Source organism: Calothrix anomala FACHB-343 (assembly GCF_014696435.1).
GTDB classification, from domain to species: domain Bacteria; phylum Cyanobacteriota; class Cyanobacteriia; order Cyanobacteriales; family Nostocaceae; genus Aulosira; species Aulosira anomala_A.
In genome coordinates this window covers 1-57,671 of the sequence record NZ_JACJQG010000052.1, presented here as the reverse complement: position 1 = coordinate 57,671, position 57,671 = coordinate 1, and the positions used below count along the sequence as shown (strand labels likewise).

Here is a 57,671-nt window from a genome sequence, read left to right as displayed (position 1 = left end):
ATTTTATGACGATTCAGCAAGAATTAAAAGCTTACGGACGGGGTTTAGCAGAACGTCCGCAAATTTTGGCATTAAATAAAATAGATGCAGTGGATCGAGAAACGGTAGATTTAGAGGCATTAGCTACTGAATTAAATCATCGTTCCTACGCTAAGGTTTTCTTAATTTCCGCAGTAACTCGCACTGGGTTAGAGCCACTTTTACAAGAAATTTGGGGAATTCTCGATCAGATTAATGCTGCTGAAGAAGTGGAAGTTTGACACTCTCCGCCCTAAAAGTGCGGAGATTCTTGGTTCTACGAGTCCACTTAACTTAGACCCCTTGCGGTATCTAAGTCATAGGTGGTTCTCTCCCCAAGCGTTAAGTTCCGGTATGCCCTACCGTACTTGCAAAGCTTGCAATTTTTTGTTTGTTAGGAGCATATTGCTATATGCCCGTATAATGCTGTGAGTCTAGTACCTGTGAATCTTTTACCTACTTCCAGGTGATACTAGAACAAAGAGGTAGAATCAGCAAGATTCAGTTGTCAAGGTGCAGCTTCTACCTGTTAGGTAGCAACAGGGTTTTTCAAGTGGTTAATTACCCTTCCACACTCCTTATTTTACCAAAAGCCGTCCTTGTAGGACGGGGTTTTAAACCCAGTTTTTCGATAAGCTTAGGTGAAATCCTATGACTATTGCACAAACACAACAATATTATTCGCCTGAAGAATACCTAGAATTAGAGGTTAATTCTGAGGAACGTCATGAATATATTGATGGACAAATTATTCCTATGACAGGTGGAACGCCAAATCACAACAAACTTGCTGGTAACTTGTATGCTTCAATTCTGTTTGCTCTCAAGCGTCAGCCTTATGAAGTTTATTATACCGATCAGCGTTTATGGATTCCTAACAGGCGAATACATACTTACCCGGATGTGATGATAGTAAACACGCCTTTAGAGTATCAGGAAGGAAGACGAGACACTTTGATGAATCCAGTATTTATTGCTGAGGTGTTATCAAAATCTACTAAAAGTTATGACAGGGATGAAAAGTTTGCAGCTTATCGCACAATTCCTAGCTTTCAAGAGTATGTTCTAATTGATCAATATAAGATGCATGTTGAACAATACTTTAAAACCGAAAATAATAAATGGATATTTTCGGAATATGAAGATGGCGATGTCATGTTATCCCTGGCGTCTGTTTCCTTCCAAATTACTCTAGCGGATATTTACGATAAGGTGGATTTCAACGCGGAAGAAGAGTAATTTCAATTCAAAATTCAAAATTCAAAATTCAAAATTCAAAACTTGTAATGAGAGCTTCATGAAGTATTCAAAATTGAAATTACGAATTAAGCTGTTGTTTATTTAATTTGTGTATTAGACGCGGGCAAGATGCCCGCACTACAATAATTTTGCGTTTTCGTGTTACACAATTTAGCTGCACATCAGCTTACGAATTACGAATTAGGAATTACGAATTACCTTTATACTTTCACAAACCAGCGTTGACGATACATAATTACTGCAACTAACCACCAAAAGAGGACGGTGAAAAGGGCAAATAAAAATGAACCGTTGAAGGTTCCCGCCCAAGAGGCAAAAACATTTTGATAAATCCAATTGAAGGTATTGGGTGCATTTTCCCCAGTACCGATATTGGTTCTCACTAAGATTTTAATCAGTAACACTGATGCCACGAAAAGAGCGATCGCATTTAAGCCCATAATCTCAAATGGTTTACTCCAGCGTTTGATCCGTCGCACTTCAATCAGTTCGTAGCAAGCAGCTAGCAACAGTAACGCCCAACCACTGGTAAACACAACATAGGAACTCGTCCAGATTTTTTTGTTGATGGGAAATACCCATCCCCACGCCGAACCAACAATTAAGCAGCCAACGCCAAATAATGCTAAACCAATACTTGTACGTGATTGTACAGGCTGCGAACGTATCCATTGTCCTGCAAAATAACCAGCTAATACGCTGACAATTGCGGGGATTGTGCTGAAAAGTCCTTCAGGGTCTCCTAAGAAATTAAAGCCATCGCCCTTATACAGATGAGCTTTGGGTATAATTAGTCTATCTACAAAAGCGCCAAAATTACCTTCCCGCGTCAGCACTCCCGCACCGTAACCAGGTACAGGTATGTACATCATCGTCAACCAATAGCCGATGAGTAAAACACCCGCCAATATCCATTGACCTTTACGTGGTAACTTCAGAACTGTCAAGGAAGCAAACAGATAAGCAAGGCTAATTCTTTGTAACACTCCCATTAGCCGGATGCTGCTGAAATCGAAAGTCCAAATTCCTTTATTCCAAAAACCGTTGAGTAGCAAACCCAAGACAAAGAGAATAGCCGCACGGCGCAAAATTCGCCAATAAACTCCCGATTGGGGTTTTTCGCCTTCAGTGTACTTTGACAATGAGAATGTCATCGCCACACCGATAATAAACAGAAAAAAGGGAAATACTAAATCAGTTGGTGTGCAACCGTGCCAATCGGCGTGTGCTAAGGGAGGATATACATCATCAGCAACTCCCGCCATATTGACGAGAATCATCCCAGCGATGGTTATACCACGAAAAACATCAAGTGAGGTCAGACGCATAGCAGGAAAGTAGTTTTTTTGAGATCTACACAGTACACCTGCTATGACAGACGAGCAAGCAAAGTCTCTAGACTAACATAGAAGTTAAAATTTTGTAAAAAATGAAGTTTAATGATGTCAGATCCTCAGCTTCTTGAAGAAGTCTGAAATCTAGTATTTCCTATCTTTACGGTCTTAACATCACGTGAACTACCCCACCCGGCCTTCGGCTCTTGGTGGGGCTTCTGTACTCACAGGAGAATGCCTTAGTTTAGACTTTCGCCCAAGCTTCGGTCTTACTTCTCCTCCTACAGCAGAGACGGTTGAACCATCCGCCTTTAGCATTCTGATTCCTTCTGCTCTAATATTTATCGCTGCGTTCCCATCCCTGTCATGATGAGTGCCACAGTTAGGACAAGTCCATTCCCTCACATCTAGTGGAATTTCGCTGACTTGATAGAAACAATTAGAACAAAGCTTGGAACTGGGGAACCATCTATCAATTTCTACTAGCTTTCCACCTTTGCGTTCTAGCTTATAAGATAGAAAGTTAGTGAACATTCCCCATCCACAATTCATAATTGCTTTCGCCAAATTGTGGTTACGAACCATACCTTTGATATGAAGATTTTCTACTATGACAGCTTGGCTATCGCTGACCAACTTGTAACTAAGTTTATGTAGAAAATCTTGCCGTGAGTTACTAACTCGTTCGTACACTTTGGCAACTAGTCTTCTATATTTATTCCTTGACTTACTTCCTTTTACTTTACGTGCTAGTTTTTGTTGCTTGCGTTTAAGATTTTTCTCATGTTTGGCAATGTGTTTAGGATTGTCATATTTAGAAACTTTTTTGCCGTCACTTACAACAGCAAAGTGTTTTAATCCTAAATCAACGCCATAAATCTTCCCCTCTATCACAGCAAGTTTATCTGTTTCTACTTCAGTCAGAATAGATGCAAAGTATTTGTCTGACGGAGTTTTAACGACGGTACAAGTCTTTATTTTCCCTTCAATCGGTCTATGTATTTTGGCTCTAACTATTCCAATATTGCCGGGAAGTTTTACATTCCCGTCTACAATTTTGACGTTTTGAGGATAATGAACAGACTGTTTTCCATGCTTGGATTTGAACTTAGGAAATCCAGCACGCTTTTCAAAAAAGTTTTTGTACGCAGTAGTTAAGTTGAGTGTAGTAGCTTGTAAAACTTGGCTATAACAATCAGCTAACCACTTTGTCTCTTCCGCTTTTTTGAGTTTTGGTAGAAGTGCGTTGAGTGCTACTTGCCCAAGTCCTTTTCCTGTTTCTTTATAAATCTCAATTGACTTATTTAGAGCGAAGTTCCACCACCATCTTGCACATCCGAATGTTTGTGCTAATAGTATTTGTTGTTCTTTGTTTGGATATAAACGAACTTGAACAGCTTTATGCAACACTCAACATCACCTCCTTTATTTATGTATTTTACTATGAAGTACATTTTCTAGTAAAGTAGCAAAATAAAATAATTGACAACTTCTCAACCACCCCACCTTGCTATCGCTGAAGGTGGGGAATTCCGCCGAATTAGTTAAAATAGTTGTTTCTGCAATTATCAAATTTGGAATTTTTTAATACCTATGCCAGTTAAAGTTGGAGATACTGCGCCTGATTTCACCTTACCTGCGCAAACCGGCTCAACGGTAAGCTTAAGCGATTTTCGGGGCAAAAATGCTGTAGTTCTGTATTTTTATCCAAAAGATGACACGCCAGGATGTACTGCGGAATCCTGTGCTTTTCGCGATCAATATGAAGTGTTTAAAAACGCCGGAGCTGAAGTGATTGGTGTTAGTGGCGACTCTAGGGAGTCCCATCAAAAATTTGCGGCTAAGTACAATTTGCCCTTTACACTCTTAAGTGACAAAGGCGACCAAGTAAGGAAACTCTACGGTGCAACAGCCGCCTTTGGTTTGTTTCCTGGTCGCGTGACTTATGTTATTGATTCACAGGGCATTGTGCAATATGTCTTTGATTCAATGTTCAATTTTCAAGGACACGTTGAAGAAGCATTGAAAACATTGCAGCAATTAGTGAAGTAGGAGATGGGGCATTGGGCATGGGGCATTGGGCATGGGGCATTGGTCAATAGTCTATAGCTATTTTTCCCCCTGCTCCTCTGCATCCTCTGCGTCCTCTGCCTCCTCTGCCTCCTCTGCCCCTAGCCCCTAGCCCCTCATTTACTCGCAGAGGCTTTTTCTACAGTGGTATTAGCATGGGCTGTTTTGCCATTCTTGCTATGACCGTTGGTGTGGGCGTTGTTATGGCGGGGTTGAATGACGCCATAACCGCCGTGGTTGCGTTCGTAAATTACGTTAATTTCATTCGTGTCCGAATTGAGGAACATATAAAAATCATGACCGACTAATTGCAACTGTTCTAAAGCTTCGGCAACTGTCATTGGTGGCATGGAGAAGTATTTTGTGCGGACGACTTCACTGGGGAGTTCGGGAGTGCGATCGCCAATTAAATCTGCAACTACTGGTTCTGGTACTACTACCTCGTTAGTTGGTTGAGTTTTCTTATCTTGTTTTCTTTCTTTGTATTTGCGCAATTGACGAGCAATTTTATCTGCTACTAAGTCAATGCTGGCATATAAGTTTTCGCTGCTTTCCTCGGCACGGATGACGTTACCATTGGCATATATGGTGACTTCAGCTGCTTGTTTATTAGAAGCAATTCGGGGATTGCGAGCTACGCTAAGGTGCACATCCACTTCGTTGGTGATGTTTTGAAAATGATTAACCGCCTTTTCTATCTTTTGATGCACATAATCCCGAATGGCGTCGGTGATTTCAATATTTTTGCCGTGGATGACAAGCTTCATGTAAACTCTCCCGCTCAATATTTATTTGATGTGTATTAGTTTTCTATGAAAGGGAAATGCGGTAAGGTCTATCACTGCCGCCAAAACAATCTCTGAAGTGTTTTGCTGTACTACCGAATCCGCCTCACATAATTGTTGTATCTTAATTTCCTATTGCCCGTCCTTGGGGATATCTCTCTATGTTGTGGTATCTAATTGGTTGTCAGTCAATTGATTACCTATGTGAATACCCTGAATAAAGCAATCTGAACAGCATCTGTCTGACTTGCTTTGACTATGGGAGCTATGTTTAGCTAACTATTTAGTTATTCTTTTTTCTCCTGGGTATTCGCTGGCGTTGCATAGAGAATATTAAGGTTTTGATGCAAACAATTTGTTTAGACTTCATCAGCCAGTACATTTCTTCCTGTTGTTGTGGCGTGATGCTTATTGCAGAGAACTCCTCCTACACCCAGTTAGGTTATATATTCAAACTAGCATTTTGTATTTTCTAAAGTGGGTTCCGTTGATGTTCCTTTAAAATCCTTTGCATAGCTTGACATTTGTTGACTCTCCCCTAGAGACTTGCAATATTTTTTGTCCCTCAAGTAGTTGATTTTTAGCGGCGTCCGTAGTAATAAATTCCATGTCTTTGCATCGCTGTGTGTTATATAACCGAGGATTGTTACCTTACTTAGAAGCTTGGGAATGGCAGAGATCGCTGATGAGCGATCGCATCCAAAATCCCAATCTAGATGATGTGTTAATTCTTTTGGAGCATCCCCCTGTCTATACTTTGGGACAAGGAGCTAGTTTAGACTTTCTCAAATTTGACCTCAACAACAATAAATTTGATGTCCATAGAATTGAACGTGGCGGGGAAGTTACTTATCATTGTCCCGGTCAATTGGTGGGGTATCCGATTTTAAATCTGCAACGCTATCAAAAAGACCTGCATTGGTATTTGCGCCAGCTAGAAGAAGTTTTAATTCGGGTATTGGCAATTTATGGCTTAAAAGGCGATCGCCTACCTTCATTTACAGGCGTTTGGCTCGAAGGACGTAAAGTTGCAGCCATTGGGATTAAAGTTAGCCGTTGGATTACCATGCACGGCTTTGCTTTAAATGTCTGTCCCGATCTCACAGGCTTTAAAGAAATTATTCCCTGTGGTATTGCTGATAAGCCTGTAGCTAGTTTAGCTCAATGGATTCCAGGCATTACCTGCGAAGAAGTGCGTTTACATGTATCAAAATGTTTTGCAGAAGTGTTTGCTGTAGAGTTTGTCAATCCTGATTATTAGTTTTAATTGGTCATTTGTCATTTGTCATTGGTCATTGGTCATTTGCTGTATTTCCTGATTTGGTTATTATCTATATGGTAGAATTACTGAGCTTATAAACAGATTTTACATTACATATCTTTTTTCACAATTACATCTACCTAAAGATCTCAGTGTTTTCTTGTCGAAAAATTTATAAAAAGCAGTATAGTTTGGAAATTAAAATTTGATTGTGTAGAACATAAGCAACTACTGATACCAAATTATGAGTTTTGGCATGAATCATCTTCACCAAAAGATTGTTGAAAATAATCACTTATTAAATATTTAACTTCAGTAGTGATACATATTCAGTACAGATTGCGCTATGGCATAATTGCAGTGCAGGCTGCTGAATCAGTATCGATAAATCAACAGCATCAAATCGAACAACCCATATACTATATCTTTATATAGACTTGCAAGATCATGAATGAAATACTGAGAGTTGGTAACCGTACAATCACTGCTGATGAACTAATTCCTTTACTGGCAAGCTACCAAATGCTGCCACAGTTGCGCCGGGAATTAATTATTGATGAAGCGATCGCATCAGTTGACTGTACGCGAGAAGAAATCAACGCTGCTAAACAGCAGTTTTTGGCTGAGAGACAGTTAAAATCAGAAGCTGAACTCAAAGCTTGGATGGAATATCAAGGTCTCAGCACTAATCAACTAGAAGCCATAACCCTACGCAAGCTCAAAGTTGAAAAATTTAAGCAAATTACCTGGGGTAAAAAACTTGAATCCTATTTCTTTCAATCAAAATCCAGGCTAGACAAGGTAATTTATTCTCTGCTGCGTACCCAAGATATAGGAATTGCCCAAGAATTATATTTTCGCATTCAAGACAAAGAGCAAACCTTTGCCGAGGTAGCCAGACAATATTCCCAAGGCCCAGAAGCGCAAACAGGTGGGTTAGTAGGCCCTGTGGAACTTAGTCAACTCCATCCTGCAATGGCGCAAATCTTGATGAACTCTCAACCAGGACAGGTTGTACCTCCCAACCGCATCGGCGAATGGTTTGTGATTGTGCAGTTAGAAAAATTTGTCACTGCACAATTAGATGATGCGATGAAAATGCGCCTGTTGAATGAACTGTTTGAAAATTGGATGAACGAACAGCAAAAGCAAATGATGTTATCTGCTAATTCAGTGGATGATAGTTCTTCTTTTAGCAAATCGGCGTAGTTTAGGGGAAAAGGGAAGGAGGACAAGGAGGACAAGGGGGACAAGGAGGACAAGGAGGACAAAAACAATTGTACAGACGCGATTAATCGCGTCTCTGCCCAATGCCCAATGCCCAATGCCCAATGCCCCATGCCCCATGCCCCATGCCCCATGCCCAAATTTAACTAAACTGCTGGGCATAAAATTTTGCATAGCGTCCGTGAAGTGCTAAAAGTTCTTCATGAGTTCCAGATTCGACAATTTGCCCTTGTTCTAAAACTAAAATGCGATCGCATCTTTTGACTGTACTTAAGCGATGAGCAATAATAAATACAGTACGGCTTTCCATCAGTCTTTCTAAAGCCTCTTGTACCAAGGCTTCTGACTCGGAATCTAGGGCTGAGGTAGCTTCATCGAGTATCAAAATTTGCGGGTTGAGAAGTACAGCACGAGCGATCGCAATTCTTTGTCTTTGTCCCCCGGATAAATTCATTCCTCGTTCGCCTACCCAGGTATCGTAACCCTCTGGTAGCTGGGTAATAAAGTTATGGGCGTTAGCAATTTTTGCGGCTTCCATAACTGCTGACATTTCAAAATATTCTTGCCCAAAGGCGATATTTTGGGCAATTGTGCCGGAAAACATGATAGTTTCTTGGGGTACAATGCCAATTTGTCGCCGCAAGCTGTTAAGGGTGACATCGCGAATATCTACGCCATCAATCAAAATTTGACCGGATACCGGATCGTAAAATCGGGGTAGCAGATTCACAAATGTAGTCTTACCAGCACCAGAAGCACCCACAAGAGCGATCGCTTGTCCGGGATATACTAATAAACTGATATCTTTTAATACAGGTTCGCCTGGTTTGTAAGCAAAAGCTACGCGATCGTATTCCACTTTACCTTGCACTGGCGGCAGAGCGATCGCATTTGGTTTTTCTAGTACAGTGGGTTCAATGGCTAATAATTCAAAAACTCGGTCAACGGAAGCTTCACCTTGTTTAAATTCATTGTAATTATTAGTAGTATGACCAATGGGGTCAATTAATAACGCTGCTGCTGTTAAATAGCTGAAAAATTCTCCCACAGTTAAATTGCGTTGGGAAATTTGCCAACCTCCCACCAATAACAGCGATAAAGCACTCACAGCTTCTAAAAATCCCACAATGGGGATTTGAATCGCCTTGAGTCTTTCGGCTGAGTATTTAGCTTTGAGACTGCGTTCGGCTTCATGGCTAAACCTAGCAATTTCGTAGTTTTCCGCCGCAAAAGCCTGAACTAAGCGAATACCGCTAAAAACTTCCGTGAGAATAGCCGATAAACTAGAGATACGATTTTGACTGCGGCGAGAATATTTTTGTAACCGTTCGCCAAACCAGCCAATTAAAATTCCCATCAATGGCGCAACAATCACCGTTGCTAATGTTAGCTGCCAATTCAAGTAAATCATATAGATAGGAATTGCCAGCAATTGCAACACACAGGGAACTAAGTCATGAAATAATTTATTAACTACTTCTCCTACCCTGTCAACATCCTCAGTTAAGCGGTAAGATAAATCACCTGCTTTTGCTGTTTCAAAATAGCTTAAGTTCAGCTTTTGTAGATGAGAGTAGACTTGTTTGCGGAGATTAAAAGCTACTCTTAAAGCAGCTTGCGCCATGTAAATATCTTGTACAGACTGAAAAAACCCCCGCACTAGAAAGACAACAGCGCAGATTCCAGCTAATTGTGCGATCGCTACTACATTACCCTCTCCAAACGGAACTGCCAATTTACCTGCAAGATTAATTAGCGTTAATGTAGCTAGCACATATCCCAAAATACCAATAAATCCCTTAATAATGGTTCGCCATTGGAGTTGAATATAGGGTAGCAGTTGCCAATAATTAGATCGCGTTTTCAAGCTGTCACATCCACAATAATCTTTTACTTTGTTTGACGCTATCAGTTTTTGCGGAGTTTCTGAAGACTTATTCCAGATTATCTGCAAAATTTTCTCTGGAGAAATCTAGTTTGTTACCAAAAACCTGGGTCTAAAGCCCCGTCCTTCAAGGACGGCTTTTTGATAGAATTGTGGAAACAGGCAGGGCATTGTCTGTCGGGCGAAATAGTGTAAGACGGGCTATGCCTGCAACTGTTGTTTGAACCCAGAATTTCCACACCTTTAGGCTGGGGAGTATGTCAAATTAGCTACGTAAAAATACACGTATCCTAGCGATTAGATTCTCAGAAGTCGGGGATCTCAAAACTCATACCTTTTTTGTATGAAGATGCGCCTAATTAGCCCACGAAGGTGGGCTTTGTTTTTGTAGCCCCAGGCTTCTAGCCTGAGGGCGAATATAGCGCAACTTGACATAGAATTGGTATCAGCACGATTCGCTAACGAATTGCGATCGCATCCAATATATCAACCTTGGGAGTAACGTAAATACGCACCCAGAGAGAAGCTACTAAACACGATTTTTTGTTCACTATTAAGAAACAGGAGCAAGTGAACAAATCAAATCAAAATGGTAGAAACTACAAATTCACAGCCAAATATTTATCTCAAAAGACGTAATCCATTACCTCTTTTAATCACTGGCTTATGTATTGGTTTAATTGCTGGTGCGCCTTTAGGCTGGTTTAGCCATCAGTTTTATTATCGCTATCGTTCGGCTCAAGTTTTACTTTGTCGCCAACAAAACTTTGGACAAACAGAACCCCAGTTAAAAGCTGTATGCGGTTCTCTATATTAAGTTTTGTCATTTGTCATTTGTCATTTGTCATTATTTATTTAATCGGGAAACGGAAATCGGTTGAGTTATCTAAAATCAATTAATGTCTGGCGATAGGTGTCTGGTAAACCTGTATCAAAATATTGACCTTTGATCGCGTAACCTGTGATGCCTTCTGCCTGACATAATTGATCTAAACATGTTGTTAACTGAAATTCACCTTTGTAGCGGGAATTTTCTGCAATACTTTCTCCCAAATAATCAAAGATTTTTGGTGTCAATACATATAAACCAAATATACACAAAAATTCATCTTCTGCCATGCCTTCTACTCTTAAATTTTGGCGGGCATAATCAATACTGGGCTTTTCCGCTATTTGTGTAATTTTCAGAATTGAGTTTAACTCTTGCCACACTCCGGTAACGCATCCCGCTTTATGAATAATCGCGGCTGGCATAATAGTTAAACTGACTACGTTTTGATTTAATTGGGCGTAAAGTTCTACGATTTGTTGCGCACAAGATTTATCAATATGAGATTTATAAACATGATCGCCCAACATTAATAAAAATGGCTCATTCCCTACCCAATCTTTAGCACAAAATACTGCATGTCCATATCCTTCTTGCTCTTCCTGGGTTAATAGCACTACTTTTTTACCCAATTCTTGCAGATGTTGGCTATATTCTTGATTAGAAGGTGAGAGTTTTTGCCAAAGTTCTGATGTGGGAGGATTTTTAAATAAATCTGCAAATACTCCTACATCATCAGGTTGAACAACGATACCTACTTCTGTAATTCCTGCACTAATTGCTTCTTCGACAATCGCTAAAATTATAGGTTTAGCTCTCCCATTCTCATCAATAATGGGGAAAAGTTCTTTTTTGACAACTTTGGTAGCTGGAAATAATCTTGTACCAAAACCAGCAGCCGGAATTACTGCTTTTCTTACTGGGTTTATTTGCATATTTTAGTCATTTGTCATTGGTCATTTGTTAGAGACGCGATGAATCGCGTCTGTACAATTGTCATTTGTCGCTGTACTTCCTGATTATTTCATAGGGACTGTTTATTAGTGTCTGCTTTTAGACGGTAAATTTGCGGAAAATTATGTTAATTATATGTATTATTTAACGTGCTTTCGGGTTGTCTGTAGATTCTGTTGCGGTTGATAAGTAAGTTGCTGTACATAAACCAAACTATATGACGAAACGTAAATAGGCTTGAACTCCTTACCAATGACGAATGACAAATGACTAATGACAGCCCTTGCTAGTTATATTTAATGACGCCGACCTACTTAAATTATGTTGAAAAATCAGAAATTTTGGGACTCTAGGATTAAAACAACTATATTTACAAGTTTACTGGGAGCGATCGCCTGTGGATGCACTAGCTTAACAACTCCCAATATGCAGCAAGAAAACAATGTAAATATTAAGACTCCCACCTCAACAGCAACAAAGCAAGTCCAGGATGTTGGTTCTAGGGTGCAAGATTCCGCCAATCCGGTTGCAAAAATCACCCTTAAAGAAGGTATGCTGTATCGAACTGCGCGCGAGCTGGTGATGCAACAAGGTTGGCAACCTAATTTACAAGGCGATGCTCCCAATCTCCGAGATAATACTGTCAGAGAGTTGTTTGATTTTGGGTATAAAGAGGTGAAAGACTGTGCGGGAACAGGATTAGGCCCTTGTCGATTTGAGTTTACCAACAAAGCTGGAGAACTGTTGTGGATTTCGGCAATTATGGCTGACAGAACTAATACAGAACGAGTGATTTGGCGCTGGGGGATTGACAAGGGAACAAATAATAATCAGCAAGCTGTACCTTCTACATCTGACGCGAAACCACCGTTTATTGGTACTCGCTTGTTTAATTTTCTCAATGGTAATGGTACTAGTCAATCGATTGCGATCGCGCCTGATGGAACCACTATAGTTAAGCTTAACGGTAAATTTGAAACTTTAGTGCAATATCAAGGTAAATTTTCTAATCCCATCAAATTACAAGATGGCAGTGGCTTAGGATTGCTTTTACAAGATAATAAAATTTATAGCTTATCACCTGATGGACAAATAGCAAGAGGCTGTAAAGGTGAAGGCACAATTTGTGAGTCCTCTTTAATAGAAGCCTCATCCCCACGCATTGTAGACGGGTTTTATGTACTGGGAGGAACCGATCAAGGTTTAGAAGTAAAAGGCGAACAATATCGCTATGATGACGAGGGTGGAACTCAAGAATGGCGACCAATTTCTGAGTTAAATGCTATCAAAGAAGGTTTGGTATTTGATGGTAAAAATTATTGGTGTATTCCTCCCAGACGCGAAGTAGGCGTATGTTCTGAAAATGGCTGGGTTCCTTCAAGATAACTTGCAAGTCCCTAATCTTAGGGGCGGCTGTGTATAAAGCTTTCCCCGCACACCCGAAAATTTGGGTATGTTTGGGGATGCTTTTTTGAAGTTAAATAGTACAATTGTTCTAGTAGAAAACTTTATTTTCCAACTTCCACCAACTTAAGCGATCGCCTGCGAAATAGAAATAGCTAAGGCGATGGATTTGTAGTGCCAGGGAGTTTTTAGGAGGCTAAGATTTATGATCGCACAAGTACAGAGTGTAGTTCCCACCCCCGTTGACTCTAAAGCGATTACAAAATCAGAATTTGAGCAATATGTGGAAGAAAAGCCGAACGCCCTCAAAAGTGTTGGTGGAGAAAAATTTCCTTTACTTTCTTTAGGTGATGTTACCAAAACGATTTTACATCACGCCTTTTGGCTAGCGGAACAAAAACAGAAGCTTTCCCTCAGGCAGTACAAAAAGCTACTGGTTGATAGAGGTTGGCGCGGTGAAGAAAAAAAATATCTGAAAATTGCGGCGGTATTTGGCGAATTTTCACCCCAAGATTTAGGACAAGTTGAACCTTTAACTGTATATCAGCTAGCAAATAACAGTAATAAATATCAGCCAGTTATCGATGCGCTGTTAGATTTAAGCGCCATTACTCAAGAAGCTGTACGTTCTTTAGTTAAAGAACATCGCAAACCCAAAGCGCCAAAACCAGAAAAACCAAGTATTTGGAGACGGACAAAGAATGGTGGCAGATATTGCCAAATTCCGGCGATTCACGAAGAAGATGAGCGTACAGGGGTAACTTTGCAAAGTATGATTGATACAGAAGGTTTAAGCGCTCAACAAATCGTAGCCGAAGCAGTAGCCTTAAGAAAGGCATACCAGGAAGGTAAACTAGTTTTAGTCAACGAAGACAACAAAGACAAAAATTAAACTAAATGTATAGTGGCTAGATATTGGCTTCAACTTTATGGTAGAAGTACAATCTTGGCTTCATCTCTACTATTAAAATCATAGAAATCAACGGCAGTCTTACTGCTGTGTAACTTATGGATTTTAAGTATCGGTGGAAAAATGGCAGAGCGCCAAGTCGAGATGAAGCAGCCAAGAATGAGCATTTGCTAGATGAGAGTCAGTTTAACAGTAAGGAAGACCATAAGCTAGCTGAAGAAATGGCAAGAAAGCATTTAAACATCCCTCTACACACTGTAGATGAAGACATTCCTGTATTACCCCACGCAGTTCCCCCTGAAGAAAAGCGGTAGTAATACCAATTTGCAACAAGAATGCGACAAATGGTAGGGGCATGGCAATGCCATGCCCTCTAGAATATATTGATGTACCGCCAACATTATTTGAATTGGTATTACAGCATCTTCCTGTAAATAGACCACGCTGTAGGGGCACGGCACCGATAATCTTTTGGTACATACAATAATTTTACTGGTGCCGTGCCCCTACGACAGATTTGGTTCAAATAGGTGAAAACTGCTGTAAATGCGATCGCACTTTAGCAATTATCAATAACTTGTATTTATGCTTTTGAAAAACAAGAGTATTTGCTCTTATCTGGCGGAATGCATAGATTATAAGTAGCAGCATGATATATATATGAGTGGGTATATGAGTATGTTCGATCGCTTAAGAGAAATTCATTATCAACAAGGTTGTCGCGATCGCGATGCTGGGTTATTGCCACAAATGCAAGGTTCGGTTTATTTGGAAGCTTATCTCAACGGCAGACCACAAGGGTTAGATGGTATTATCCAATACTTTCCTTCTGTTGAGGCCTATATGCAATGGAAATTCAAAGATTTAGGGACTTCCAGAAAATAAATTATCGAAATCTAACTATTAGACTTTGGGCTAATTGCTTGATAAATGCGATCGCTGTATCCTGAGATATTTGAACTGGTGCAATATCAATAACTTAATTGCTGGGGCTTCAGGAGCAGACTATGAGAGAACAGGTAAGCCGGCATAAAAAAACTACTACAGGTTTCTCTGTCCCCACTCTGAAAAACCCGATACGTGGCTTTGGTTTAAACACATCTCAAACTTCTCCCCCGGCAGTTTCTTTATTGCAACCCCTGAATCAGCCTCCGGGACATGATATTAGTCGTATATCATTGTTGCGTCCGCAAGCCCAACCGGAAACTGAGCCAGCTAAGGAATTACAACCCCAGGAGTCAAAACCACTCCAGCCAAAATCTCTCCACGTTACCCCCAAGGAAAACAAACTCCCAACAATTCAACGCCGGGAGAATTCCCCCAAACCCACTGAGGAAAATCAGCCAAAAAACTCAGAGGTGGGAGAATCCAAACCAGAAACCGAAAATAAAGAACAAAAAAATCAGCAACCGCCGATTAAAGAACAAGCTAGCGCCTCTCCCCCACCCAATAACGGTGATGGGGGCGCAAATCCACCGCCGACAAAAAAGGTAGATACGGCTGTGGAAGCTGCGGGAAATCCCTTGTCAGCCCAGAAACAGCCTCAGCCACAAGATATCCCAGCTAATCAAGGCAAAGGTAACAACTCTGGGGAATTACCAGGGGCTAATGTAGCTAATACAACTGATAAATTAGCCAATGTTCCTGGTGAAGGTGAAAAAGCTCCCGTTTCTCCAGACAATGACCCCGCATTTCAAGCGGTAGTTAGTAATACCAAACAAGTTGCCGGACAACAAAAACAACACCCCACCGCCGCCAGCAAAGCTCAGTCCGCCCAAGCTGCGGCGGTTGCGCCTACTAATGAAGTAGACAGCAAAGCCCAAGCCAATCATGTAGGCGAAATGGGACAGGCTCCCACCCCAGGATTTGACGCCGCCGCCTTCAAAGCTAAATTGATGGAGCGGATTGCCGATATGGCTCCTAAAAATTTAGAAGAAGCAGACGAGTTTAAAAATAACAATAAACTTGACTCGGTTAAAGGCGATTTGAGCGGCAAAGTCAAGGAAGAACAGAAAAACTCTCAAGGCCCCTTAGAAGAGAAAAGTAAACAAAAGCCCGATACCAGTGGCATTGAAGCCAAACAAGTTACCCCCCTACCGCCAACGGAACCCGGCGCACCGCCAACGGGAGTAGGTGCAGATAAAGCCGCACCCAAATCTAAAGGACAGGGTGAAGTGGAAGCGCCAATCCAAGCGGAGAGTAAAAAACTTGACCAGCAAATGCAAGAGGCGGATGTCACAGAAGAGCAGTTAGAAAAATCTAACGAGCCGGAGTTTCAAGGCGCACTCACCGCCAAAAAAGACGCCCAAACCAACGCCCAAGAAGCACCGCCCAAATATCGCCAGCAAGAGCAAACAATCCTCGCCACAGCCCAAGCGACCGCCACAGCTACAGCTCAACAGCAACTGCAAGCCATGCATGGTGTCCGTAGCCAAAACTTGGGACAGGTAGCAGATAAGCAGGTAGGGGCTAAGGGTAAGGATGAGCAAGCCAGGGCGAAAATTGCTGGTGATATTAATAAGATTTTTGATAAAACCAAAGCCAAAGTTGAGAAAACCCTGGGCGATTTAGACGGACAAGTAATCCAAGCCTTTGATGCAGGCGCGGCTGAAGCCAAGAAAGCCTTTGAGGATTACGTCGGTCAGAAGATGGACAAATATAAGAGCGATCGCTACAGTGGATTTTGGGGCCCTGGAAAATGGCTAGTAGACAAATTGCTGGGTATGCCCAACGAGGTGAACGCTTTTTACCAAGAAGGTCGCCAGCTTTACATCCAACAAATGGATGGGGTAATTAACAAAGTCGTCGCCATCATCAGCCAAGGAATCACCCAAGCCAAAGCCGAAATTACCAATGGTAAGCAGGAAATTCAAAATTATGTTAACCAACTACCCCAAGATTTGAAAGGAGTTGGTCAAGAAGCCGCCGCAGACATAGATAGCAAATTTGACGAATTGGAGCAGACGGTTGAGAGTAAACAAGATGAGCTAATTGACACCCTAGCCCAGAAGTATAAAGAAAATCTGGACGCTGTGGATGCTCGCATTGAAGAGATGAAAGCGGCAAATAAAGGATTAGTTCAAAAAGCCTTCGATGCAGTGGTGGGAGTCATTAAGACTATCATCGAATTGACAAAAATGCTGTTGGAAGTTCTAGCACGAGTTGCTGGTGTAGTTGGGCAAATTCTCAAAGATCCCATAGGTTTCTTAGGTAATTTAATTCAGGCGGTGAAGCAAGGCTTCCTTAACTTCATGAAGAATATCGGGAAGCACCTGCAACAAGGATTAATTGGCTGGCTAACTGGCACAATGGCAGAAGCAGGCATTGAAATGCCAGAAAACTTTGACCTTAAAGGTATATTTAGCCTAGCTATGCAGCTTGCAGGCTTCACTTATCAAGTAATTCGCGGCCAAGCTGTGAAACGACTGGGTGAAGATAAAGTTAGTTGGATGGAACAAAGTGTAGAGGTATTTCAAATTTTAGCCAGTGAAGGTATAACGGGAATTTGGCAGTTTGTCCAAGATAGAATTGGCGACCTTAACACCTTAATTATTGAACCCATCAAGAACTTTATCATTGAAAAAGTGATTACAGCCGGGGTTGAGTGGGTTCTGAGTTTGTTGACACCCGCTTCCGCCTTTATCAAAGCCGCCAAGACAATTTACGAGATAGTCAAATTCTTTATTGAACGCGCCCAGCAGATTGCAGATTTAATTAATGCGATACTGGATGCAATTGGCGCGATCGCAGGTGGCGCAATTGACCAAGCAATTGCAGGTGTAGAAAATGCTCTCGCCAAATCTTTACCTGTAGTTATTAGTTTCTTAGCTAGCTTATTAGGCTTGGGCGGTATAGCAGGTAAGATTCAAGCCATCTTCCGCAAACTGCGCAAACCAATGGAAAAAGCAGTTGATTGGATTATTGATAAAGGATCGAAGGCGTTTAAAGCTGTTGGTAATAAGTTTAATAAGAGTAAATTTGGTAAGAAATTTAACTCTGCTAAAGATAAAGCCAAGGAGAAATATCAAGCTGGTAAGCAGTGGGTTGAAGATAAGAAAGCCGCAGGTGAGCAATGGGTTGAAGATAAGAAAGCCGCAGCCGAAAAGTGGGTTAATGATAAAAAAGAAGCTGCAAGTAACAAGTTCAAAAATAGCAAAGTTGGCAAAAAATTAGGATCTTGGAAAGAATCAGCCAAGGAGAAATACAAAGCAGGTAAGCAGTGGGTTGAGGATAAGAAGGAAGCAGGTAAACAGTGGATTAAGGATAAAAAAGAAGCCGCTCAGAATTGGGTTGAAGGCAAGAAGCAAGCCGTTAAGGATAAATATGATAAGTTTAGCAATAAAGTCAAAGATAAGCTTGGGATTGGCAAAGCTGATGAGCGAACTTATAAACAAAAACAAGACGATCTTGATTTAGCTGTAGCAGAAGCTGAACAGTTAATGCAAAATGAAAAACTGTCATTTAAAGATATCAAGAAGCAGCTACCTAAAATCAAGACTAAATATAAAATGACTGCTTGCAAACTTGTCATTGATAAAGATGCCGTAGATAAAACAACTGCTCATATTGAGGCTGAAATTAATCCTAAAGCAAAAGGGAAAAGACATGACCGGCCAAACGAAGAAGAAGAAACAGAAGAAACTGTCAACAAGAGAGGAGAGCAACCACAATACAGGATTAAAGCAAATAAAAAAGGAGAAGTGCTAAAGGATTCTATAGCAGAAGCATCTGAAAACAGTAATGCTGTCCCAGAAGAAGAGGAAATTTGCTACGTAGCTAATGTACCAGCAACTCCTAAAGACAAATCAGCAAAAGAGATTGCTCAACTTTACAGCCGGGAAGGATTTAAGTCGCCAGAGGAAGCAAAACGCCGTTTTGGTCTTGTTGTTGGAGTTAATGGCTACCAGTCCATTAGTGGAGAAGATAGTACCAATAATATTAAGGAAAAAGTATCCACTGACGGATTCAACACTTTTCGGTTGGGTGTCTTTGGGTTCTCATGGCGGGCAGCTAAATGGGAAAAATTACAGCAGCCCTCTGAGGAGAAACAAACAGTTAATTCCAAACAAAATAAGAGGCAGAAAATTAAACAAGAAGATTGGCAGGACGTTAGTTTTGAAGATGCAAAATCAGGATACGCCCAACTAAATGATTCTGAAAAAGCAAAAGTTATAAAGGATGAAAATCAAACATTCAAAACAATAATTCCTTATGATTTAATACGCAACCAAGTTAAAAATCATAAATTCACCGAAAAATTTGTTTCAGAGTTGAGAGAGAAAGGAAATGAAGTCTATGTACTCAGTGCCGATCCCGATGCAATTAGCCTAAAACCAGCCTCCAGTCAAAAACAAGGTGGAGGAGAAGTTCCAGTCGAAGAAATGGCTAATGCTTTATTTGCACGGTACGACAAGATTATAAAAGACAATACTTCGGAGGACGGTATTCCTCCTGCAATTGTCAGTGGTGGATATGAGTTTCGATTGCCGATTGCTGGCGGGCAAACCCAAGATGTATTGACGGTGGCTGCTAATAAACTTGATATGGCAATTCGTCAAGCTATGGCACAAATAAACCCATTCACTGTTTATTTTCCTGAACCAAACACTATTGTCAGAGTAAACAAAGGTGCAAAAACTATAGAAGCTTCGTTTAATAGTACGGCTGGCAAGGGTGAGGGTCAAGCACTTGTCGCTGATTTACGTAAGAAAAGACAATTGCAAACTAAAGATGTGGTGTTTAACCTCGATGCTGCTATTGAGACAAAGAGCGAGCGGTTTAAAGTAGAAGCAAGTAACGAGCAAGTTCAAAGTCAAATTAATTGGATGGGAGGGGAATTAAAAGGATTAACAGAGAAGGATATCAAAAGTTTGTTTAATAGTTCCCAAGGACACGCAGATAAGTTTTATTGGTGTAGGCGAGTGCGGTCACAATACCTTGAAACAGTTAAAAAAGACAACGACAAAACCAAAAAAGAAGCGACTACAAATAGATCAAAAGCTATAGAAGCTGTATATGACGCTTACTTTCCAAATATATTGATCGGATTTAACCCAGATCAGCTAAAACAAAAGTTACCATTATATCAATCGCTGGAAAACTATGGGGTAATTGACGAAAAGTATACAAATAATTTAAAAGGACATGAGGATGCAGAGAAAAAAGATGTATATGACGACATAATTGCCATTGCTAAAGAATCTGCAAATGCAGTTGCAGATTTTCTTAAGGATATTCTGGGGATTAAGTAATGTTAATGATACTTGACTTATTGGCGAATCCGACAATTGCTTAAACTTTCTAAAGGAGATAAGTCAGTTATTGCATCGCAATCACTGATATCAAGTTTTCTAAGAGCGTGAAGATTGGCGAGGGGCGATATATCTGTTAAAGCATCACAACCCTTAAGATAGAGAGACTCAAGTTGATTTAGTCCTGCTAAAGAGGAAATATCAGTCAGAGATTTGCAATTGCTGAGGTCGAGGGTTTTGAGTTTAGTAAGTGTACTTAAAGGGGTCAAATCGTTGAGTTCTTCACAGTCTTCTAAACTTAACCACGTCAATTTATTAAGAACTGCTAGCGAATCAATATTAGTAAGTCCATTGTTATCAGACAAGTCCAGATATTCCAAATTTTTGAGTTCATCGAGTCCATCTAAATCAGTCAATTCTGCAAGTGTCAGTCTCAGATATCTTAATTGTGTCAGCTTGCTGAGTGGCTCAATACTAAATGGGATTAAATCATCCACTAATTTAAGAGAAGTTAGCTTAGTTAATTCTGTCAAAATTTCAAGAGAACCAAGATTGATTCCATTAAACTCAAGCGAAGTGAGGTTGATAAATGCCTCAATCGGTGACAGTTCACTATTATCATATTCTCCTAATTCGAGATGTCGAACTAACCGCCACCAACGAGGAATTGGTGCGCCTTCTCGAATTGCTTTCCAATTCTCTTGAGGAGCTTCTCTATCCTCATCTGACCAGTCTGCTAATTGTTCTTCAGCATAATCTAAAATTTCTGAGATTTGCTCATCCTCTGGCCATTCATCTAACGAGTCAATTAAATCATACCAGTCAAGTGTGCCAAGTTTATTCAGCCTAGCTAGTAAATACAGATCCTCTGGTAAAAGATCGCAATTCACGAGTTTAATAGAAGTAATGTTTTGTAGTGCCTCTACAGGAAATGGTTCAAGAATATTATCATCTTCCCCTATTTCGATATGTCTAACCAGTTTCCACCAAGGGGGTAAAGATGCACCATTTTGGATGGCTGTCCATTGCTGGCTAGGGGCTGCACGCAGATAGTCTGGCCATTCATCTAATTGCTGTTCTGCATAATCCAAAGCTGTAGACAAAGAAGCTTCATCAGACCAGTTATCTAAAAATTCAATCAGTTGTTCCCAAGTTTCTTTTGTTGGTTCTTGAGAGAGGAGATTTTGTAATTGTTCCATACTTCATTTACCTGTATTATTACAATTTTGTTAAACTCTTACAATTTATCTATAATTTATTTTTTTCATACTAAAATCAGTTGTGTTGGTGGTTGTATCTACTATATTTTACTCTGTGTATCTCTTATAATTTTACAATTATTGCGATCGCCTCATAGTCACTTAGCAGTGAGATAATCTATAGAGCGATCGCATCTTTTAGTCTGAATATTAGGATATGGTAACTGAAAATCATCAATTAGACAGCGAACTAACCCTTCTCGATTCTTCCCAATCTCCCTTAAATGTTCGCGCCATTACCCTCAGCCTCAACAAACAAGATAGCGAACTTATCGCCTGTCGCCTAACTTTGGAAGTAACACCCCAACTCTATCAACGCATCGACACAGAAGCATTATTCAACCTCAAACCAGATGCGCGAAACCAGCTTTCATCTCAAAAATTCCTTGCAGAACCAAATATCACCATCGAAGCTAGTCTCAAACCCGATTTATTACCCCTACTAGCTGAACACGCTGTCAATGATAAGGAAGCTGCAAATTACATTTTCAAATTAAGCCAAGAACAACCAGATCATCAACTCCTATTTACCGAAAATTGGTTAGCTTTATCTGTAAAACAGCAACAAGAATCAGGGGAAATCGGTTATACAACTCTTTGGTCTTATATTAGTCCTGAAAATCTCGCTCAAGCTAGCAACTCTGGTGAAGAAATCGCCGCAGGAATTGTCAACTTTTTTAAAGATTGGACAGAAGCGAATTTATCTGTAAAAACGCAAAAATCAGCCGCTAAAATGCTGCAAGACCTAGATAAATTTTTAACAGAGATATCAGATATTAATCCCGATAAAATTACCCAAAAAATTGCGGCTGATTTCCCAGAAAATACTCCAGATAATAATCTGTTAGACACCATCGTTAATTTCTTTAAAATTGATGAATGGGCTTTTCTAGAAATTCCCGGACAGCCAGCGTTACAATTACCATTCCAAGGCGAAAATGGTAAATGGAATTGTTATGCTAGGGCGAGAAGCGAACAAAATCAATTTGTTTTTTACTCAATTTGTCCAGTCAACGCACCAGAAAATAAACTATTGGCTATAGCTGAGTTTATTACGAGAGCAAATTCTGGGATGATTCTGGGTAACTTTGAACTAGATTTTAATGATGGCGAAATTAGCTACAAAACCAGCATTGATGTGGAAGGTGACAGACTGAGTTTTGCACTGATCAAACGAGTAGTTTACGCTAACGTGGCGATGATGGATGAATATTTACCGGGGATTATGTCGATTATTTATAGTAATGTCACCCCAGTAGATGCGATCGCGCAAATTGAAGCATAAGTTAGTCATTTGTCATTTGTCATTTGTCAGTTTCTCGATGAGATAAAAATTATCCGACCTAGCATCAGGTATCTCTGCGGTAATGAGGAATAGCTGATTAATCACGATGCATGAGTGGACGCAAACCGTTGAGTCCGGCGGCGATCGCGGAACCATTATGTATTACAGTGGCTGCTAGGGGGTGCATTCCTACGGTGGTGGCTAGTCCTAAGGCGGCTAAATTGGGAACGACAGCTAAACTAATATTTTGCCCAATGACGGTTTTGGTTTCGCGGGCGATCGCTATTGCATCGACAAAACTAGTTAAGTTATTATTCATCAGCACGACATCGGCGGTTTCTCTAGCTATTTCCGAACCATCACCAAAGGATATGGCTGCATCTGCATAAGCTAAGGCGGCGGAATCGTTTAAACCATCGCCGGTGTAACCTACTGTTTTACCTTCGGCTTTGAGTTGCTGGATAATTGCGGCTTTGGTTTCGGGAAAGGCTTCGGCGTGAACGTTACTCAAGGGTATACCGAGTTTTTCTGCTACCATCTCTGCTTTGGCTTGGCTATCCCCAGTTAATAGATGAATTTCCATGCCATATTCTGTTTGTAATTGTTCTAGGATGGCGGAACTTTCGGGGCGTAGGGGATCTGTATAAGCAATGACTCCGGCAAATTCTCTGTTAACTGCTATATATAATAAGGAATCATGGGCAGAGATCGGACAATTTAAGGTGTTTGTACAATCTTCTGGCTGACAGTGATGTTCGCGATCAAAACAAGTCAGGGGGATATTAAACTTAGATAATAAGCGATCGCTTCCTACTAATACCTCTTGACCATCAATTTGGGCAATTACGCCTAAACCAATTTCATAATTCCATTCCCCACGGGGTAAAATTTCTACATTCTGTTCTGCAGCATAGCGCATGACTGCTTCGGCTACAGGGTGAGTTAATCTTTGTTCTGCGGCTGTGGCTAATTCTAATAATCTGCTGGTAGATATTCGCTCTGCAACTGCTTCTACTGCTACTACTTGAATGTTACCTTGGGTCAAGGTGCCGGTTTTATCAAAAACTAAAGTATCTACTTGTGCTAATTTTTCTAATGCGCGACCGCTCCGAATCAGTACACCATGTCTGGTAGCATGGGTTAATGCGGCTAAAAAGGTTGTGGGTAGGGAAACACGAATTCCGGTGACAAAATCTAGGGTCAAAATTGAGGCGGCTCTGGCAGGATTGCGGGTAGCAACTAATACTATGCCAGCAAATAATAGCGAAGGAATTACCGCTTTGTCGGCAATGGCGGCGGCGTAATTTCCCATGCGGGTATCATGAACTGGTGCTTGTTGGACTAATTCGATACTTGCACCTGCACGGGTAGCATTGCCTACTTTCTCGGTGTGAATGTAAATTTCTCCTTCCCTTACCAAGGTGGAAGCATATACAGTTTCGCCGATTTGCCGTAACACAGGCAGAGACTCACCTGTAAGTTTTTGTTGGTCGATTAATGCTTTACCGCGCAACACTTGACCATCTACGGGAATTTGCTCACCTGGATAGACAATGACTGTATCACCTTGTTGCACAGATGTGGCTTCAATTTGCTGTTTTTGTCCATCGGGTTGCAATACCCAAGCATAACGTCCCAGGGAGTCAAGGAGGTTAGAAGCGTTTTGTTCGGATACTCGCGCTGTGCGATCGCGAATCATATCACCAATTTCATGCAGAGTCATCACCAAAGCTGGGGTGAGGAGGTTTCCTTGGGCTGCGGTGAGGGAAATTGCCATAAAATCTAGGCAATCGATATTTAATTTGCGGTTCTTGGTAATACTATTGTAGGCGCGTTTAGCAACAGGCCAAGCTGCGAGGGCGACAACCGAAGCAATTAAACTTTGGGGAATGGGAAGCCTTAAACCCAGTAATGCTAGCAAAACTGCAAAGGCTGGTAATTTAACACCTGCCTCTTCTGCTTCAGCTTCTTCTGGGCTGGTGGTATTTTGGGTAATAGGTGAGGTATTTGTGGCAAGTTGGAGCGATCGCACTATCTGTTTCAAAAAAGCGCGATTATAATTTTCACTCTGTTGATATTGAATGACAATTGATGCAGCTTGGCGATTGATGCGAATATCTGTGACTCTACTATCCGATTTTAAGAGTGTTTCTAACCGCCAGCCATAATCCCCATCTTCTGCTAATAAAGGAATACGAAATCTTACCCGTCCTGGTATTGCATGGACGACAGAGTAAGTAATAGCAGTATTTTTTGCTTTTACTGCAATCTCCATATTATCTGGTAATTTTACTGCTAAAACCATATCGTCATCCTCTCTTTTGGCAGACAATGGCTCAGAGTTAACAAGCTCAATCAATTGTGAATTGATTCCAACCATTAAAGTGGGAGTATTTCAAATTGGCAACTCTCAATTTAAGTTAGCGCTCCTACCTAAATCTCAAATTTAAAATTCCCCAGTTCTAACTTAAGTTTTAATATATCCTCTGTGCCCATAGGGATTTTTTATCCTATCAAAATTTGCATTCTGATGCCTAGCGAAACCCTAATTTTTCTGATGATTTTATACAATAACAATTATTTTGATTGTTTTTACAAAAACTTTTCTGCATCTGACTAACTTTTTATTTGCAAAAAGTTAAGAATCGTGATTAATGAATATATTTCTTTACATAAAGATTACAGCAATTTTCAGGTACATAGACCACACTGTAGGGGCACGGCATCCACAATCTTCTCGGATATACAATAATCTTACTGGTGCCGTGCCCCTACTACGATTGTGGTTTAAATGCATGAAAACTGCTGTAAGTTTAAGAGTTAAGCAATAACTCTCTAAAAGTTTTATTTCTCTGTGTCCTCTGTGTCCTCTGTGGTTTAATTTCCCGTAACTTTTGCGTAAGTCTTGAAGTTTCTCTCACGTTCTGATGCAAAGCTTTGAGTCTTGTTGAAGCGGAACTGCAATCTGCGCCATTCATTTTTAAGATTAGGAAGAAATGAACCACAGAGGACACAGCGAAAAGTCTGAGCGGAGGTTTCCTCCGATCAGAACTTTTCAAGACAGAGTTCACAGAGGAAGAAAGATGAAAAGACACCCAAATTTAACAATATTTTCCAGCTTGTGAGAGTTGAGTATGCAAAATTATGTATAACCTTTAAGTTATATAAACAAAGAACAAGAAATAATAGCAAAATTTACGGATTATCAAATTATTCTCAAGAACAAATCTTATTGAGAAAAGAATCGGGTATGATTGAAGCTATCGTGAATGTCTGAATTGGTGCAGCTATTAACTAATGACAACAACCATCAGTAGTCACAATTTAAGTACGCCGTTAAATGACTATCCTGACTTAACTTCTGAGCAGAATTTCTGTGATGAAATATCAGCGCAGGAACATGGTAATCAAGTAGTTGAGCAGGTAAAATTACAAGTAATTCATGCAACTGCTGGACGGCTACGTATCCGGTCTAATGATGGGAATTGGAATTGTCAAATAGAGCAACTGTGTCAAGACTTAAAACAACAGAGTTGGCTATTAGATATTCAGCATAATCAACAACGGGGTAGTGTAATTTTTACCTTTGATGAAAATCAGGTCTCTTTACCCCAGGTGTTGAAAATATTAACAGAATTTGATGTTAGCTATTCTCCCGCAGTCAGTAAAGTGGATTTGACTGATTTTAAATCTCTGGAATTCTGGCAAAAGCAATCAATGGCGATGATACCGTTGCTGGCTGGGTTAGCAGTAACAAGAGGTTTGAGAGTTAGAGGCTTACCAGCAATTTTAGTTTATATGCTGGTGGCAGATGCAACTCGCTGGGTAATAGACTCTGTAGAACCGGGTTTATTACTTGCTGTAATTGCAAAAACTGCCGAGAAATTCACGGAAAAAGAAATACCGCTACGAGGATTTACAAAAGTGGCGAACAAGTCTCTTAAAGAAATAGCTAAACCGGGAAAACTAAGTTATCAAGTTGTCCATCAAATTCCTGGGAGAATTCGCTTTCATGTTGAGCAACTGAATAAAGATTCAGCCTATGGTAAAAAATTAGAGAGTATCCTCAAAGCTGATGCGGAAGTTATTAATTTTCGGGTGAACTATCAAGCAAGTTCAGTAGTAATTAATTATCATCATCCAGAAACGAGTGTAGATTATTGGTTACACTTGCTAGAATCGGCTTTACCACCAGAGATAGCACCAGAAATATTAGTGTCACCGCCAGAAGCGCAGCCATTAACAACGCCGTCAGCAGAAACAAATATAGATTTAGATCTATCAAAAATCTGGATTGATTTAAAGCCTTCAATGATGTCTTATTCTTTAGGCTTGATGGCGAACTTTCCTTTATGACGCTTCCAATGGGCGAAAGGAATGGTAAAGTGAAAATTCCACTCGAATCGTTAGTAGCAGCTAGTCCCTTAGACGATTTAGGGAAAAGCAATGGTAAAGTTGTCCAACTTCCTGTAGCTAGTAACCAAAATTCCCCTCATCAAAATTATCAAGTTGTTCATGAAATACCGGGAAGATTAAGGTTACGAGTGCCAAATTTACGGCATGATGCACAATATACTTCCAGACTGCAAGGTTTATTAACAGCAGAACCTTTAATTACTAGTTTTCGCATCAACTCAATCGCCGCATCTTTAGTTATTACCTATCAACCCAACGTAGTTAATGACAACAAAATGCGCTGCTGTTTGGGTAAGTTGCTACTAGCTGCTAGGCAAATTTCTGTAACTTCTCAACTTAAGCCATCAACTAACGAACAACAAACAGCTGAATCTAGCTTATCACTACCAGTGTTAGCTACAGGTTTAGCTGTCTGCGAGAGGATTTTTGGTTTACCAATTCCGCCAATTTTGCGGGTAGGAACTGTTGCTGTAGCTAGTTTACCTGTTTTGCAACGAGCAGTTACAGGAATTGTCAGACAGCAAAAACTCACAATTGATGTGTTGGATTGTTTAGCGATCGCAATTACCACTGCTCAAGGTCATTTTCTCACACCAGCCCTAATGTTGAGTTTAATTGCTATTGGCGAAAATATCCGCGATCGCACGGCACGTACTTCCCAACTGCAAACATTAGATTTACTCAGTTGTTTAGGACAATTTATCTGGGTAGAAAGGGATGGAGAAAAGGTGCAAATTCCCATTCACGATGTACAAATAGGCGATACTGTCATTGTTTATCCAGGGGAACAAGTACCAGTTGATGGCACAATCATTAAAGGTAAAGCCTTACTAGATGAGCAAAAACTCACGGGTGAATCCATACCCAGCTTGAAAACTAAAGGACAACGAGTATTTGCCTCTACTTTGGTAAGGGAAGGGAGAATTTATATCTTAGTTGAAAGCACAGGCGATGATACCCGTGCTGGACAAAGTATCAAATTCATGGAAGCAGCACCAGTCCATGATACCCGCATGGAAAACTATGCAACGACAATCGCCGAGAAAGCTGTATTACCAACTTTGCTACTAGCAGCAACCGTATTTTCACTGACAAAAAACGCCGCCAGAGCCGCCAGCATCCTTACCTTAGATTTTGCTACAGGAATTCGCGTGGCTATTCCCACAGTAGTTTTAGCATCTTTGAGCTATGCCGCTAAACAAGGAATTCTGATTCGCAGTGGTCGAGCCTTAGAACAACTGGCGCAAATTGATACCATTGTTTTTGATAAAACAGGGACGCTAACAAAAGGCGAAGCAGAGGTGATTAATGTAGAAAGTTGTCATCCCGATGTTTCCCAATGGCGAGTTTTAGCATTAGCCGCAGCAGCAGAACAAAGATTAACTCATCCAGTAGCAGCAGCGATAATTCGTTACGCCGACGCGCAAGGTGTGAATATTCCCCAGCGCAGTCAATGGCATTATCAACTAGGCTTAGGTGTAGAAGCAATTATCAATGGTGAAACTGTCTATGTAGGAAGCGATCGCTTTTTACGTCAACAAGGCGTAGATATGTCATCCCTAACTAAACAATATCATCTCGCAGAATCGACAATATATGTTGCTAGCAACCAGGAATTACAGGGTATAATTACTTATAAAGATGTCTTACGCAATGAAAGCCCTGACGTAATTCATCAGTTGTTAACGGTAGAAGGCATAGATGTACATCTGCTTACCGGCGACAACCAGCAGATAGCCAACGCCGTAGCAGCAGAATTGGGAATACCGCCATCGCATACCCACGCAGAAGCCTTTCCCGCACAAAAAGCCGCTATCGTCCAGCAACTACACAACCAAGGTAGAACAGTCGCCTTTGTTGGCGATGGAATTAATGATTCACCAGCTTTAGCTTACGCCGATGTTTCTGTATCCTTTGCCAATGGTTCCGAGATTGCACGGGAGACAGCAGATATAGTGTTAATGCAGAATGATTTGCATGGTTTGTTAACAGCGATCGCAATTGCGCATCAAGCCAAGCAATTGATTCAGCAAAATACCGCCATTATCACTATACCAAATTTGGCAGGATTAGCGATCGCCGCTTTATTTGGACTCAACCCCCTAGCCGCAACCATAGTCAACAATGGTTCCACCGTAGTTGCCGGAGTCAACGGTTTAAGACCAATCCTCACAACTTCCTCATCCCAAATCCGCGATACTCGCGCAAGCAAACATTTATCCCCATATTCCCCACCAGGAGGTTCATAAAAATATGGCTAAAATTACAGATTTAATGGAAAACGCAGGTAGACCTGGACTAATCGCTGGTATTGGTGCAGTATTGTTAGCACCAGTTATTCTGCCAGTTGTGGCTGGTATTGGTAAACCCGTAGCTAAATCTATTATTAAAGGTGGAATCCTCGCCTACGAAAAAAGCAAAGGTGCTTTCGCTGAACTGGGTGAAACCTGGGAAGACATCGTTGCTGAAGCCAAAGCCGAAATCGCTGAAAGCCAATATCAACATGTATTTGAACCAGGTGCCAATGTTGTGGAAAATCACCACAAAGATTAATACAGCGCATGGGGAAGGGGGATAAAAAATTCAAAATTCAAAATTCTCTCTTGGAAAGTTCTGTTCGTCGGAAGCCGGCGCTCAGACTTTCCACAAAATTCAAAATTACAGCAGTTTTCACCTATTTGAACCACATCTGTCGTAGGGGCACGGCATCGACAATCTTTTGGTACATACAATAATTTTACTGTTGCCGTGCCCCTACAGCGTGGTCTATTTACCTGAAAATAGTAATACCAATTTCAATAATCTTTGCGACATATCAAAATGTTCTAGAGGGCATGGCATTGCCAGTGCCCCTACAATCTGTCGCATTCTTTTTTCCAATTGGTATAAGAACTCTATATTGAATTTTAACTTTTGCCCCATGCCCCATGCCCCATGCCCCATGCCCATTTTCAACCAAAACTATGGTAATTATTCCCCAGAAACAACAAATTAGCCATCCAGCACTCGCTGATACACCGATAGCTACCCAAATTATTAGCGATACTCCGGGAAGGTTGCGGTTGAGAATTGCACCTAGCCATCGTCAATCTGAGATAATGCAACAAATTGTCAATTTTCTAGAGACGCAACCGTACATTATTCAGGTAAAAACCAACTTGCATCAAGGTAGCATTCTCATCAATTATGCTGAGAATGTTACTTTAGCTGTTGTTTTCGCATCTATGCAAAATTTAGGTATTAATTTTACAAATTACATACCAAGAAATACTAAAGCAGCTATATATGTAAGAAAATCTGTAATAGCTGTAAATAATAAGTTTGCCCGCGCTACAGATAGTACAGTTGATTTAAGAGTTTTGTTTCCTTTAGGACTAAGTATATTAGCTGTGAGACAGTTAATTATTAAAGGTATGCAATTAGATATGATTCCTTGGTATGTCTTAGCTTGGTATGCCTTTGACAGCTTCTTGAAACTCAACAATGTTAATTCACAAAATCCCTATTCTCAGCTAAATATAAATAATAAATAATCTTAATTGGGAAAAGGAAGCATCCTAAAGGCTAATCAATGGTAAAACCCCTCGCTGATCCCGAAATCCCGCCGTCACCCTAGAAGGGTGCGGCTAATCTTACAAAGCCCACCTTTGTGGGCTTCGTAGTTTTAGCCCCAGGCTTCCAGCCTGCGGGCGGTGTGTCGGGTAAGCAAGAGAAATTTTTTTATTTTGAATTTTGAATTGATTCATAGGATATTGCATCAAACTTGGGATATCCTCGACAGATTCATATTGCGATCGCTAACCTCCCCCCAAAGAGATATCTTCTTCACAAGATCCTCACAATTTTATTTGACAATAAGTTGCATTAAACCTCAGCAATAAATTCCTATGGAATGCCATCAATGTAAATCACAAGGTAAATCTTGTGGAGGTAAATCGCGAGGACTAGCATTCTTTCGCAAAAAACAGCCATTGTTAGACACAGAGACTTCCACAAATCCACCAATTGCTTTGGTAGGAATGCCCAATGTAGGTAAAAGTGTGCTGTTTAATGCTCTAACTGGTATCTATGTCACTGTTTCTAATTACCCTGGTACGACTGTAGAAGTGAGTCGGGGATTAGCGCAGATAGGAGAGCAAATTATCACAGTCATTGATACACCGGGGATGTATTCACTCTTACCTATTAGTGAAGAAGAAAAGGTTGCCAGAGATTTATTGTTAAGTGAACCTGTATCGGTTGTGATTCATGTGGTAGATGCAAAGAACTTAGGCAGAATGCTACCGCTAACTTTTCAACTCATCGAAGCTGGGTTACCTGTAATCCTGGCTGTGAATATGATGGATGAAGCCCATCGCTGGGGATTAGATTTACACCAAGACTCCTTGGAGATGGAGTTAGAAATTCCTGTAGTTTGCATGTCTGCGGCTTTGAACCAAGGTATAGATGAATTGCGCCACAGAATTGCCCCATTCTTACCAGTTCAGACAGCAATGATTCCAGTGTAAAAGGCAACAGTCAACAATCAACAGTCAACAGTCATCAGTCATCAGTCATCAGTCAACAGTCAACCGTCAACCGTCATGATTAACCAAATAATTTATCCAGAACCGATTGAAGCCGCGATCGCACAATTGGAATCTTGGTGGCAAACTTTAGGAGATCGCTATTTATTCTACAATTACTCACTCTCTCCCCGGAGTTTAGCTTTATTACTGTTACAAAAAGACCCCGGACTTTGGGAAACTATGCAACGGGATCAAGAACAGTGTCGTCATCTAGAAGTCTTGATTACCGTCACGCAAAATCAACTTAAACAACCTATTGGATTAGCGATCGCGAATACTCGCCAAAGTCAAGCGCGGACGATAGAAAGAGTAGTCTTACAGGAAACTAGAAAAAGGCGATCGCCACTTGGGGAAACACTGCATCAACTCACCGTCAATCCCATCACCGGATTCCCCATTCTGGTTTTCATCCTCTATTACGGAGTCTACAAATTTGTCGGTGAATTTGGCGCAGGGGAATTAGTCGATCGCATTGAAACGTTTTTTGAATTACAGATTAACCCATTTGTCAACCAAATTACTACACAAGTTATTCCCTGGAAATCAATTCAAGACTTAATTGCTAATGATTATGGGATTATCACCTTAGGAATTCGCTACGCCACCGCGATCGTTTTACCTGTAGTCGCCACTTACTTCTTGATGTTCTCCTTACTAGAAGATAGCGGTTACCTACCACGTTTATCGTTAATGCTGGATCGCTTATTCAAATCCGTAGGTTTATCGGGTCGTGCAGTCATTCCCATGGTATTAGGCTTAGGATGTGACACAATGGCCACAATAGTTACCCGCACCCTAGAAACCAAGCGGGAACGATTAATTGCTACCTTTTTACTCTCCCTCGCCATTCCCTGTGCAGCCCAGTGGGGCGTGATTGTAGGATTACTCGCCCAAAAACCCGCAGGCTTACTGTTTTGGGGAGGTTTTATTTCTGCCATCTTTATAATAGTAGGCTATCTCACCGCCAAATTATTACCCGGTGATTCTGGCAGATTTTATATGGAAGTTCCGCCTTTACGTTTACCCAAATTACGGAACGTCATTACTAAAACCTGGGTAAGAATGAAATGGTATTTTATCGAAGTTTTACCCTTATTTATTTGGGCATCAGTATTGATTTGGGCAGGAAGATTAACCGGATTATTTGACATGATTATCCGCTTAATTGAACCGATTGTCTCAGCCTTAGGAATGCCCGCACAAGCAGCACCCATATTTCTCTATGGTTTCTTTAGAAGAGATTATGGTGCAGCCGGATTATTTGATTTACAGCAACAAGGTAGCCTCACAGGTAATCAGTTAGTGGTAGCGGCGATTGTATTGACATTGTTTCTACCTTGCATTGCTCAATTACAAATGCTCATTAAAGAACGGGGAGCAAAAACTACAACTGCGATCGTATTATTTATTTTCCCCTTTGCTTTTTTGATGGGATATCTTGTAAATCTTGGCTTAACTGCATTCGGAGTGCAATTTTAAAATGAACGCCTTACCTACAGTCAAAATTGGTCAACCACAAACGGTAGTTTGTTTGCAAACTGAAGATGATGCAATTTTACACAAACTCATGGCATTTGGGATTTTACCAGGTAGTAGTTTAGTGTTAGAACAACGCTTTCCATCGTACATTATCACAGTTGGTAGAACTCGCGCTGCTTTAGATCAAGAAACAGCCCAAAGTATTTTTGTGGAATCTTGTTAAGTCTGCTATACAAAACTTGGCTAAACTTATCTAAGCTTCGCCATTCAACTAAAGTTTTCTTTAGAGGGTCTGCTTCCTGCTTCCACCAAGGGAGTCGGCTCCTTCTTGTCCACAGGCGTAGATTCGGCTCTAGCCGAGCCTATTTTGCGGTCTGTCAAATTTTTTCTGAAGCTTTTAGCCATTGTTCAAAATTATTTTCCACCTATTTAAAGAATCTTGGTATCACCTTCGACCTTTTTAAGGGCTGGCTAGTAATGAACGCGACTGTGGTTTACAAACCAGATATGAAGTTGGCCTTGGTTTTCGGCACTGATTCCAAAGTATCAGACAGTGAAAACGCTGTCAAGTTGCTCATGGTGACTAATTATAAGTAACTTTAGGAAAGTATTTGCCTATTTAGTCAAGCTCTTGGCTATTGGTTAATGGTCAGTAGAGACGCGACAACCCTTGTCTGTACAATAGTCAATAGTTAGCAACTGGCAATCTGCTGTATCTTTCTTTCCTTTGCCGCCGTCATGACTTCTGAACAAAATTAAAGATTTTTTCAAATCAGCATAATTTGTTGAGTAAACAAGGGATAACTAAAGATAGTTCCAACTATGGTAGATATTCTCGCAGTTACTCTATGAAATATTGCCTCAGAATTGCTGACATGCCTGAGACTGAGCGTCCGCGTGAGCGCTTAATGGCTCATGGTCCGAAAATTTTAGCCACAGCTGAATTAATTGCAATTTTGTTAGGTACCGGTCAAGGGCCGGGGAAACTATCTGCGGTAGGATTGGGGCAATATATTTTAAGTGAATTGAGCAAGCATCAGCGCGATCCTTTGACAGTTTTGCGGGAGGTGACGCCTGCAGAATTAATGCAAATTCAAGGAATCGGCCCGGCAAAGGCTACAACAATCTTAGCTGCAATAGAATTGGGTAAACGCGCTTTTCAATCTCGTCCCGAAGGTGCAACTATTGATAGTCCCATAGCGGCGGCGGCAGCGCTGAGTCAAAATTTAATGTGGCAAACCCAAGAACATTTTGGGGTTTTGTTATTAGATACCAAGAATCGTTTGTTAGGTACAAAAGTAATTACAATTGGTACGGCGACGGAAACTTTAGCTTCTCCCCGAGAAATTTTTCGCGAAGTGATTCGTCAAGGTGCTACGCGGGTGATTGTGGCACATAATCATCCTTCGGGAAATATTGAACCTAGCCAAGAAGATATTGAATTAACTCGTCAGTTATTAGCTGGAGCGCAGTTTTTAGGGATTCCATTACTAGACCATCTCATATTAGGCAATGGTAATCATCAAAGTTTACGAGAAATCACTACTTTATGGGATGAATATCCGCAAGGTGATTAAAAAAGGCTGTCATTAGTCATTAGTCATTGGTCATTAGTCATTAGTCATTGGTAAGGGTTTACAGTCTATTTATACTGACTTACTTATGCTAGGTAATTATAGTAACATATCTAAATTTAGTAGTGCTAGATTTATAAATGTCTATAGTTGATGTTTTAAAATTGTATCAGCTAGTTTAATCAAATCGTCTTAATTGTATTTACTTAAATATTAAGTTATTTTTAATACGAAATACCAAAAGCTAGTCTTTGTAGCAGAAACAGATGATGCGATCGCCAAATTGTTGCTGAGTGGAGAACTGTTGATATGGGTAATCAGCCCGATGACGCGAATCAACTAACATTGGCAAGATAGTTAGAGCCAGGGAGAAGTAAAGCGTTATGAGGATTTATCAAAAAATATTACCCTACGGAATTGCCATTAGCTCAACAGCGATCGCTCTATTACTATCAATCTGGCTAGAATTTCTGCTGTCTCAACCAATTAGCGCTTTTTTTTATATAGCTGTGATTGTTAGCACTTGGTATGGTGGCTTGAAACCGGGATTAGTAACAGTTGTGCTATCAACACTGGCAATAGATTATTTCCTGATTCTGCCGCGATATCAAATTGCCATCCCACAACCAGATAATTTATTGCGTATCGGTCTTTTTCTGATGGTAGCTTTGACTATCAACTTGCTGACTAGCAATTTTCGCCAAAGTACGCAAAAGCTGCAAAAACTCAGTCAGCAATTAGCTAGAGAAAATGCCAAACAACTGCGTATGGCTTTATCTTCTGCACAAATGGGAATGTGGGATTGGGATATAGTGACAGGAGAAATAATTTGGTCACCAGAACAACAACAGTTATTTGGCTGGGGTGTTGGTAAATTTGATGGTAAGTATGAAACTTTTACTGCTTACTTGCATCCTGACGATCGCCAAGAATTTCACCAAGCCGTACAGCAAGCACTACAAACCCAAAGTATTTTACAACACGAGTATCGGATTATTCAAGCTGATGGTAGCATTCACTGGCTAGAAGTTCGCGGACAGGGGTTTTATGACAAATCTGGCGAACCTGTGCGTATGAGTGGAACTGTGATGGCTATTGACGAGCGCAAACAAGCACAAATAACATTGCAACAGCAATTTGAGCAACAACGCTTAGTCATGGATATCACTCAGCGCATTCGGCAAACGCTTAATTTACCAGATATCCTGCAAACTACTGTTGATGAAGTGCGGCAATTTCTCAAGTGCGATCGCGCGATCGTCTTTCAGTTACAGCCTGATGGTAGCGGCAGTGTAGTTGTTGAATCCGTGGACGCTAATTGGACAGCTATATTATCTAGTAATATCTACGATCCTTGCTTTAGTCATGAATACATTGAACCTTTTAAACAAGGTCTAGTGACTGCCAAATCTGATATTTATCATGCAGGTATCAACCCTTGCCATATTGAACTGTTAGCCAAATTCCAAATCAGGGCGAATTTAGTAGTTCCCATCCTGTATAAAGATGAATTATGGGGCTTACTGATTGCTCATCACTGTCAAGCACCGCGTGAGTGGCAATCAAGTGAAATTGGGCTACTACAACAGGTAGCAAGTCAAGTCAGCATTGCTATCCAGCAAGCAGATTTGTTGGCAAATCTGCAAACAGAACTAGCACAACGCCAAGAAATCGAAGCAGCTTTACGCCAAAGCGAACATCGATATCGCGCCTTAGTTCATGCTTCGGCTCAAATTGTCTGGCGTACTAATGCTGAAGGTATGGCAATCATTGCGCCCCAGGGTTGGAAAAAATTCACCGGACAAACTCTAGAAGAATGCTTAGGATGGGGTTGGCTCAATTGTATTCATCCTGACGATCGCGATCGCTGTGCCCAGCTTTGGCAAGAATGTTATACAAATGGTACTTTCTACGAAACTGAGTATCGCCTGCGGAGAAAAGATGGTATATACTGTGATTTTGCGGTGCGTGGTGTACCCATTCTCGATGCATTTGGCAAAATTAGTGAGTGGATTGGTACCTGTGCAGATATTACAGAACGCAAACAAGCGGAAATAGCTCTCCATCAAAGCCAAATTCAGCTACAGCAGCAATTGGCAGAAATTGAAAATATCTACCAATCCGCGCCCATTGGCTTAAATGTTTTAGATACAGACTTGCGCTTTGTGCGCATTAACCAGCGCCTAGCAGAAATGAATGGGTTTTCGATGGCAGAGCATATTGGGCTGACTGTACGCGAGTTGTTACCGGAATTAGCTGATACCTCCGAACAAGTGTTACGCTCGGTTTTAGAAACAGGCAAACCACTGTTAAATGTAGAAATTACTGGAGAAACTCCGGCGCAACCAGGGGTGCAACGAACTTGGTTAGAAAGCTTTTTACCCTTAAAAGATGGGGAACGCATTATTGGTATTAGTACAGTATGCGAAGAAATCACCGAACGCAAACGCGCTGAAGCCGAACTCAAGCAAGCCAAGGAAGAATTAGAAGTCCGAGTTGCCGAACGCACAGCCGAGTTAATTACCAGCAATGCCAATTTACAACGCAGTGAGTCTACTTTGCGCAGCTTCTTTAACAGTGGCGCAATGCTCATGGGTATTGTAGAGTTATATGACAACGATATTTTACATATTTCCGATAACCAAACAGCAGCTAGGTTTTTTGGCACTACTCCCGCAGCAATGGAGAATCAGTTTGCCAGTAATTTAGGTGTACCCCAACCGATTCTCGACCAATGGATAGATTATTATCGACAAGCACAAAAAATTCAAGCTCCAGTCCGATTTGAATATCCCCATGAGACTGTCAATGGGCAAAGGTGGCTAGCTGCAACGGTTTCCCCAATTACTTGTATCGACAAAGGCTATCCTAAATTTTCCTACATTGTGGAAGACATTACCGATGCCTATCGCCAAGCTAGGCAACGCAAACGCATGGAAGATGCTTTACGGGAAAGTGAAGAAAAGTTTCGCCAACTAGCAGAAAACATCCAAGCAGTATTTTGGATGCGGGATATGCAAACTCAGCAAATTATTTACGTGAGCAAGACTTATGAAACTATTTGGCAAAGGAGTTGTGAAAGTATCTACCAAGACATATCAACTTGGTTCGATAGCATTCACCCCGAAGATCGCACTCGCGTACAAACCACATTTGTAGAACAGTTAATTCCCGAACTCTCAGATATTAAATATCGTATTATCCGCCCTGATGGTTCTATGCTGTGGATTCGCGATCGCGCTTTCCCAATTAAAAATGAACAAGGGGAAATTATTCGCGTTACTGGTATTGCTGAAGACATCACAGAACTGGAAAAAGTGGAGCAGATGAAAAGTGAGTTTATTGGCATAGTTAGTCACGAACTGCGCACGCCGTTAACAGCTATCCGCGCCTCACTAGGTTTATTAAACACTGGTATTTACGATAACAGACCAGAAAAATTTAAGCGGATGATTGAGATAGCTGCAATTGATTGCGATCGCTTAGTCCGTCTAGTCAATGATATTCTTGACTTAGAACGCTTAGAATCAGGGCGGGCTGTGCTGCAAAAAACCACCTGCAATGCGGCTGATTTAATTGCCCAAGCTGTAGAGGGAGTGAAAGCGATCGCCAAACAACAGAATATTAGCTTTAATATTGATGCTCCCGATGTGCAAGTTTGGGCTGCTGCTGACGCAATTATTCAAACACTGACTAATCTGTTTAGTAATGCTTTAAAATTTTCCCCTGACGAGTCCACTATTGATGTCAGCATTCAACCGCAATGCGATCGCGTACTGTTTCAAATTAGCGATCGCGGGCGCGGAATTCCCCCAGAAAAATTAGAACTAATCTTTGGCAGATTTCAGCAAGTAGATGCTTCCGACTCGCGCGATAAAGGCGGTACAGGCTTAGGCTTGGCAATTTGTCGCAGTATTATCGAACAACATGGTGGCAAAATCTGGGCACAAAGTACCCTGGGTGTAGGTAGCACATTTTGCTTCACTTTGCCATTGCTATTAGAATAAATTTATTATTTAAAATACTTTTAACTACCCCAACGCCATTTTGAATATGTTCAAGATTGAATCTGTTAACAGTTGACTGTTCACTGTTAACAGCAAGCTATTAACCAACTAAACTAGGCTGGATCGTTAACTCTTGTTCTTGTTGCAAATCCTGGAACACAGTTAGCTGTTGTTGAAGACATTGGTAATACCAATTCACGAAATTATTGATACAAATTACTTCCTCTGCTCCTCTGCTCCCTGTGCTAGGCAATATGTATCATTTTTACAGCTATTTTCAGGTAAATAGACCACGCTGTAGGGGCACGGCACCAGTAAAATTATTGTATGTACCAAAAGATTGTCAATGCCGTGCCCCTACCACAGATGTGGTTCAAATAGGTGAAAACTGCTGTAAGGTGAAATGGTATTAGGCATCAACGGCATCTTTGACGCGATTCAGCCAGAGTTCTGCTTTGGAGTAGTTGTCTTTTTGGAGCTGTTGGATAGCTTGCTTAAAGTTCAACTGCACGCCCCACACATCGGTATGGAAGCGTTTTTCTTGCTTCATCTGGTCAAAGAATTGTACCGCTTCTATGTGGTTAAGTTTGCCTTGCTTTTTGGCGATCGCTAAAAACACCTCAAATACATCATCTGCCATCTTGGCATCACCGCAGACATAGTAATGACATTGAGGATGGCTGAGTAATTGCCAAAGGCTTTCAGCGTTTTCCTGCATTAAAGTTTGCACGTAGACTTTGTTCTCGGTTAACCGAGAGAAAGCTACCTGTAAATCGGTGAGTACTCCTCGATTTTGCCAGGTTGTCAGTTGTTCGCCATAGAGAAAATCGCTTTGGTTGCGACAGCCAAAGTACAGACAAGCTTCACCTAGCTGTGTTCCCTGGTTCTGTAAAGCTTCGCGGTACTGCAGGAAGGCAATCAGCGGTGATACTCCCGTACCAGGCCCTACCATTAACATCGGTGCTTGAGGATCGGCTGGGGGACGGAAGCCAGAGGTGCGAACGTCAATCCGCACTTTTGCACCAATGGGCAAGGCTGCGAGGTAGTTGGAGCAAAGCCCTTGACGTACTTTCCCCGCATCAGTTTGAATTTGCAACACGCCAACTGTAATTTGAATTTTTTGGGGATGCAGCAGGGGACAAGAAGATATAGAGTATAGGCGTGGCTTTTGCTTCGGTAACAGTTCCAGTAAGGCTTCGAGGGTGATGGGCGCAGAGGGGAATTCAGCAAATAAATCAACAACGCTCATGAAATTGTCTGTAATCGTTTTCTTGAGCGTGATACTGTCAGGATGATCCTCTCCTTGGCGGAGAATTTCTAGCCAAGTTTCTAAACGTTGTTTGTCTTGGGGATTTTGGGCAGATGTATACAAGTAAGCGAGTAAATCATTAAACGGTTCCCGTAACGCTAAATCTAGTTCTGCCGATAATAGCTGACCGACTGTCATCGGTACGGCAACAGGCGGTTGGTCTTCTGTCGCTGTGCCATCGGCTTTAGTATATGCCGCAGTAAAGTATGTATCAGGGGCAACATTCAGGCGCTGACACAGGCGATTTACCAGTTCTAGCGGATTGCAAGGATGTACGGCAACATGGTCGCCTGTTTCGTATTGTAAATCTGTCCCCGCAATATCAAATACGAGATAGCGTGTGGAACGGCTGCCAGGTATTACTTCTTGCAGCAATTCATCATTGGCAATTAACGGGACTTCAATACTGCGATCGCCTCTGACGGCTACGGGGGTAATGGTTGCGGCCTCGGCTGCACTCAAGAATTTTACCGCTAGTTTCACAGTCGAGGCATTTGTGGTATTGCCAGCCGTCTCATCTGCACCTAACAAGCGAGCAATCAGTCCTAACCAATCTTTGAAAGTATCGGCTTGTCCCTTAATTTCATCGCCTTTGTGTAGAGGTACTACACAATTGGCTCCCGCTTTGGCAAGTGCTTTATCAACTGCTATGCCAGCTGCACAAAAGTGTTCGTAAACAGTGCTACCAATCCCCAAAACAGAATAGTTTAAGCCACTGAGGGAACCAGCAGGCATTTGCTTGAGCCGTTGGAGAAACTGCTTGCCGTTACTTGGTATTTCACCGTTGCCAAAGGTTGATGTCACAACTAATACCAGCTTTTCTGTCGCTAGGGTATCAAGACTATATTCATCCAGCGCCATGACTTTGGGACGGAATTGTTGCAATTGTCTAGCGGCTTTGCGGGCAAATCCTTCGGCAGTACCGGTTTCTGAAGCATAAAGGATCAGAATTCGGTCTTGCTGATTCCCGGTTTCATCAATAACCGTAATGAATTTTTCTAAATTAATATCATCTTCTACTGCCCAGCGATCGGCTGCATGATGATAGGCAGGTTCTAGATAAAAGTCGCGCATGGAATGATGCCATACCGGACAGGTACTACCACCAACGGCGGGGACAACCCAACCCCAGTCACCAGGACACTCCCGTCCGGCTTTCTTTTCGCGCAAGTCGTGAATTAAGAACTGACGCGAAGCGGTTTGGTGATCTACCATTGTGACTTTCGCTTTTTGGAAAGAGTGGAGGATAGCGATATTAAGTTCCAAGGCGACGCGATCGCGCCATAGGGTTTGCTCGGAACTAGTATCTAATTTCAGGGCTTTGGCAATGTCCTCCATCATGTTATAGCGGTACTCGTCCAAGAAATCTCGCATGATTTCTGTGCCCATGTACCAGCCATTGAAGGGAATACAACCATAGTTGATGCCGCCAATGTGGACGCAGAAGTTGCTGATGGCGGGAATGGCATACCAACGCATCCCCAGTGACTTGAACTCTGGGATTGTCGGATGCTCAATTTCCACTTCCAACACTTCATCGCGTTTCCAGTGATACATTTTCGGCTGCTGCCCAGCCGGTTCAATCACGAGTGGCAAAATATCATAAGCTGTGCGTGTTTCTGGGGGTTGCCAACCAAATTTGATGATGGCATTGGTTAAGTCTAAGTTGGCAGGATCGCCTAAAATACTACCATCTGGTTGCTGATAAGCGGCATAGCGATATAGTTGAGAATTCCAAATGCGGGGGCCCCAGCGTTCTTTGGGTTGCTTGGGACGAAAGACTGTCATGGTAATTTGCAAATTACCGCCGTTAGTAGCAAAGCGCACATGTTCTTGCAGTTCCCGGAACATTTCATCGGGGTCGGTAACATGACGGCGATCGCGTACTACCATATTATTCCAGGCAATCCGCCCGACACATTTAGACGCATTGCGCCAAGCTACTTGGGTACCATAGGCTAATTCTTCATAGGTGTGAGTATAAGTGCCTGTGGCTTTGACTTCTTCTTTAATTTCTTTCCATCGTCGTTCTTTATCTTCGCTTTCCCAGGCTTGCTCTGAGGCAATTAACTCGATAAATTGTTTGGCTTTTTTGAGCAAGCGTTCTTCATTCAGCTTTGGCAGTTTCACAACATTGATGACTCGCTCTATCAACGTTACCCATCCTTGGCGTACCTCTGCGGTAAAATCTGGGATATGCCTTTCCATTAAGGCAATCATACATTCTGTAATTGCTGGATAAGCACAGGTGGGCACATCAGCACTACCATGTACCTGTCCCAAAAAGCGCAGTTCTCGCAACATCTCATCAATACTACCAGTTTTGAGACAATTAACTAAAAATTCCAGTGCTTGGAATAAGTGCAGCGAAAGATAATCCATATCTGCCCGCCCAAATATTGGTAGGACAAAGGGATATTTCTCAAACAGCATTTGATAAAATTCAATCCCCATTTGCTGCTTGTTTTGGCTCATCACTTGCCAAGAATCGGCCATTTTCAGAAACAATTCGGGTGGTATAGCTGCTTCATAATGGCGAATCGCATCTACCATCGGCAAAATTATCTGGGTATTGAAAAATTTGTAGAATGCAGAGTTTACCCCTTTTGCCAAATCTTCGCGATCGTATTCTTCTAGGTAGGGAATTGATGGTAGCATCCACATCCATACCTGGCGGGCTTTTAGCCAGTGATGAGGACGCATTCCTACATCTGCAAAAAACTTGCCGTAGTCTTCAACAGTTTTAAAACCATGTTCTTGCTCTGGCAGTACACCTGTCAGGGGTTCGGCGATAATATTCTGGGTTTCTGGTTGCAGTTGATGGGCACAGCAGTCAAACAATTCGTAGAAGAAGTCTGTGATGCTGTCGAGTGCTTCGCCAAATAGATACTCTAAATCGGGTTCTTCCAGCAACAGACGCTTAAAGAACTTTTCCATCTGCAGTTCTTTCCACGATCGCAGTTTTCCCCATACGTCTTTTACCAATACTTCTTCCTGTGGCGTTAGGGCAATCAGTTCGGGGAGTTCAACCTCAACGTTGGCGCGATCGCCATTTTGAGAACGCAGCCAACGAGAACCATTTTGTCTGCCAAATATATTAACTGTGCTGCTGCTACCTTCACTACAGCTTTCGGTTAGTCTGACTTTTAGCTTTAACTGTGGTGCTTGACTCCAGGTTGTAATCGGAAATTCTAGATCGGCGTTAGCATCTACCTGCAAATAGTCCTGTGTCGCGAATACAACTGTTCCTGTATCTTGCCAAGGGTTGGTAATATCGCCTTCTCGGTAGCAGAATGTTATGGAAATTGTGCAGTCACCCTTATTCTTCAACTCCACCAACCAGCTAGGCTGCATCCGCGTAAACAGATCCTTGTGCAACAACATCTCACCATCATTGGATAACAGATGCACGCGGCATTTATATTTATAAATATTGGCAGCAGGAAAACCTGTAGCAGAGACTTCGGTTAAATGGATAATGCGTTGATTATTAGGAGACTGGTTATCCCGCATATTATAGAGATTGGAGAAGCAGTAATTGAACTATAGAACTATAGCAATTTTAAATGATGCATGAGCTTATTGATTTGTAATTTTGACTTACTTGACTATATTATTGTTTTAAATATAATTACAGATTTACTTAACTTTGCGAGCGATATTTTGAACCATCAGGCATGATAGCATCTTCTAAAAAAGCACTACTCAGTTCATAGTTGCTGACTTGAGCATTTTTAAGATTAGCGCCAGTGAGGTAAGCTCCCTGCAAATTAGCGCCACTCAAACTTGCATTTTTTAAATTAGCACCGCTTAAGTTAGCATGACTTAACTCTGCACAAATTCAATTAGCACCGCTCAAATTAGCACTACTTAGATTAGCTTGATTTAAGCGAGCAAACCCTAAGTTAGCATGACTCAAATCTGCATTAATTAGTTTACATTGGCTAAGATTAGCATTATCTAAATTGGTATGACTGAGATTGGCATTAGTTAAATCGCTATCAATTAAATTAGCTCTACTGAGATTAGCACGGGGAAGATTAATCTCTACTAATTCTGCACCCGGAGCATCTAAACCTCTCAGGGAAACACCATCTTCGTTTAAATCTTGCAGCGCCATAATTCTGGCATAACTCACTTTGACACCGTGAGCCGCATCAACTGTACTCCAAGCTTGGTAGTAAGATTCTTTTTTGCGATCGGGCGTTTCTTTCACATATAAAACTACCGCTACAACTATACTAATAGCCTCAACACCAGCGAGTAGTTTTCCTAGTGCAGAATGTTCATCAGCTAAGATAAAAACTGCTGACATGATTAAAACTACACCAAGAGCGATCGCCCAGGTTGGTAATACCCAAAAAGTCTGGCTGAATTTCTGGGTGATTTTGACTAGCACTTCCCCTAAAGCTCTCAGCCATAATAGATAATTTTCTTTACGCAGTAAGCTTTTGATGCTTCCGGAATGGCAATTAGAAATGCCATGTTTTGAGCTAATAAAAATTTATCTACTTCCATAAATATCACTTGTCATGATTGCTCAAAGTTGCTGGAAAATTACTTGGCGATATTAAAAATAATAAATTTGGAAAATTAATAAGTAAATCTATAGATTATTGTTTACGATATTTGTGGGATGGTATATCTGAATTCACAGCCTTTCCTACCTACCCCACATTTGTTAATTACTCAGCCACGCTGGATTTAGAATTAAGCTTACCTAAGGTTACACCTAATTGAATACCCAGCATTCCCACTATCATACTGCCTAACCAATAGATTAAAGCTACTGTTGTATTGCCTTTATCTATCTGGGTGAAAGTTTCTAATCCGTAAGTTGAAAATGTTGTATAAGCACCACAAAAACCAGTCGCGATCGCTAACCGGATTTCAGGTGCAAGGCTTTTAAACTTTTGCTCGTTTAGGGTGTAAAACAAAGCAATAATAAAACAGCCTGTGACATTAATAAAAAATGTCCCATAATAAGGAAAATCTTTGCCAAAAGTAGCTTTGGTAAATTCAGTGATCAAGTAGCGTCCTACAGCCCCTGGCATTGCACCTAAAGCTATCGCTATGACAGTGCGAATAAAAGTATTTTGCATGATGAAATTATTTGCTGGTATCTACTTCATTTGCTATAAATTATGTGATTTTATACAGTTGAATTGCTAGGAACCCAGAATTAGCTGCGCTAAATTAGTGCCTACGATAATCCCAACTACTGCTAAAATCGCACTGCCTACCCAGTAAAAAATAGTGGCTCCCTGCTTATGATTGCGCCACAATGTCAATGTATCGTATCCGTAAGTTGAGAAGGTTGTATAAGAACCTAAAAAACCAGTTCTAACTAACAAATCTATCTCTGGTGGAAAGCCTTTAATTCCCTTAAATAAGGTGAAGAAAAAGCCCATGAGTAAACAGCCAGTGAAATTGATAATAAAAGTGCCGTAAGGAAAGTTTGTACCTAAAGACCTTTTACAAAATTCAGTTAGGTAATAGCGACTCACAGCCCCAGGAATCGCACCAACAGCGATCGCCAGTACGCCGAACAAAGTAACATTTTGAAACAATTAAGACACCCCTTGGCTAATTACATTTACGGAAGCAGAATTTAAATATTGCAAATTACAACCCTTAAGAATTCAGGGTAATCGGAGAAGTTATTAAAGTCTAATGCTTTACAAGTATGGTACTTATAACCTTTAGGCATAGCCAATAAAATTTGAATATTTTGCACCTATCGCAGAAAATCCGGCGATTTAGCCTAGATAAATCCTTATAGGTAGGTCATTTTGAGTTTTTCATGGTAATGTAGCTCTGTGCTATCTAGAAATGTGTGAATTTAGGCGATCGCATTTAATCAGCTAATGCGCGTCTAAATTTTATATACGGCAATAAGCCGTATATATCAAAATGAATAAATTCTCAATCAACAGAGCAATTTACACAGATACAACCGCACCTGTGATTGCTTCTTCACGTTTTTGCATTCCCAAATCTCCATTACTGTTTAATTCCGATTCTGTGGCTGATAAATTGCCAAAAAAGTCGTAACGATCGAGTGCTTCTAAAATGCCCCAAGCATAATGCCCTTGAGCAAAATAAACTTGGGGATAGCTACGCAACTTTTCTAATTCTGGGCTATAGTTACCCACAACTACACCCAAAGTATTACCAGCTAGCATGGTTTCATCGTTACCGGATGCACCTGCAACTAAAAAGCGTTTGATTGGCAATCCCCACTTTAAAGCACAATAACGAATCGCATCCCCTTTAGAAGCGCGAATTGGTACCAAGTCAAGATACATATTGTGACTATAAATACCTTTAACATGGAGCTTATGCCGTCGCAAATGACGCATAATTTCTCGGTAACTGACAGATTTTTCTTCATCGATAAAGTAGCTAATTTTGAACTTACCTTGACCTTCTGGAGGTTGTAACTTCACTCCTGGTAGTTCTGCCATTGCTTGGCGGATGGCGTCTGGTTGCCAATGATAGCTAATATGTCTTTGCCAGTTGATATCTGCAATTACTTGAGCGCCATAATAGATTTCGCTACCAGTAGAAACAATTAGCACATCGGGCATGGGAAACCGATATTCTTCTAACATTTCTAGGGAACTTTGTAAGCTGCGTCCGGTAGCAATGCCTACACCAGTAGTTTCGCCTTCGTTATTGATGCGATCGATTAATTGATGCAATGCCTCTGGGTCACCTAATAAGGTATTATCAATTTCGCACACCAAAAAGCGATCGGCTGTTGGTAGACGGTTTTTCTCAGGAACGTTCCAATCATTCAGGCTACTAGCTGGCCCTAGTCGCAACGGACTCAGCAGAGATTGGACTCGGCGTTGCGGTAGTTGACGCACAGATTCTAAATAGCGTTCTACGTGGGTTTCCCAAGAGAAATTTTCCCGGACTCGATTCAAACCATTACTAGACCAACCTTCCCATTTTTGTGTATCGGTGAGTGCTGTTCGCAATGCAGCTTGAATTTCGGGAATATTGAGCGGATCGATTAACAAACCATTTTCACAAGCGGCAATAATATCTCGCGGCCCGCCATCTGATGTAGCAATAATCGGTACACCACAGGCTGTAGCTTCGATTAAGGTTAAACCAAAAGGTTCTGTTAAGGCGGGATTGATAAATACTCCGCGCGTTTTGGCTAGCAATCGATAGAGTTCGGGAACTTCATCAGATCCGTGATGTTTGGGATAAGCAATGTGACCGTAAAGGTCATAACGGTCAATTAATTGGAAAATTTCTGTCAGTACTTGACGCGGCCCCGATTCCATTGTTGTAATATCATCGCGGTTGCCTAAGATTAAGACTAGGTTCGCTAGATGACGTAATTCTGGATCTTCGCCATAGGCTTTGACTAAAGTACCGACATTTTTGCGAATCGCCGGACGAGAAAGCGCCATAATGATCGGCTTTTGCGGATCTGTGAGAAATCGCTGCAAGTCTTTATATATAGGCGGTTCTTGCCAATTGGGCGGTATGGGGTAGAAGCGTTCAAGAGCGACTCCAGGGGCAATTACAACCATTCTTTGTGGTTGATAATGGTCGTAAATTCCATACTGCTGGGTTACTTCTTGATTAGTACTGGCAATAATTAAAGCTGCACTAGCTAGTGTAGTTTCTTCGGCTTCAATTCTGGTATTGATGTGGTAATAATTTTCAATGACTTCTGGTTTTGTTCCTTGTTCTAATAGTCTTTGTTGTTTGACACGCCCTAAAGAGTGACCGGTATGCACTAGGGGTATACCTAACCAACCAGCTACACGACAACCTACATATCCTGCATCTGCATAATGGGTATGTATGACATGAGGTAATTTGCCAATTTGTCGCAGGTGTTTAAGTAACTCATCAGCAAAGTTGTCTAAATGCGGCCAGAGAACTTCTTTACGCAGATAGCGACGGGGGCCGCAGTTTAAGCGGATAATTCGTGCTTTATCTGAAAGTACTTCTACAGGTTTAGCGTAGTCAGAACTAACTTTTGGATCGTTAACTAAACGGGTAACTAAGTCTACACGTTCTACTTGCGGGTTTTCCGCTAAGGCTTGCGCAAGTTCAACGACATATTTTATTTGTCCACCTGTGTCAGCATCTCGTCCTAGTTCTAAATTATGACCTCGGATTAATCCATGAACGCTGACTAGTAGAATATACAACCCTGAGCTATTTGACATAGTGAATTCCTCAATATGATTGCATTCCAGCCTACGTAAAGTCTTGAATAGAGATGCCTGTTAACCACTACAGGTAAATTACACATTATCCCAGCATGTGCAGATTATAAAACAGATTTCCTGTCAGCAAAAATTGATATTACAACTAAGTTTCGCTATTACTGTGGTAAAAAATCCAACATTTAATATATAAAAGATACAACGGTTTTGAATAGAGGAGATTTGGAGTATAAGCACATAATTTACTAAACTGCTGGCAAATATCCAGCATTAAGCTCAAACAATTCACAGATTGATGGCGTTATATACTGGGATTTATTTGTTGTTTAATATACTAAATATTATTTGTAGCTGAAAGTTTCTTTTGTAATAGATTCAAGACTTATACCCATTCTCTGTGAGGCTGCACATGAACGCCCGCAGGCTAGAAGCCTGGGGCTATACTTACAAAGCCTGCCTTCGCAGGCTAGATTGCATCTTCATATGGTATTGCATGGCGATACAATCACATTGCACAGCGATACAATTGAATTGTCACTTGATACAATCGCATTGTTACCCGATGCAAAGATGTAAAGCAACTTGTCGTAGACATCGCTAAATCTTACCCACCGTTAATACTCGATGAAACAACAAAAACGCGCTGCTACATTTTTAACAGCGCGTTTTTGTAGATATACATAAATCTGAAATTAACGGCGGAATCTATCGGGGTTGAGGCGAATGCCATTATTGGGTTGACGGACTGTTTGGTTAGTGGAACGGTTACGCAAAGCGACACCATTCTTTAATCCGCTACCAGTACCACCATCTTTGCGATCAAGGAATGGTTTAAGATTGATACCACTTCTGGCGTCAGAAACTCGGTTACCACCTACAGTTGTCCGAGTGAGGTCGTATATATCGCGCCAGCCGCCTTGTCCGCGATAGGTGTTGACGGCGGTAGTTTGCTGGCCGCTATCGGCTGTGGTGAGGTTTTGGAAGATGCTATTGCGGACATTATAGGGGTCTTTGTCACGGGGTACGGTGAGAACAATACGACAGCTAGGAACTGCTTCTGTGGTGACGCAGACAACGTTCTCGTTATTTAATCTCGTTACTTGCAGTTCTTGCAAGCCATCGGGACGATAGGATTCTAAGCGACTGGCGATTGTTGCACAGCGTTTTTGCATATCCCAACCACCACCCAAAGTTGCAGGTGCAGCCCAAGCAAAGTATTGGCCTGGTTGACTTTGGGGTTGATACATGACTGTATGTTGACCGTTATAAACCTGACAGCTAAAGCGCGTGTTACTATCAACTGGAGGTGTACCTGTGGCGGTATCTACGGGTACTGGCGTGCTGGTTGACGGGCCTGTAGAATCTGTGGGGACGACAACACCACCAGATGTATCAACTTGTGCCATTGCTACGGAATTACCTAGAAAACAAGATAATCCTAAGCTACTCAAAAGTACAAATTTCAAAGCGTGTGATGACATAGATCATCCTTTAGGGAAATAGGTATAGATTATTGATAGCTTCAGAGACGCAAAATTTTGATTTTAGTTCATCGCGCAGGCTGTTTTTTTTCTGCTTGTTCTTTCTTGTTTTTGAGTAGCTGCTTGACCTTGGCTTGAATTTGGCTATGTCGTTCCACTCCTTCATAGGAGTAGCGGTTATAGTTGCTATTGATAATCATATCTTCTAAATATTTGACGCGCTCACTACCCCCAGGATGAGAAGAGAACCAACTGGGAGGAACATTTTTTTGTTGTTTTTCTAGGGTGACCATTAAGTTACGTAAACCGTCAGCTGCATAACCTGTGGCGACAATTAAGCGCGTACCCAGGGTATCTGCTTGACGTTCCATATCGCGGCTGTAACTCAAGGCTGAGAGTTGACCGATAATCCCGCCCAAGGGAATATACTGAGTGATGTTGCCAACGAGATTACCTTGGGTAACTAGTTGAAAGCCGTGGGATAAGACTACATGGGATAATTCATGGGCGACTAATCCGGCTAATTCGGCTTCAGAATTAGTTTTGGCGATCGCACCTGCGTTAATAAATATTTTCCCACCTGGGAGCGCAAAGGCGTTGAGTTGTTCGTCGGGAACGACAAAAAATTCATATTTAAATTCATTGCGTCCAGCGACTTTGGCGAGTTTTTGACCGATTTCATTCACATAGGCGACGACTGTCTCATCGGTAATGAGTTTGAGTTGTTCTTTAGCTTGTTTGGCTACCGATTCCCCAATGGATTCTTCACCACGTAAAAGTAATATGGTAGAATCAAGGGCAGAGAATGGCCCGACTAAACTGCCTGTAACAGCGTAACCTAAGGCACCAGTAATAATATTTGCGATCGCATTACCGCGAATTTCCGCTTGAATATGGCTTTTATAACGTTTGAGATGGACTTCGGCTAAGTTGTTAAACTCTGCCGCTTGGGGATTTTTGGGGTTAAGAATCGCAAATTGACGGGCTGCTAAAGAAGCTTCCATCCATTTTTTCGCATCTGCAAGGGCTGTAACTCTGGCTTTGACTAATTCTGGTTGGTCTGGATAAAGAGAAGCTCCCCGTTCTAAGATATCTAAAGCTTGCTCAGTGCGATCGTATTGCTTGAGAACTTCCGCAAATCTGATATGTCCGGGAATAAACTCCGGATACTGTTCCACCAATAATTGCAGAGGTACTAAAGTTCTCGATTGTAAATTCTTGGCTATCCCCGCTTCTGATTCGCGCCAGTAGACTTTTCCTGCTGGGGATAGTTGCGTTGGCTCGGTAATTGCTGGTTTGCGTTCCGAGGGTTGCGTCGTTTTGGCGAAAGGTTCTTTTAGCTGACGATAAATTTTTTCTGCGTCGCCAATTTGTCCCGCCAAATACAGCTTATCTGCGGCGATAAATTGTTCGCGACGGGCGATTTCTTCCGGTGTTGGTGCTGGTTCTGTCGCTTCATCAGACTTGGGTGTGGGTGTGGGTGATGGTGTAGCTTCCGGTGTGGGCGTAGTTTGAGGAATGACAACAGGCTTAGGTGATTGGCGTTGTAAGACTTCGCGCAGTTGTTCTTTTCTACTTTGTTCTGAATTAGTTGAATTAGGCGCTTGGGCGGGAACGGGTGCTGTAGGTTGTGCGAGAATAATTAAAATCGAGGTTGCAAATGAGAGTAACACCCAGTTCAATGCTAATAGCAGAGACTTCTTAGTTCGTTTCATGCTGGGGTTGGGTTGTTAAAAATTTTTTAAGTAAAATATTGTTGACTGTTGACTGTTGACTGTTGACGGTTTGTACAGACGCGATTAATCGCGTCTCTAACAAATGACTAATAAACTCATGTAATTATACAGTTAGCCGCGACCTGCATTTGTGCGATCGCGGCTATTCATAAGCTATTGATTTAATGAAGGCGTAAGTCTGAGGTTAGTTCCTGCTACCTTCTGGCTTTTGCCTTTTTCTTGTTTACCAAGGGCCTCTAATTGCAAAGGTAATTCCTGGTGATTGCAAATTTACAAACATAATTTTGCCATCGGGAGAGAAGCAAATTCCGGCAAATTCTTCAGAATTCAAGGCATTACGGGCAAATTTATATAGCGTACCACTGGGTGTAATGCCGACAATAAAGATTTCGCCGTCGCCATCTTCGCAAAGGAACAAATCGCCATTGGGTGCAACGACAATATTATCTGGGTAGTCGAGAATATTCCGATTATTTGGTTCGGCAAATAGTCGTATTGTTTCCGTAGCTGGATTGTAGCGCCACACTTGACCGTAGCCAGCACTACCGCCATTGGTACAGCAAAAATAGATATCTCCTTTACCATAAAAGATACCTTCGCCACGGCTAAATCTAGCTGCACCAAGGTTATAACCCTCAGATCTAACAGTATCGCTAGAAGGATCGGGGTTAGTAATGCGAACCCAATCTACTGAAAAGGCTTGACCAACTGTAAACCCTGTTTTGGTATTGGCTTTCGGTCTGATTTGAATTCTCAAAGCATACAGTGTACCGCCATCACTCAATTTACCTTTGGTTTTAGGTACGAAGCGGTATAATAAACCATCTCCCCGGTCTTCGGTCATATAGACATAGCCGGTATTTGGGTCTACAGCTGCGGCTTCGTGATTAAATCGACCCATCGCTGTTAATGGTACAGGGGTGACGAAACTCGTTGCACTGCTAGGAACTTCAAAGACATAGCCGTGCTTTTTATTACCAGTTTCAAAACTCTCTTCGCAACTTAGCCAAGAACCCCAAGGAGTAGGGCCTCCCGCACAGTTGCGATCCGTACCAGCCAAAGAACCGTGATGTCTGAGTAATACTCTAGTGGAACTAACTTCTAAGGTAGTAGTACCACCTTTAGCTTGGCTATCGTATTTTTTACTACTGGGTGCGCCTACACTACCACCCGATGAAAAGTTAAGTTCGTGGTTACGCACTAAAATAGTACTGCCATTTGTGCCGGGAAACGCTGCCATTCCGTCATGTCCACCCGGAACTTTGTAGCCATCACTCATAGTTTGCCCAGCTTCCGACATTCTCACATAAGAAAATCCACTCGGCAAATCCAAAACACGTTTCGGATCGGATACCAAAGAACCATAAGGCCCGGCTGCAAAAGCGCGGTTAGCATAAAAAGCTTGCAATGGAGATAATATCAGAGCACCAGCAGTTCCTGTCCCTGCTAAAGTAAAAAATTTCCGCCTTGATAAGGTCACAATATGCTCCTTAGTTTTTACTCTCATGGAGACAAAATTATTTATCTCTATTAAGAGAAAACTAAGAAATATTTATGAAAGGCAAAATTAATAATATGCAAAATATTTAAATTTAAATTTAACAAATCTCTACTTTTCAAGATATGATGGTTAATTCTTGTATAGCGTTATTTGCAGTCGCTATTAATAGCAAATATAGCCTATTTTAACCAAAGGATAAAGTAGTTTAAAAATTAGTTGATGAAATTAAGAAAAATTCTAGTTTAGGTTAAGTAAAATTTGGCATTCAGAGCCTCAAACTCTTAGATAAATTAGGTATCTTATACCAATTCTTTATGAGGCTGCATAGTATGTGTAGGGTGCGTTATCACAAAGTATAACGCACCTTATCCTCGGCTTTGGTGCGTTGCGCTGCGCGACAACACAACGCCAGTTGCTATAACGGAGGGAACCTCCGCAACGCACTGGCTCCCCTACGTGTATTTCAGAAATCCAATATAAGTCCTATATAACAACTCAACAATTAATCGATTTGAGAAAATTTAACCCTAAGAATAGCGCCGCCACAGTACCCGCTACCGCAATTTCTCCTTGGGCAATTTTTTCTAAAACTTCATCTACAGGGATTAATATAACCTCAATTTCTTCTGTAATATCTAACTGTTGTTCTTTAACTTTAACGACATTTTCAGCTAAAAATAAATGTATTTGATTGGTATCTTTACTCGGCTTATCGTATAAAGTGGCGATTTTCCTAACTTGTTGAGTAATATAACCAGTTTCTTCTGCTAATTCCCTCACTGCTGCTACTTCTGCACTTTCTTGTTGAGGGTTGAAACTTCCCGCAGGTAATTCGATAAAAAAATCACCGACAGCGTGCCGATATTGGCGGACAAAGACAATTTCTAGATTATTAGTTATTGGTAAAATTAAAGCTACTTCCGGTTTAATATTTACAAAATAATCATCGATAATTTTGCCATTAGGTAATTCGATTTCATCTTGCCTGACTTGACACCAAGGATGATCTAATACCATTTTGGATTTAAGGATTGTCCATTTTTTTAAATTAGTCATTGGGCATGGGATAAAAAAACACTCTTGGAACAGTCAACAGTCAACAGTCAACAGTCAACAGTCATCAAAATCTTTTTCGGTAAAAAACTATAACAGATTGGTACAAATAACTAAACTTTAGCGCTAAAGTGTGATATTTGTGTAATTCACCTAGCTTGAAATCAAGATATTTATGGAAGTTCAAGTAAAAATATTTACTGTCAATAAGCGGTTTCCCTTGACGATTAGTCGGGGGACAACAGCACAGACAACAAATATCTGGGTGATTGTTTCTCAAGATGGGATTGAGGGCTGGGGGGAAGCGTCGCCTTTTGGTGTGGGCAATCATTCGCAATCAACTGATAAAATTAAGGATGCTTTGCAGCAAGTAACGCCGATTTTGCAAGGATTTAGCCCGTTACAACGGCAGCAAGTTGAAGCCGAGTTAATTAAATTGCAGGTTCCTTCGGCGGTGAGGGCGGCGCTGGATATGGCGATGCATGATTGGTTGGGTAAGCGGGTAGGGTTACCATTATGGCAACTTTGGGGACTGGAACGCGATCGCATTGTCCCCACTTCAGTTACTATCGGCATTAATACCCCAGAAGGGGCGCGAACTAGGGCGCGGGATTGGTTAAAATTTACAGATATCCGTGTTTTCAAGGTAAAGTTAGGTAATCCGGATGGCATAGATGCAGACCGGAAAATGTTATTAGCAGTCCAAGAAGAAGCACCAAATTTGCAATTCTTTGTTGATGCTAATGGCGGTTGGAGTTTAAGCGATGCAGTAGAAATGTGTAATTGGCTAGCCGATTTAGGTATAAAGTATGTAGAACAGCCATTGCCCAGGGGACAGGAAACTAGTTTAGTCGAACTCAAGCAGCATACATCCCTGCCGATTTTTGTCGATGAAAGTTGCTTTAGCAATGCTGATATTCCTCTGTTAGCTAACTATGTTGATGGTATTAATATCAAATTGATGAAATCAGGCGGCTTAACCGAAGCCATGCGCATGGTACACACCGCCAAAGCCTATGGTTTGCAAGTCATGTTTGGTTGCTATTCTGATAGTTCCCTAGCAAATACAGCCGCAGCACAACTAGCACCGCTAGCTGATTATCTCGATTTAGACAGTCATTTAAACTTAATCGACGATCCTTTTGTGGGTGCATCAATTCACCAAGGGAAAGTCTTGCCCAACGATTTACCAGGTTTGGGGGTACAACATAGTGCGTCTGCCACTTAATCAACGAATAGCTATTTTGTTACATGAGGGAACTGCTGGCCCTCAAGGGAAAACCGGGTTATCATTGTTACGTTACAGTGAAGCCCCAATCGTCGCTGTTATCGATCGCGAATGTGTCGGTAGATCGTTAACAGACATCACAGGTATTAAGCGTGATGTTCCCATAGTCGAATCTGTAACCGCATCCTTACAATATCAGCCGCAAGTTTTGGTAATTGGGATTGCTCCCAAAGGTGGTACTGTACCAGATGATTATTGGATAGAAATCAAAAACGCCTTACAAGCTGGGATGTCATTGGTAAATGGTTTACACACACCATTGGCAACCATGCCAGAATTAAATGCACTGCTCAAACCAGGGCAATTAATTTGGGATGTGCGCAAAGAACCACCGAATTTAGGCATCGCTAGCGGTTTAGCGCGTACTCTCCCCTGTCGGCGGGTGTTGACTGTGGGTACTGATATGGCGATTGGTAAAATGTCAACTAGCTTAGAAATGCATTGGGCATCAAAGCTGCGGGGTTGGCGTTCTAAATTTTTAGCTACCGGTCAAACTGGTGTCATGCTAGAAGGGGATGGTGTAGCCTTAGATGCTGTGCGGGTAGATTATGCGGCTGGCGCTGTGGAACAAATGTTGATGCGCTATGGTAAAAACTACGATATCGTTCATGTTGAAGGACAGGGTTCTTTATTACACCCTGGTTCAACGGCGACTTTACCCTTAATTCGTGGTTCTCAACCTACCCAACTAGTTTTAGTTCATCGCGCTGGGCAAACTCATAACCGCAATAATCCCCATGTACCGATTCCGCCTTTACCAGAGGTGATTAAGTTGTATGAAACAGTAGCGAGTGCTGGCGGTGCTTTTGCCCCGGTGCGTGTAGTTGCCGTAGCTTTAAATACTGTTGGTCTAGATGAAAATGCGGCGAAAGATGCGATCGCACAAACCACAAAATTAACTGGTTTACCCTGTACTGATGCCGTCCGCTTTGATGCTAATGTCCTGTTAGATGCAGTGATGAAAAGTTAAATTTTATTTTCCTAGCAAGTATATAAACTCGTTGTCATCAGCGAGTTTATATTTTGGAAATTAAGGTATACCAAGTTAAATAATTTTTGCGACACATCAATATATTCTAGAGGGCACGATCGTATTCTTTTTTCAAATTGGTACAACATAGTCATGATTTTGGGGTTGTGGTGGATTGGAGACGCGATTTATCGCGTCTCTACAAGATTTAACCTACACTAATCGCAAATAAGGACACTTTTCTAAAAAACTAGCTGCTTTGTTATGCGCATCAGGATTATCGGTATGGACGGGTGTAGGACGGATAATTCCCTGAAATAAGTCATCTAAGCCGTAGGGGGTAAAAAACTCCCATTGTCCTTGCAAATCTACACGCACCCCTACAGCCGTAGCAGTATGCAACCATTGGGAAATACCATCTTCTGTACTTTGGTAGGTTGTTTCACCTTTGCGCCAACGGTTAAAACTAGCTTGATTTTTCACATCAAATTGCTGGTCGGGGAATTGTTCGGTGAGTGTAGCTTTTGCTGCTAGTTCTTGAGCGCGATCGCCTTGGATATCGTAAAATGCAATATCAAAATCTTTAATTATTAACTCGCAGTCATCGCCAAAAATTGAGCGCCAGACTGTATTACGTACCGCACCGCCGGCTAACCACCAATCAGGTAGATGAAGTTGCGCGATCGCGGGTAAAATCATCCCTACAGCTGTATCAGCTAAGATCGTCTGTAAGCGAGTGTTACTGTTCATATCAAATTTGTAAGATTTGCCACCAGCAAGCGAAAATATTAGCATTCATCATTTGCTTAATTTTGTCTAGCTCTTCATACATAGGATTAAATTAAATTTAATTAAAGTTTAAATTGTGAATTTAATTTTTAATTATGGAAGACTTTTTTGCCAACATAGAACCAATTCTGAATCAAGAAATACCTTACCTCTCAGATGTACAGCAAAAACTACTCAAAGAAACCAGCATTGATGAAAATCAACCGGGTACAATTCTGCGTGACTTTCAAACTTTAATCGAATTTCTTCAACCCAAAGGAGTGGAAGTCAGTAGTGTGAATAATCTGCTTCCGTTAAAAGTACTCTCGGAACTTAATTTACGTTTAAGTCATCCAATTGATACAAAATTGAAACGTCCTGTACAAAAATCCTATCCTTACATCAATGGACTTTATTTGTTATTACGCAGTTCGGGAATTGGGCAAATTACATCTCAAGGAAAAAAACAATTTTTAGTATTAGAGGATGTTTGAAAAGTCGGACAGATTGTAAAAAAGCTCTCTCGGTATACGCTGTGAATAGATAGTAGACAGCACCGAGAGAGCAACATGAGTAAAGCATATCCCA

At 41.3% G+C, this 57,671-nt stretch carries 42 protein-coding genes (1 of these 42 running past the window's edge); 24 read left to right on the top strand and 18 right to left on the bottom strand.

Annotated elements, in window-relative coordinates:
- Together obgE and H6G08_RS25380 are read left to right on the top strand one after the other, a co-directional pair.
- Window positions 1-260 carry the 3' portion of a GTPase ObgE gene (gene obgE / locus H6G08_RS25385; RefSeq protein WP_190548065.1) on the top strand. Its footprint begins 763 nt before the window's first position, so 260 of the gene's 1,023 nt are visible here — the last part of the coding sequence; its start codon lies beyond the left edge, outside the window; it ends in the stop codon at window positions 258-260.
- 409 nt (window positions 261-669) lie between these two features.
- Window positions 670-1,257, top strand: a complete 588-nt coding sequence (locus H6G08_RS25380; RefSeq protein ID WP_190548063.1) for a Uma2 family endonuclease — start codon at window positions 670-672, stop codon at window positions 1,255-1,257.
- Window positions 1,258-1,478: 221 nt separating this feature from the next.
- Here the strand turns inward: H6G08_RS25380 and H6G08_RS25375 are convergent, their stop codons facing one another.
- Entirely contained in the window at window positions 1,479-2,606 is a 1,128-nt protein-coding gene (locus H6G08_RS25375; protein ID WP_190548061.1) for an acyltransferase family protein, read from the bottom strand.
- 189 nt (window positions 2,607-2,795) lie between these two features.
- Window positions 2,796-4,022, bottom strand: a complete 1,227-nt coding sequence (locus H6G08_RS25370) for an RNA-guided endonuclease InsQ/TnpB family protein (protein WP_190548059.1) — start codon at window positions 4,020-4,022, stop codon at window positions 2,796-2,798.
- A 183-nt stretch (window positions 4,023-4,205) separates the two neighbouring features.
- Between H6G08_RS25370 and H6G08_RS25365 the strand changes: the two genes are divergently transcribed.
- Window positions 4,206-4,664, top strand: coding sequence for a peroxiredoxin (locus tag H6G08_RS25365; protein WP_190548057.1), 459 nt, complete (start codon window positions 4,206-4,208; stop codon window positions 4,662-4,664).
- 134 nt (window positions 4,665-4,798) lie between these two features.
- Here H6G08_RS25365 and hpf read toward each other — a convergent pair whose 3' ends face one another.
- Window positions 4,799-5,449, bottom strand: coding sequence for a ribosome hibernation-promoting factor, HPF/YfiA family (gene hpf / locus H6G08_RS25360; RefSeq protein ID WP_190548055.1), 651 nt, complete (start codon window positions 5,447-5,449; stop codon window positions 4,799-4,801).
- A 625-nt stretch (window positions 5,450-6,074) separates the two neighbouring features.
- On the opposite strand from hpf, the gene lipB reads away from it, so the two are divergent.
- Entirely contained in the window at window positions 6,075-6,728 is a 654-nt protein-coding gene (lipB, locus tag H6G08_RS25355) for a lipoyl(octanoyl) transferase LipB (protein WP_190548053.1), read from the top strand.
- 447 nt (window positions 6,729-7,175) lie between these two features.
- On the top strand, window positions 7,176-7,937 hold the full coding sequence (locus H6G08_RS25350; RefSeq protein ID WP_190548052.1) for a peptidylprolyl isomerase: 762 nt from the start codon (window positions 7,176-7,178) through the stop codon (window positions 7,935-7,937).
- Between the two features lie 160 nt (window positions 7,938-8,097).
- Here the strand turns inward: H6G08_RS25350 and H6G08_RS25345 are convergent, their stop codons facing one another.
- A complete protein-coding gene (locus tag H6G08_RS25345; RefSeq protein ID WP_190548050.1) occupies window positions 8,098-9,822 on the bottom strand; it encodes an ABC transporter ATP-binding protein in 1,725 nt (574 codons plus the stop codon).
- A 607-nt stretch (window positions 9,823-10,429) separates the two neighbouring features.
- Here H6G08_RS25345 and H6G08_RS25340 point away from each other — a divergent pair.
- Window positions 10,430-10,657, top strand: coding sequence for a hypothetical protein (locus H6G08_RS25340; RefSeq protein WP_190548048.1), 228 nt, complete (start codon window positions 10,430-10,432; stop codon window positions 10,655-10,657).
- 65 nt (window positions 10,658-10,722) lie between these two features.
- Here H6G08_RS25340 and H6G08_RS25335 read toward each other — a convergent pair whose 3' ends face one another.
- On the bottom strand, window positions 10,723-11,604 hold the full coding sequence (locus H6G08_RS25335) for a UTP--glucose-1-phosphate uridylyltransferase (protein WP_190548046.1): 882 nt from the start codon (window positions 11,602-11,604) through the stop codon (window positions 10,723-10,725).
- A 340-nt stretch (window positions 11,605-11,944) separates the two neighbouring features.
- On the opposite strand from H6G08_RS25335, the gene H6G08_RS25330 reads away from it, so the two are divergent.
- From H6G08_RS25330 to H6G08_RS25310, 5 genes are all read left to right on the top strand, one after another.
- Complete coding sequence (locus tag H6G08_RS25330) at window positions 11,945-13,009, top strand: hypothetical protein (RefSeq protein WP_190548044.1); 1,065 nt, start codon at window positions 11,945-11,947, stop codon at window positions 13,007-13,009.
- 223 nt (window positions 13,010-13,232) lie between these two features.
- Complete coding sequence (locus H6G08_RS25325; protein ID WP_190548042.1) at window positions 13,233-13,919, top strand: Alr2735 family protein; 687 nt, start codon at window positions 13,233-13,235, stop codon at window positions 13,917-13,919.
- A 116-nt stretch (window positions 13,920-14,035) separates the two neighbouring features.
- Entirely contained in the window at window positions 14,036-14,251 is a 216-nt protein-coding gene (locus H6G08_RS25320; protein WP_190548040.1) for a bromodomain-containing protein, read from the top strand.
- A 346-nt stretch (window positions 14,252-14,597) separates the two neighbouring features.
- Window positions 14,598-14,822: a hypothetical protein gene (locus tag H6G08_RS25315; RefSeq protein ID WP_199322737.1), complete on the top strand. Its 225-nt coding sequence runs from the start codon at window positions 14,598-14,600 to the stop codon at window positions 14,820-14,822.
- 122 nt (window positions 14,823-14,944) lie between these two features.
- Window positions 14,945-20,188 (top strand): hypothetical protein, encoded by a 5,244-nt coding sequence (locus H6G08_RS25310; RefSeq protein WP_190548038.1) that lies wholly within the window; start codon window positions 14,945-14,947, stop codon window positions 20,186-20,188.
- A gap of 17 nt (window positions 20,189-20,205) precedes the next feature.
- On the opposite strand, the gene H6G08_RS25305 is transcribed toward H6G08_RS25310, so the two are convergent.
- Entirely contained in the window at window positions 20,206-21,387 is a 1,182-nt protein-coding gene (locus H6G08_RS25305; protein WP_190548036.1) for a leucine-rich repeat domain-containing protein, read from the bottom strand.
- 217 nt (window positions 21,388-21,604) lie between these two features.
- Here H6G08_RS25305 and H6G08_RS25300 point away from each other — a divergent pair, with 217 nt between their 5' ends.
- Window positions 21,605-22,732: a type III secretion system chaperone family protein gene (locus H6G08_RS25300; protein WP_190548034.1), complete on the top strand. Its 1,128-nt coding sequence runs from the start codon at window positions 21,605-21,607 to the stop codon at window positions 22,730-22,732.
- A gap of 97 nt (window positions 22,733-22,829) precedes the next feature.
- Here the strand turns inward: H6G08_RS25300 and H6G08_RS25295 are convergent, their stop codons facing one another.
- A complete protein-coding gene (locus H6G08_RS25295; RefSeq protein ID WP_190548032.1) occupies window positions 22,830-25,037 on the bottom strand; it encodes a heavy metal translocating P-type ATPase in 2,208 nt (735 codons plus the stop codon).
- Window positions 25,038-26,029: 992 nt separating this feature from the next.
- On the opposite strand from H6G08_RS25295, the gene H6G08_RS25290 reads away from it, so the two are divergent.
- From H6G08_RS25290 to H6G08_RS25250, 9 genes are all read left to right on the top strand, one after another.
- Window positions 26,030-27,088, top strand: a complete 1,059-nt coding sequence (locus H6G08_RS25290) for an HMA2 domain-containing protein (RefSeq protein WP_190548030.1) — start codon at window positions 26,030-26,032, stop codon at window positions 27,086-27,088.
- Window positions 27,085-29,397, top strand: coding sequence for a heavy metal translocating P-type ATPase (locus H6G08_RS25285; protein WP_242046266.1), 2,313 nt, complete (start codon window positions 27,085-27,087; stop codon window positions 29,395-29,397). The genes H6G08_RS25290 and H6G08_RS25285 overlap by 4 nt, the downstream gene beginning before the upstream one ends.
- A gap of 4 nt (window positions 29,398-29,401) precedes the next feature.
- On the top strand, window positions 29,402-29,701 hold the full coding sequence (locus H6G08_RS25280; RefSeq protein WP_190548028.1) for a DUF5132 domain-containing protein: 300 nt from the start codon (window positions 29,402-29,404) through the stop codon (window positions 29,699-29,701).
- A 374-nt stretch (window positions 29,702-30,075) separates the two neighbouring features.
- A complete protein-coding gene (locus tag H6G08_RS25275) occupies window positions 30,076-30,681 on the top strand; it encodes an HMA2 domain-containing protein (protein WP_242046265.1) in 606 nt (201 codons plus the stop codon).
- A gap of 354 nt (window positions 30,682-31,035) precedes the next feature.
- On the top strand, window positions 31,036-31,656 hold the full coding sequence (locus tag H6G08_RS25270) for a FeoB small GTPase domain-containing protein (RefSeq protein WP_190548026.1): 621 nt from the start codon (window positions 31,036-31,038) through the stop codon (window positions 31,654-31,656).
- A gap of 75 nt (window positions 31,657-31,731) precedes the next feature.
- On the top strand, window positions 31,732-33,195 hold the full coding sequence (locus H6G08_RS25265; protein WP_190548018.1) for a nucleoside recognition domain-containing protein: 1,464 nt from the start codon (window positions 31,732-31,734) through the stop codon (window positions 33,193-33,195).
- 1 nt (window position 33,196) lies between these two features.
- Window positions 33,197-33,418 (top strand): FeoA family protein, encoded by a 222-nt coding sequence (locus tag H6G08_RS25260; RefSeq protein ID WP_190548016.1) that lies wholly within the window; start codon window positions 33,197-33,199, stop codon window positions 33,416-33,418.
- A 625-nt stretch (window positions 33,419-34,043) separates the two neighbouring features.
- A complete protein-coding gene (gene radC, locus H6G08_RS25255; RefSeq protein WP_190548014.1) occupies window positions 34,044-34,772 on the top strand; it encodes a RadC family protein in 729 nt (242 codons plus the stop codon).
- Window positions 34,773-35,152: 380 nt separating this feature from the next.
- Window positions 35,153-38,776: a PAS domain S-box protein gene (locus H6G08_RS25250; RefSeq protein ID WP_190548012.1), complete on the top strand. Its 3,624-nt coding sequence runs from the start codon at window positions 35,153-35,155 to the stop codon at window positions 38,774-38,776.
- Window positions 38,777-39,185: 409 nt separating this feature from the next.
- On the opposite strand, the gene H6G08_RS25245 is transcribed toward H6G08_RS25250, so the two are convergent.
- The 10 genes from H6G08_RS25245 to H6G08_RS25205 all read right to left on the bottom strand — a co-directional run bounded on the left by H6G08_RS25245 (window position 39,186) and on the right by H6G08_RS25205 (window position 54,060).
- Window positions 39,186-43,598: a nitric oxide synthase oxygenase gene (locus H6G08_RS25245; RefSeq protein WP_190548004.1), complete on the bottom strand. Its 4,413-nt coding sequence runs from the start codon at window positions 43,596-43,598 to the stop codon at window positions 39,186-39,188.
- Between the two features lie 130 nt (window positions 43,599-43,728).
- A complete protein-coding gene (locus H6G08_RS37015; RefSeq protein WP_313942715.1) occupies window positions 43,729-43,926 on the bottom strand; it encodes a pentapeptide repeat-containing protein in 198 nt (65 codons plus the stop codon).
- On the bottom strand, window positions 43,927-44,484 hold the full coding sequence (locus H6G08_RS38550) for a pentapeptide repeat-containing protein (RefSeq protein WP_199322736.1): 558 nt from the start codon (window positions 44,482-44,484) through the stop codon (window positions 43,927-43,929). It lies immediately after the preceding gene.
- Window positions 44,485-44,770: 286 nt separating this feature from the next.
- Entirely contained in the window at window positions 44,771-45,187 is a 417-nt protein-coding gene (gene crcB / locus H6G08_RS25235) for a fluoride efflux transporter CrcB (protein ID WP_190548002.1), read from the bottom strand.
- A 66-nt stretch (window positions 45,188-45,253) separates the two neighbouring features.
- Window positions 45,254-45,655: a fluoride efflux transporter CrcB gene (crcB, locus tag H6G08_RS25230; protein WP_190548000.1), complete on the bottom strand. Its 402-nt coding sequence runs from the start codon at window positions 45,653-45,655 to the stop codon at window positions 45,254-45,256.
- Window positions 45,656-46,027: 372 nt separating this feature from the next.
- The gene (locus H6G08_RS25225; protein WP_190547998.1) at window positions 46,028-48,286 is read right to left on the bottom strand and encodes an HAD family hydrolase; all 2,259 of its coding nucleotides are present in this window, start codon (window positions 48,284-48,286) and stop codon (window positions 46,028-46,030) included.
- A gap of 692 nt (window positions 48,287-48,978) precedes the next feature.
- Window positions 48,979-49,767: a COP23 domain-containing protein gene (locus H6G08_RS25220; protein WP_190547996.1), complete on the bottom strand. Its 789-nt coding sequence runs from the start codon at window positions 49,765-49,767 to the stop codon at window positions 48,979-48,981.
- Window positions 49,768-49,835: 68 nt separating this feature from the next.
- Complete coding sequence (locus tag H6G08_RS25215) at window positions 49,836-51,482, bottom strand: M48 family metallopeptidase (RefSeq protein WP_190547994.1); 1,647 nt, start codon at window positions 51,480-51,482, stop codon at window positions 49,836-49,838.
- 244 nt (window positions 51,483-51,726) lie between these two features.
- The gene (locus tag H6G08_RS25210) at window positions 51,727-52,983 is read right to left on the bottom strand and encodes an alkaline phosphatase PhoX (RefSeq protein WP_190547992.1); all 1,257 of its coding nucleotides are present in this window, start codon (window positions 52,981-52,983) and stop codon (window positions 51,727-51,729) included.
- A gap of 516 nt (window positions 52,984-53,499) precedes the next feature.
- On the bottom strand, window positions 53,500-54,060 hold the full coding sequence (locus H6G08_RS25205; protein ID WP_190547990.1) for an NUDIX hydrolase: 561 nt from the start codon (window positions 54,058-54,060) through the stop codon (window positions 53,500-53,502).
- Window positions 54,061-54,232: 172 nt separating this feature from the next.
- Here H6G08_RS25205 and H6G08_RS25200 point away from each other — a divergent pair, with 172 nt between their 5' ends.
- Complete coding sequence (locus tag H6G08_RS25200) at window positions 54,233-55,285, top strand: dipeptide epimerase (protein ID WP_190547988.1); 1,053 nt, start codon at window positions 54,233-54,235, stop codon at window positions 55,283-55,285.
- Window positions 55,269-56,315 carry an N-acetyltransferase DgcN family protein gene (locus H6G08_RS25195; protein WP_190547987.1) on the top strand — a complete coding sequence of 349 codons (1,047 nt, stop codon included), beginning with the start codon at window positions 55,269-55,271 and terminating at the stop codon, window positions 56,313-56,315. Before H6G08_RS25200 ends, H6G08_RS25195 begins: the two co-directional genes overlap by 17 nt.
- Before the next feature lie 213 nt (window positions 56,316-56,528).
- Here H6G08_RS25195 and H6G08_RS25190 read toward each other — a convergent pair whose 3' ends face one another.
- Window positions 56,529-57,065, bottom strand: coding sequence for a nucleotidyltransferase family protein (locus H6G08_RS25190; protein WP_190547985.1), 537 nt, complete (start codon window positions 57,063-57,065; stop codon window positions 56,529-56,531).
- 134 nt (window positions 57,066-57,199) lie between these two features.
- Between H6G08_RS25190 and H6G08_RS25185 the strand changes: the two genes are divergently transcribed.
- A complete protein-coding gene (locus H6G08_RS25185; RefSeq protein WP_242046264.1) occupies window positions 57,200-57,577 on the top strand; it encodes a hypothetical protein in 378 nt (125 codons plus the stop codon).
- Window positions 57,578-57,671: the final 94 nt, after the last annotated feature.

Coding starts and splice junctions, on each gene's coding strand:
- H6G08_RS25305 (WP_190548036.1), bottom strand. CDS start 21,387: ATGGAACAATTACAAAATCTCCTCTCTCAAGAACCAACAAAAGAAACT.
- H6G08_RS25325 (WP_190548042.1), top strand. CDS start 13,233: ATGATCGCACAAGTACAGAGTGTAGTTCCCACCCCCGTTGACTCTAAA.
- lipB (WP_190548053.1), top strand. CDS start 6,075: ATGTCTTTGCATCGCTGTGTGTTATATAACCGAGGATTGTTACCTTAC.
- H6G08_RS25310 (WP_190548038.1), top strand. CDS start 14,945: ATGAGAGAACAGGTAAGCCGGCATAAAAAAACTACTACAGGTTTCTCT.
- H6G08_RS25215 (WP_190547994.1), bottom strand. CDS start 51,482: ATGAAACGAACTAAGAAGTCTCTGCTATTAGCATTGAACTGGGTGTTA.
- H6G08_RS25225 (WP_190547998.1), bottom strand. CDS start 48,286: ATGTCAAATAGCTCAGGGTTGTATATTCTACTAGTCAGCGTTCATGGA.
- crcB (WP_190548002.1), bottom strand. CDS start 45,187: ATGCAAAATACTTTTATTCGCACTGTCATAGCGATAGCTTTAGGTGCA.
- H6G08_RS25265 (WP_190548018.1), top strand. CDS start 31,732: ATGATTAACCAAATAATTTATCCAGAACCGATTGAAGCCGCGATCGCA.
- H6G08_RS25260 (WP_190548016.1), top strand. CDS start 33,197: ATGAACGCCTTACCTACAGTCAAAATTGGTCAACCACAAACGGTAGTT.
- H6G08_RS25375 (WP_190548061.1), bottom strand. CDS start 2,606: ATGCGTCTGACCTCACTTGATGTTTTTCGTGGTATAACCATCGCTGGG.
- H6G08_RS25365 (WP_190548057.1), top strand. CDS start 4,206: ATGCCAGTTAAAGTTGGAGATACTGCGCCTGATTTCACCTTACCTGCG.
- H6G08_RS25285 (WP_242046266.1), top strand. CDS start 27,085: ATGACGCTTCCAATGGGCGAAAGGAATGGTAAAGTGAAAATTCCACTC.
- H6G08_RS25205 (WP_190547990.1), bottom strand. CDS start 54,060: ATGACTAATTTAAAAAAATGGACAATCCTTAAATCCAAAATGGTATTA.
- H6G08_RS25220 (WP_190547996.1), bottom strand. CDS start 49,767: ATGTCATCACACGCTTTGAAATTTGTACTTTTGAGTAGCTTAGGATTA.
- H6G08_RS25320 (WP_190548040.1), top strand. CDS start 14,036: ATGGATTTTAAGTATCGGTGGAAAAATGGCAGAGCGCCAAGTCGAGAT.
- H6G08_RS25315 (WP_199322737.1), top strand. CDS start 14,598: ATGAGTGGGTATATGAGTATGTTCGATCGCTTAAGAGAAATTCATTAT.
- H6G08_RS25245 (WP_190548004.1), bottom strand. CDS start 43,598: ATGCGGGATAACCAGTCTCCTAATAATCAACGCATTATCCATTTAACC.
- H6G08_RS25185 (WP_242046264.1), top strand. CDS start 57,200: ATGGAAGACTTTTTTGCCAACATAGAACCAATTCTGAATCAAGAAATA.
- H6G08_RS25200 (WP_190547988.1), top strand. CDS start 54,233: ATGGAAGTTCAAGTAAAAATATTTACTGTCAATAAGCGGTTTCCCTTG.
- H6G08_RS25340 (WP_190548048.1), top strand. CDS start 10,430: ATGGTAGAAACTACAAATTCACAGCCAAATATTTATCTCAAAAGACGT.
- H6G08_RS25280 (WP_190548028.1), top strand. CDS start 29,402: ATGGCTAAAATTACAGATTTAATGGAAAACGCAGGTAGACCTGGACTA.
- H6G08_RS25335 (WP_190548046.1), bottom strand. CDS start 11,604: ATGCAAATAAACCCAGTAAGAAAAGCAGTAATTCCGGCTGCTGGTTTT.
- H6G08_RS25330 (WP_190548044.1), top strand. CDS start 11,945: ATGTTGAAAAATCAGAAATTTTGGGACTCTAGGATTAAAACAACTATA.
- H6G08_RS25290 (WP_190548030.1), top strand. CDS start 26,030: ATGACAACAACCATCAGTAGTCACAATTTAAGTACGCCGTTAAATGAC.
- H6G08_RS25275 (WP_242046265.1), top strand. CDS start 30,076: ATGCCCCATGCCCCATGCCCATTTTCAACCAAAACTATGGTAATTATT.
- H6G08_RS25190 (WP_190547985.1), bottom strand. CDS start 57,065: ATGAACAGTAACACTCGCTTACAGACGATCTTAGCTGATACAGCTGTA.
- H6G08_RS25350 (WP_190548052.1), top strand. CDS start 7,176: ATGAATGAAATACTGAGAGTTGGTAACCGTACAATCACTGCTGATGAA.
- H6G08_RS25270 (WP_190548026.1), top strand. CDS start 31,036: ATGGAATGCCATCAATGTAAATCACAAGGTAAATCTTGTGGAGGTAAA.
- H6G08_RS25295 (WP_190548032.1), bottom strand. CDS start 25,037: ATGGTTTTAGCAGTAAAATTACCAGATAATATGGAGATTGCAGTAAAA.
- H6G08_RS25300 (WP_190548034.1), top strand. CDS start 21,605: ATGGTAACTGAAAATCATCAATTAGACAGCGAACTAACCCTTCTCGAT.
- H6G08_RS25250 (WP_190548012.1), top strand. CDS start 35,153: ATGAGGATTTATCAAAAAATATTACCCTACGGAATTGCCATTAGCTCA.
- H6G08_RS25380 (WP_190548063.1), top strand. CDS start 670: ATGACTATTGCACAAACACAACAATATTATTCGCCTGAAGAATACCTA.
- radC (WP_190548014.1), top strand. CDS start 34,044: ATGAAATATTGCCTCAGAATTGCTGACATGCCTGAGACTGAGCGTCCG.
- hpf (WP_190548055.1), bottom strand. CDS start 5,449: ATGAAGCTTGTCATCCACGGCAAAAATATTGAAATCACCGACGCCATT.